The 54,361-nt window shown below is 64.1% G+C and carries 52 protein-coding genes and 1 pseudogene; 33 read left to right on the plus strand and 20 right to left on the minus strand.

Going from position 1 to position 54,361, the window contains the following annotated elements:
• Positions 1 to 283: 283 nt before the first annotated feature.
• The 9 genes from GL279_RS14795 to cuyA all read right to left on the minus strand — a co-directional run bounded on the left by GL279_RS14795 (position 284) and on the right by cuyA (position 9,185).
• Positions 284 to 1,306 carry a YeiH family protein gene (locus GL279_RS14795; RefSeq protein ID WP_155065419.1) on the minus strand — a complete coding sequence of 341 codons (1,023 nt, stop codon included), beginning with the start codon at positions 1,304 to 1,306 and terminating at the stop codon, positions 284 to 286.
• A gap of 19 nt (positions 1,307 to 1,325) precedes the next feature.
• The gene (locus tag GL279_RS14800) at positions 1,326 to 2,090 is read right to left on the minus strand and encodes an alpha/beta fold hydrolase (protein WP_155065420.1); all 765 of its coding nucleotides are present in this window, start codon (positions 2,088 to 2,090) and stop codon (positions 1,326 to 1,328) included.
• Between the two features lie 3 nt (positions 2,091 to 2,093).
• Entirely contained in the window at positions 2,094 to 3,407 is a 1,314-nt protein-coding gene (hisD, locus tag GL279_RS14805; protein WP_155065454.1) for a histidinol dehydrogenase, read from the minus strand.
• Between the two features lie 47 nt (positions 3,408 to 3,454).
• The gene (locus GL279_RS14810) at positions 3,455 to 4,138 is read right to left on the minus strand and encodes an ABC transporter permease subunit (RefSeq protein WP_343039824.1); all 684 of its coding nucleotides are present in this window, start codon (positions 4,136 to 4,138) and stop codon (positions 3,455 to 3,457) included.
• 191 nt (positions 4,139 to 4,329) lie between these two features.
• Positions 4,330 to 5,115, minus strand: coding sequence for a taurine ABC transporter ATP-binding protein (locus GL279_RS14815; protein ID WP_155065422.1), 786 nt, complete (start codon positions 5,113 to 5,115; stop codon positions 4,330 to 4,332).
• A gap of 61 nt (positions 5,116 to 5,176) precedes the next feature.
• On the minus strand, positions 5,177 to 6,166 hold the full coding sequence (gene tauA / locus GL279_RS14820; protein WP_155065423.1) for a taurine ABC transporter substrate-binding protein: 990 nt from the start codon (positions 6,164 to 6,166) through the stop codon (positions 5,177 to 5,179).
• Positions 6,167 to 6,207: 41 nt separating this feature from the next.
• Positions 6,208 to 6,951, minus strand: coding sequence for a cysteate racemase (cuyB, locus tag GL279_RS14825; RefSeq protein WP_155065424.1), 744 nt, complete (start codon positions 6,949 to 6,951; stop codon positions 6,208 to 6,210).
• Positions 6,948 to 8,153 (minus strand): DegT/DnrJ/EryC1/StrS family aminotransferase, encoded by a 1,206-nt coding sequence (locus GL279_RS14830; RefSeq protein WP_155065425.1) that lies wholly within the window; start codon positions 8,151 to 8,153, stop codon positions 6,948 to 6,950. Before GL279_RS14830 ends, cuyB begins: the two co-directional genes overlap by 4 nt.
• A 3-nt stretch (positions 8,154 to 8,156) precedes the next feature.
• Complete coding sequence (cuyA, locus tag GL279_RS14835; protein WP_155065426.1) at positions 8,157 to 9,185, minus strand: D-cysteate sulfo-lyase; 1,029 nt, start codon at positions 9,183 to 9,185, stop codon at positions 8,157 to 8,159.
• A 109-nt stretch (positions 9,186 to 9,294) separates the two neighbouring features.
• Between cuyA and GL279_RS14840 the strand changes: the two genes are divergently transcribed.
• Positions 9,295 to 10,206 (plus strand): LysR family transcriptional regulator, encoded by a 912-nt coding sequence (locus tag GL279_RS14840; RefSeq protein WP_170293989.1) that lies wholly within the window; start codon positions 9,295 to 9,297, stop codon positions 10,204 to 10,206.
• A gap of 138 nt (positions 10,207 to 10,344) precedes the next feature.
• Positions 10,345 to 11,373: pseudogene (locus GL279_RS19455) on the plus strand (bile acid:sodium symporter family protein); the annotation flags it as partial.
• Between the two features lie 31 nt (positions 11,374 to 11,404).
• On the opposite strand, the gene GL279_RS14850 reads toward GL279_RS19455, so the two are convergent.
• Positions 11,405 to 12,304: a LysR family transcriptional regulator gene (locus tag GL279_RS14850; RefSeq protein WP_155065428.1), complete on the minus strand. Its 900-nt coding sequence runs from the start codon at positions 12,302 to 12,304 to the stop codon at positions 11,405 to 11,407.
• Positions 12,305 to 12,409: 105 nt separating this feature from the next.
• Between GL279_RS14850 and GL279_RS14855 the strand changes: the two genes are divergently transcribed.
• Both GL279_RS14855 and GL279_RS14860 read left to right on the plus strand, forming a co-directional pair.
• Positions 12,410 to 13,642, plus strand: a complete 1,233-nt coding sequence (locus GL279_RS14855) for an aminopeptidase P family protein (protein ID WP_155065429.1) — start codon at positions 12,410 to 12,412, stop codon at positions 13,640 to 13,642.
• A 131-nt stretch (positions 13,643 to 13,773) separates the two neighbouring features.
• Positions 13,774 to 15,102: an MFS transporter gene (locus GL279_RS14860; protein ID WP_155065430.1), complete on the plus strand. Its 1,329-nt coding sequence runs from the start codon at positions 13,774 to 13,776 to the stop codon at positions 15,100 to 15,102.
• Between the two features lie 87 nt (positions 15,103 to 15,189).
• Here the strand turns inward: GL279_RS14860 and GL279_RS14865 are convergent, their stop codons facing one another.
• Entirely contained in the window at positions 15,190 to 15,894 is a 705-nt protein-coding gene (locus GL279_RS14865) for an FCD domain-containing protein (RefSeq protein ID WP_155065431.1), read from the minus strand.
• 185 nt (positions 15,895 to 16,079) lie between these two features.
• Between GL279_RS14865 and GL279_RS14870 the strand changes: the two genes are divergently transcribed.
• A complete protein-coding gene (locus GL279_RS14870; RefSeq protein WP_155065432.1) occupies positions 16,080 to 17,156 on the plus strand; it encodes an ABC transporter substrate-binding protein in 1,077 nt (358 codons plus the stop codon).
• A 104-nt stretch (positions 17,157 to 17,260) separates the two neighbouring features.
• On the opposite strand, the gene GL279_RS14875 is transcribed toward GL279_RS14870, so the two are convergent.
• The 4 genes from GL279_RS14875 to GL279_RS14890 form a co-directional block, all read right to left on the minus strand.
• Positions 17,261 to 17,770 (minus strand): DUF2478 domain-containing protein, encoded by a 510-nt coding sequence (locus GL279_RS14875; protein WP_114350878.1) that lies wholly within the window; start codon positions 17,768 to 17,770, stop codon positions 17,261 to 17,263.
• 85 nt (positions 17,771 to 17,855) lie between these two features.
• Complete coding sequence (locus GL279_RS14880) at positions 17,856 to 18,284, minus strand: pseudoazurin (RefSeq protein ID WP_114350879.1); 429 nt, start codon at positions 18,282 to 18,284, stop codon at positions 17,856 to 17,858.
• A 106-nt stretch (positions 18,285 to 18,390) separates the two neighbouring features.
• Positions 18,391 to 21,066, minus strand: a complete 2,676-nt coding sequence (locus GL279_RS14885; RefSeq protein WP_155065433.1) for a molybdopterin-dependent oxidoreductase — start codon at positions 21,064 to 21,066, stop codon at positions 18,391 to 18,393.
• 293 nt (positions 21,067 to 21,359) lie between these two features.
• Entirely contained in the window at positions 21,360 to 22,220 is an 861-nt protein-coding gene (locus GL279_RS14890; protein ID WP_170293990.1) for a LysR family transcriptional regulator, read from the minus strand.
• Positions 22,221 to 22,321: 101 nt separating this feature from the next.
• Between GL279_RS14890 and GL279_RS14895 the strand changes: the two genes are divergently transcribed.
• The 6 genes from GL279_RS14895 to GL279_RS14920 are packed head-to-tail and all read left to right on the plus strand — an operon-like array spanning position 22,322 to position 29,150.
• Positions 22,322 to 23,773 (plus strand): aldehyde dehydrogenase family protein, encoded by a 1,452-nt coding sequence (locus tag GL279_RS14895; RefSeq protein ID WP_114350659.1) that lies wholly within the window; start codon positions 22,322 to 22,324, stop codon positions 23,771 to 23,773.
• On the plus strand, positions 23,770 to 24,783 hold the full coding sequence (locus GL279_RS14900; protein ID WP_155065434.1) for a membrane dipeptidase: 1,014 nt from the start codon (positions 23,770 to 23,772) through the stop codon (positions 24,781 to 24,783). Before GL279_RS14895 ends, GL279_RS14900 begins: the two co-directional genes overlap by 4 nt.
• A gap of 35 nt (positions 24,784 to 24,818) precedes the next feature.
• On the plus strand, positions 24,819 to 26,384 hold the full coding sequence (locus tag GL279_RS14905) for a BCCT family transporter (RefSeq protein WP_155065435.1): 1,566 nt from the start codon (positions 24,819 to 24,821) through the stop codon (positions 26,382 to 26,384).
• Between the two features lie 21 nt (positions 26,385 to 26,405).
• Positions 26,406 to 28,082: a hypothetical protein gene (locus GL279_RS14910; protein WP_246175333.1), complete on the plus strand. Its 1,677-nt coding sequence runs from the start codon at positions 26,406 to 26,408 to the stop codon at positions 28,080 to 28,082.
• Entirely contained in the window at positions 28,079 to 28,774 is a 696-nt protein-coding gene (locus GL279_RS14915) for a DUF3726 domain-containing protein (protein WP_170293991.1), read from the plus strand. Before GL279_RS14910 ends, GL279_RS14915 begins: the two co-directional genes overlap by 4 nt.
• A gap of 16 nt (positions 28,775 to 28,790) precedes the next feature.
• On the plus strand, positions 28,791 to 29,150 hold the full coding sequence (locus GL279_RS14920) for a RidA family protein (RefSeq protein WP_114350664.1): 360 nt from the start codon (positions 28,791 to 28,793) through the stop codon (positions 29,148 to 29,150).
• Positions 29,151 to 29,158: 8 nt separating this feature from the next.
• Here GL279_RS14920 and GL279_RS14925 read toward each other — a convergent pair whose 3' ends face one another.
• Complete coding sequence (locus GL279_RS14925) at positions 29,159 to 29,557, minus strand: LysR substrate-binding domain-containing protein (protein ID WP_170293992.1); 399 nt, start codon at positions 29,555 to 29,557, stop codon at positions 29,159 to 29,161.
• Between the two features lie 296 nt (positions 29,558 to 29,853).
• Here GL279_RS14925 and GL279_RS14930 point away from each other — a divergent pair, with 296 nt between their 5' ends.
• Positions 29,854 to 31,104: a Na+/H+ antiporter NhaA gene (locus tag GL279_RS14930; RefSeq protein WP_155065440.1), complete on the plus strand. Its 1,251-nt coding sequence runs from the start codon at positions 29,854 to 29,856 to the stop codon at positions 31,102 to 31,104.
• Here the strand turns inward: GL279_RS14930 and pdxR are convergent.
• Positions 31,088 to 32,575, minus strand: a complete 1,488-nt coding sequence (gene pdxR / locus GL279_RS14935; protein ID WP_155065441.1) for a MocR-like pyridoxine biosynthesis transcription factor PdxR — start codon at positions 32,573 to 32,575, stop codon at positions 31,088 to 31,090. The two genes, GL279_RS14930 and pdxR, sit on opposite strands and share 17 nt — an antisense overlap.
• Before the next feature lie 112 nt (positions 32,576 to 32,687).
• Here pdxR and GL279_RS14940 point away from each other — a divergent pair, with 112 nt between their 5' ends.
• The 8 genes from GL279_RS14940 to pta all read left to right on the plus strand — a co-directional run bounded on the left by GL279_RS14940 (position 32,688) and on the right by pta (position 41,293).
• A complete protein-coding gene (locus GL279_RS14940; RefSeq protein WP_155065442.1) occupies positions 32,688 to 33,689 on the plus strand; it encodes a TRAP transporter substrate-binding protein in 1,002 nt (333 codons plus the stop codon).
• Positions 33,690 to 33,720: 31 nt separating this feature from the next.
• Positions 33,721 to 34,281 carry a TRAP transporter small permease gene (locus tag GL279_RS14945; RefSeq protein ID WP_114350668.1) on the plus strand — a complete coding sequence of 187 codons (561 nt, stop codon included), beginning with the start codon at positions 33,721 to 33,723 and terminating at the stop codon, positions 34,279 to 34,281.
• Positions 34,278 to 35,618, plus strand: a complete 1,341-nt coding sequence (locus GL279_RS14950) for a TRAP transporter large permease (RefSeq protein WP_114350669.1) — start codon at positions 34,278 to 34,280, stop codon at positions 35,616 to 35,618. Before GL279_RS14945 ends, GL279_RS14950 begins: the two co-directional genes overlap by 4 nt.
• Positions 35,619 to 35,634: 16 nt before the next feature.
• A complete protein-coding gene (locus GL279_RS14955) occupies positions 35,635 to 36,030 on the plus strand; it encodes a nuclear transport factor 2 family protein (protein WP_028720393.1) in 396 nt (131 codons plus the stop codon).
• A gap of 5 nt (positions 36,031 to 36,035) precedes the next feature.
• Positions 36,036 to 37,424, plus strand: coding sequence for an NAD(P)/FAD-dependent oxidoreductase (locus GL279_RS14960; protein WP_114350671.1), 1,389 nt, complete (start codon positions 36,036 to 36,038; stop codon positions 37,422 to 37,424).
• A 13-nt stretch (positions 37,425 to 37,437) separates the two neighbouring features.
• Positions 37,438 to 39,219 carry a sulfoacetaldehyde acetyltransferase gene (gene xsc, locus GL279_RS14965; protein ID WP_155065444.1) on the plus strand — a complete coding sequence of 594 codons (1,782 nt, stop codon included), beginning with the start codon at positions 37,438 to 37,440 and terminating at the stop codon, positions 39,217 to 39,219.
• Between the two features lie 81 nt (positions 39,220 to 39,300).
• Positions 39,301 to 40,320 carry a YeiH family protein gene (locus GL279_RS14970; protein ID WP_028720129.1) on the plus strand — a complete coding sequence of 340 codons (1,020 nt, stop codon included), beginning with the start codon at positions 39,301 to 39,303 and terminating at the stop codon, positions 40,318 to 40,320.
• 13 nt (positions 40,321 to 40,333) lie between these two features.
• The gene (gene pta / locus GL279_RS14975) at positions 40,334 to 41,293 is read left to right on the plus strand and encodes a phosphate acetyltransferase (RefSeq protein WP_155065445.1); all 960 of its coding nucleotides are present in this window, start codon (positions 40,334 to 40,336) and stop codon (positions 41,291 to 41,293) included.
• On the opposite strand, the gene GL279_RS14980 is transcribed toward pta, so the two are convergent.
• Positions 41,290 to 42,090: a sulfite exporter TauE/SafE family protein gene (locus GL279_RS14980; protein WP_246175334.1), complete on the minus strand. Its 801-nt coding sequence runs from the start codon at positions 42,088 to 42,090 to the stop codon at positions 41,290 to 41,292. The two genes, pta and GL279_RS14980, sit on opposite strands and share 4 nt — an antisense overlap.
• Positions 42,091 to 42,275: 185 nt before the next feature.
• Complete coding sequence (locus GL279_RS14985) at positions 42,276 to 43,208, minus strand: LysR substrate-binding domain-containing protein (RefSeq protein ID WP_170293993.1); 933 nt, start codon at positions 43,206 to 43,208, stop codon at positions 42,276 to 42,278.
• Between the two features lie 97 nt (positions 43,209 to 43,305).
• On the opposite strand from GL279_RS14985, the gene GL279_RS14990 reads away from it, so the two are divergent.
• The 10 genes from GL279_RS14990 to GL279_RS15035 are packed head-to-tail and all read left to right on the plus strand — an operon-like array spanning position 43,306 to position 51,503.
• Entirely contained in the window at positions 43,306 to 44,409 is a 1,104-nt protein-coding gene (locus GL279_RS14990; protein ID WP_114350674.1) for an NAD(P)/FAD-dependent oxidoreductase, read from the plus strand.
• Positions 44,384 to 44,701, plus strand: coding sequence for a (2Fe-2S)-binding protein (locus GL279_RS14995; RefSeq protein WP_170293994.1), 318 nt, complete (start codon positions 44,384 to 44,386; stop codon positions 44,699 to 44,701). Before GL279_RS14990 ends, GL279_RS14995 begins: the two co-directional genes overlap by 26 nt.
• Positions 44,698 to 46,071, plus strand: coding sequence for an NAD(P)/FAD-dependent oxidoreductase (locus tag GL279_RS15000; protein WP_155065447.1), 1,374 nt, complete (start codon positions 44,698 to 44,700; stop codon positions 46,069 to 46,071). Before GL279_RS14995 ends, GL279_RS15000 begins: the two co-directional genes overlap by 4 nt.
• Entirely contained in the window at positions 46,068 to 46,832 is a 765-nt protein-coding gene (locus tag GL279_RS15005) for an ABC transporter ATP-binding protein (protein ID WP_114350677.1), read from the plus strand. The genes GL279_RS15000 and GL279_RS15005 overlap by 4 nt, the downstream gene beginning before the upstream one ends.
• A gap of 22 nt (positions 46,833 to 46,854) precedes the next feature.
• Positions 46,855 to 47,631 carry an ABC transporter substrate-binding protein gene (locus tag GL279_RS15010; RefSeq protein ID WP_211371324.1) on the plus strand — a complete coding sequence of 259 codons (777 nt, stop codon included), beginning with the start codon at positions 46,855 to 46,857 and terminating at the stop codon, positions 47,629 to 47,631.
• Positions 47,632 to 47,678: 47 nt separating this feature from the next.
• Positions 47,679 to 48,368 carry an ABC transporter permease gene (locus GL279_RS15015; RefSeq protein WP_114350679.1) on the plus strand — a complete coding sequence of 230 codons (690 nt, stop codon included), beginning with the start codon at positions 47,679 to 47,681 and terminating at the stop codon, positions 48,366 to 48,368.
• Positions 48,368 to 49,129 carry an ABC transporter permease gene (locus tag GL279_RS15020; protein ID WP_114350680.1) on the plus strand — a complete coding sequence of 254 codons (762 nt, stop codon included), beginning with the start codon at positions 48,368 to 48,370 and terminating at the stop codon, positions 49,127 to 49,129. The genes GL279_RS15015 and GL279_RS15020 overlap by 1 nt, the downstream gene beginning before the upstream one ends.
• Positions 49,126 to 49,482, plus strand: a complete 357-nt coding sequence (locus tag GL279_RS15025) for a RidA family protein (protein WP_155065448.1) — start codon at positions 49,126 to 49,128, stop codon at positions 49,480 to 49,482. Before GL279_RS15020 ends, GL279_RS15025 begins: the two co-directional genes overlap by 4 nt.
• Complete coding sequence (rocF, locus tag GL279_RS15030; RefSeq protein WP_155065449.1) at positions 49,479 to 50,405, plus strand: arginase; 927 nt, start codon at positions 49,479 to 49,481, stop codon at positions 50,403 to 50,405. The genes GL279_RS15025 and rocF overlap by 4 nt, the downstream gene beginning before the upstream one ends.
• A gap of 9 nt (positions 50,406 to 50,414) precedes the next feature.
• Positions 50,415 to 51,503, plus strand: coding sequence for an ornithine cyclodeaminase (locus tag GL279_RS15035; RefSeq protein ID WP_155065450.1), 1,089 nt, complete (start codon positions 50,415 to 50,417; stop codon positions 51,501 to 51,503).
• A gap of 332 nt (positions 51,504 to 51,835) precedes the next feature.
• Here the strand turns inward: GL279_RS15035 and GL279_RS15040 are convergent, their stop codons facing one another.
• The gene (locus GL279_RS15040) at positions 51,836 to 52,000 is read right to left on the minus strand and encodes a hypothetical protein (protein WP_155065451.1); all 165 of its coding nucleotides are present in this window, start codon (positions 51,998 to 52,000) and stop codon (positions 51,836 to 51,838) included.
• Between the two features lie 130 nt (positions 52,001 to 52,130).
• Between GL279_RS15040 and GL279_RS15045 the strand changes: the two genes are divergently transcribed.
• From GL279_RS15045 to GL279_RS15055, 3 genes are all read left to right on the plus strand, one after another.
• Positions 52,131 to 52,616 carry an IS110 family transposase gene (locus tag GL279_RS15045; RefSeq protein ID WP_155065452.1) on the plus strand — a complete coding sequence of 162 codons (486 nt, stop codon included), beginning with the start codon at positions 52,131 to 52,133 and terminating at the stop codon, positions 52,614 to 52,616.
• An 81-nt stretch (positions 52,617 to 52,697) separates the two neighbouring features.
• The gene (locus GL279_RS15050) at positions 52,698 to 53,123 is read left to right on the plus strand and encodes a cupin domain-containing protein (RefSeq protein WP_211371325.1); all 426 of its coding nucleotides are present in this window, start codon (positions 52,698 to 52,700) and stop codon (positions 53,121 to 53,123) included.
• 25 nt (positions 53,124 to 53,148) lie between these two features.
• Positions 53,149 to 54,276 carry a hypothetical protein gene (locus GL279_RS15055; protein ID WP_155065453.1) on the plus strand — a complete coding sequence of 376 codons (1,128 nt, stop codon included), beginning with the start codon at positions 53,149 to 53,151 and terminating at the stop codon, positions 54,274 to 54,276.
• Positions 54,277 to 54,361 lie beyond the last annotated feature (85 nt).

Genomic DNA, 54,361 nt, shown 5'->3' on the forward strand with positions numbered 1-54,361 from the left:
CCGAAACGCAGGCCCGCGTCGGCTGCGCCAGCTGGAAAGCTACGCCGCCACGGGCCTGCTCAACCGCGCGCCAAAGGGGTCACTTTTGGGCGCCGATCGGGGGGGCCGTTTGGATGCCGATTGACAGACAACGGCACGGCGGGACTTGATGCCGAGCTGGCGGCGCTGGAAAGAAATCCCAACATTCACGGCGAAGGGTATCGAAGGCCGCAGAGCTTCGATTCACTGATCTATCGCAGGCGAGCCGCTGGACGGTAAAGATTTCCCTAATAACCAACCGACGTTACTTAAGGATATGTAAACCAACGACCACGAACAGGCTGAGGAAAACGGTCTCGGCGACAATCAATGCGATGGCGCCAAAGCCAACCTCGATCATGCGGGCGAGTGAAGTCTTGATGCCGACTGCGGCAATGGCGACCAGCAGCGCCCAACGGCTGAGCGCGCCAGAAAGGTCTGAGACGACCTGCGGGATTGCCCCAAACGAGTTCAGCGTGGCGAGCACCAGGAAGCCGACAACGAAGCCGGGCAGCAACGGGGGCCGCTCTCCATCGGAAACATCGGCAAGACCCATCTGCCGGATCGCGAGAGAAAAGCACAGCACCACGGGTGCCAGCATCGAAACGCGGATCAGCTTGACCAGCGTCGCCGTTTCGCCGGTTTCGGGTCCGATGGAGAAGCCTGCTCCCACCACTTGGGCCACATCATGGATGGTGCCGCCGAGGAAAACCCCCGAGTCTCGGGCATCGAAATGGAACAGTTGGGCAAGCATCGGATAGACGACCATGGCGATGGTCGACAACACCGTCACCGACAGCACCGTGAAGACCAGATCCCGCTCCGATTTCTCATGCCGAGGCAGAACCGCGGCGATGGCCATGGCAGCCGATGCGCCGCAGATCGCCACCAATCCTCCGGTCAACAACGCAAAACGCCAGCCACGACCGACGCAACGGGCTATCAGAAGGGCAAAGGCGATGGTCAGTATGACGCCCGCGACCACCAGCGCAATTGCGGCCGCCCCCAGGCCTGCCAGCATGTCGACACTGATTCTTGCGCCTAGGAGCGCTACACCGATCCGCAACACGGAACGGCTGGTGAAAGCGATGCCCGGTGCGGTCCGCGTGCCGTCATCCGCCAGAAAGTTCAGGGCCAACCCCAAGAGCAATGCCAGCAGCATTGCCGGAGTGCCGTAATGTTCGGAGAGGAATTGGGCAGCTACGGCGACCAGGAAGGAAACCGCAAAGCCTGGAAAGAACGATCGTGCGGCATCAAAGCCAGGAAGGCGCGAGGTCAGGAACGGCATGTCATATTTTGCGGTGCCCTCACAGCGCCGCCTCCGGGGATACTGGCATTGGATCACTCAGAAAATCGTCCAGCAATAGATTGAAGATCTCGGGTTTTTCCTGATGCACGTTGTGAGCGCTGCCAGGGATCACGGCCAACGCGGCTGCAGGGATGACGCGCCAAAGCATCTCCGGCTGCCGCCAACCATAGGAACGGTCCTGATCGCCCCAGAGCACAAGCGTAGGCGCCTTTATCCGAGCAAGTTGTTCACGCCCGTCCCAATTTTCCATTGCGGAAAGAGCGGCCAGCGCGGCCGGAGCTTTGACGCGCCCTGCAAGATCAACGCAGGAATTATAGGCGGGGGCGCTCGCACCCGCCAGAAACCAACTGGCAACGATGGGGCGAATGGCGGGTTCCACTCCTTCGATCTCGATACGTGCCTGCGAGGTGGCGATCGGTTCGAACCGATCCGGCAGGGTGCCGAGGGGTCCGGTCCCGTAAAGCACCAGCCGGCTGACGCGATGCGCGGCCCGGATGGCCATTTCCTGTGCGACCATTCCTCCCATCGAATGCCCGACCAGCATGAAAGGCCCGACGCCGCGGTTGTCGAGATATTCCAGGACGCCCCGCGCGAAATCGACGATGCGATCCGGGGCGATCTCCTCGTGGCGGCGGCCGAAGCCTGGCAGGTCCGGTGCGATTACCCGGAACCGATGCCGAAAGTGCTCGACCTGGTCTTTCCACTGAGCGGCACCGCCCAGATAGCCATGAATGAAGACGAGCGTGGGGTTCGAGCCGCCCATGGATCAACGGCCCGTTGCGACGTGCTGGTTCGCCTGACGTATCGCGGCGTATTTCTCGACCCGGATGTCGGCGGTTCGCGCATGGCCCTCCATACCCTCGAGCCGCGAGATCCGGGCCGTCGCTTCCGCCAGCGGAACCACCGATTCGGGGGCGGCACGCTGCCAGGTCACCAGTTTCATGTATTTATGCACCGACAGGCCGCCGGTATAGCGCGCCGCTCCCGAGGTAGGCAGGACATGGTTCGTGCCCGACGCCTTGTCGCCGAAAGCCACCGTGGTTTCCTCGCCAAGGAATAAGGAGCCGTAGCAGGACAGCCGTCCTAGCCACCAGTCGAGGTCCCGCGCCTGGACGTGCAGGTGCTCCGGCGCGATCCGGTCGGACAGCGCCGCCATCTCCTCGCGATTGTCACAAAGGAAAACCTCGGCATAGTCGCGCCATGCGGCGGCGGCGTTCCGGCCGTTCATCTCGGGCAGCGAGGCGATCAGCGCCGGCACCCGGGCCATGACCCTTTCGGCCAGCCCGCGGTCGTCGGTAATCAGCCAGACCGGGGAGTTGTAGCCATGCTCGGCCTGGCCGACCAAGTCCCAGGCGACGAATTCGGGATCGGCGCTGTCATCGGCCAGGATCATGCTGTCGGTGGGACCGGCGAACATGTCGATGCCGACCTGACCGAAAAGCAGCCGCTTGGCCTCGGCGACGAACTGGTTGCCGGGGCCGACAAGGATATCCGCGCTGGGTAAGCCGAAGAGCCCATTGGCCATGGCTGCCACGCCCTGCACGCCGCCCATCGCCAGAATGGTGTCGGCGCCGCAAAGATCGGCGGTATAGACGATGGCCGGATGCACGCCCTGGCCCCTTTGCGGCGGCGAGCAGGCGACAATGTGCCGGCATCCGGCAACCTTCGCGGTCGTCACCGTCATCATCGCCGACGCGATATGCGCATAGCGTCCGCCCGGCACATAGCAGCCGGCCGCGTTGCAAGGGATGGCGCGCTGGCCTGCGAACAGGCCCGGCCGCACCTCGATCTCGAAATCTCCGATGGTCGCTTTCTGGGCCTCAGCGAACTTGCGGATGTTCTCGTAGGCATAGCGGATGTCGTCCTTGAGCTGCGGGCTGACCTGCTCGCCGGCTGCGTCGATCTCGTCGCGGGTCAGGATCAGGTTGCCATCGTAGCCGTCAAACTTGTTGGCATAGCGACGCGCGGCATCCTCGCCCCCATCTTCGATATCGGTGAGGATAGAGCGGACCGTCTGTTCGATATCGCCGGCATCCGTGCTTGCGCCGCGCGCTGCGGTCTTGAGCTGAGTCACAGCCATCATGTGCTTCCTTCCGGTCGTTCTGTTCGTCTGATTGTCCGATTGCGCTACATCTTGCCCTTCCATGGCACGAGGCGACGCTCGAGAAAGCGCATCAGCATGTCGAAGGCATAGGCGATGGCTGCGATGACGAAGATGCCCATGATCACCGTCGAGGTTTGCAGGAACTGCGAGGCGCTCAGGACCATGTAGCCGATGCCCTTGGTCGCGGCGACCATCTCGGCTGCGACCAGCGTCGTCCAGCCGAAGCCGATGCCGATCCGCATGGCGGTCAGGATCTCGGGCATGGCCGAAGGCAGGATGATGTGGTGCATGACCTGCCAGCGCGTGGCCCCGAAGGAATAGGCAGCATGGATCTGCTCGATGGCGGCCGAACGGACGCCGGCCCGCGCGCCGAGCGCGATAGGGGCGAAAACCGACAGGAAGATCAGCAGCACCTTCGAGGTTTCGCCGATACCGAACCAGATGATCATCAGCGGCAGATAGGCCAGTGGTGGCACCGGGCGGTAGATCTCGATCGGTGGATCGAATATGCCGCGCATGATCGGGCTCATGCCCATCGCCAGCCCCAGCGGAATCCCGATGACGCATGCCAGCAGGAATGCGCCAAATACACGGGCGGTGGAGATCAGGATATGCTGCCAGAGCGGCGCGCCGGTATAGCCGTTGAACCAGACATCGATGAACTTCTGGACGATGGATTGCGGCGAGGGCACGAAGAGGGGTTTCACCAGTCCCGCAGCAGTAATGGCCCACCATATGAAAATCAGCGCTACGATGGTGGCAACACTCAACCAAGTGGTGTTGCCCTGGCCGGGGACGCCATAGGTTTCCCCAGGTCTTGTCGGTCGCGACCTGGCAAAGGCCGGGAAAACGCTGCCGCGCGGTTTGCGGTCATTCTGCGATATCGCGCTTTGATCGCTCATGCGGCCTGCTCCTCGTCGGCGAAGATGATGCGCAGCACCTCTTCGCGAAGCTCGATAAATTCGGGAGATGCCTTGACTTGACGGGCGGGCGTACCGTTCAGGAAGCGACGCGAGAAGGGTAAATCGAACCGATGTGCGATCCGGCCGGGACGCGGCGACATGACGATCAGCCTAGTGCCCATGAACAGCGCCTCCTCGACGCTGTGGGTGATCAGGAACACCGTTTTCCCGGTGCTCTTCCAGATATCCAGGATCAATTCCTGCGCGCGTTCGCGGGTCAGCGCGTCCAGCGCTCCCAGGGGTTCGTCCATCAGGAGAATCTTCGGATCACAAGTCAACGCACGAGCGATGCCGACGCGCTGTTGCATGCCGCCCGAAAGCGCATAGACTGGCGATTTCTCGAATCCCTTTAGGCCCAAAAGCGCAATGAACCGATCTGCGACCGCATAAGCAGTTGCCCCTTCACCACGGAGCTTCAACCCGAAGGCGACATTCTCGCGGACATTGAGCCAAGGTAGCAGGGCGTGCTTTTGAAACACGACCGAGCGGTCGGCGCCGGGGCCCGAGACTTCGGCCTCGTCCAGCATGATCTTGCCGGACGAGGGCGACAAAAAGCCTGCTATCAGATTAAGCAGTGTCGACTTGCCGCAGCCCGAAGCCCCCAAGGCCACGACGAAATCATGTTCTTCTACGGTGAGATCGATTTTGCTTAAAGCCTCGACCGGCGCCCTGCCGGACTGTGCCGGGTAGATGACCGAGGCTTCGCGTATTTCCAATGCCATTCTACTGCCTTCCTTTCGCCGCGATCTGGCCGGGCCGCGACCGCGGACTGGTTGGATGGATTTACTGCGCGCTCGTAAGGTATTCGGACGTCACGAAAGGGGTGTAATCGTCGCTCGCATTGTCGATGCGGCCGGCGGATTTAAGAAATTGCGCGGTGGATTTCAGCGCATCGGCGATGCCGCCGCCCAGCCATTCGGGCTTTGCCTGTTCCGCGATGGGCAGGAAGGAATAGCCTTCAAGGATGGCAGGCACCTGCGCCGGGTCTGCGCCGGTATAGGTGGCGATCACCTTGACCGGCTCGCTGTCGGCGGTCCAGCCAGCCTTGTTCTCCAGATACGCCTTGTTCGCGACATCGACGGTCTGGATGAAGCCGATTATCCCATCCTTATGTGCTGCGGCGAAATCCTTGTTCACCACCCAGGCGTCGAAGGTCGGATATCCCCAGGCGGCCGTCTCCTCAGCTCCAACCAGTCGCTTACCTGTCTTCAGGATCTGCTCCTGCACGGGCTGCCAGATGAAAGCCGCGTCGATGGCTTCCTGCTGCCAAGCAGCGGCGATCTGGTCGGGCGGCATCGACATGATGGTCACGTCGTTGCTGCCGAGCTGAGCGTGGTCCAACAAGCCCATCAGCGAGAAATGCGCGGTTGAGCCGACCGGAACCGCGATGCGCTTGCCCCTCAGATCCTCGATCTTCTCAATACCCGCGCCGTCCCGGACAATCAGGCTCTCGGCCGAGCCGATCACCTGTGCCAGCATGAACATTTCCAGGTCCACGCCCTGCGTCGCGGCAATCGCCATCGGTGACGAACCCAATTCAGCGATCTTGATGTCGCCCGAAGCCATGGCTGCGATCACGTCAGACCCCGAGGCGAATTTGCGCCATTCGACGTCCCAGCCGGTGGCTTCGGAGAACTTGCCTTCGGCGGCGGCGACCTGCATCGGTGTCGGATTGCCGAAATGGCCGATAACGATGGTTTCGGCACCGGCGGCGCCGGCCAGGCAGAGGATCACGATGCCAGCGGTCATGGAATTGCGAAGTTGTCCAAACATGTCTTGTTTCCCTGTCGTTGATTATGTCCATGGCGCGCCGCTCATGCTCCGGCATTCGCCGTCCCTTCACCTTTTTGCGGGCCGCTTGCCTCGCCAAAAGCAACGCCAATCATGGCCTCGACCAGCACGTCCAGCGTGTCTATCGTTTCAGCTTTTTCCGCCGCCGCATACGCGATCAGCGAAAACTCCGTGCAGGCGACCAACTGCACCCGCGCGCCCTGGGCGGCCAGATCGGCTGCGGCGGTCCCAAGGATCGTGGCGGCTGCATCCGAAGGCCCCGCGCTCTTGATGTCGCGGATCGCTCTCAACAGTGCAGGCTGGTCCGAGGGATAGGCCGCGCGGCCGCCATACCGTGCCAGTGCGGCATCGAAAATGCCGATCTGTTGCAGCGCTGGCGAACCCATCACCCCGACCGGCGCACCGTCGGAAGCTTTCGCCATCGCCTGTCGCGCTGCCAGATCGACCATGTCGATAAAGGGGATGGAGACGGCCTCGCGGATCACGGGCGCATAGTGATGCGCGGTATTGCAAGGCATCGCCAGCGCCCGGGCCCCGGCCCGCTCCAGTCCCCTTGCCATTTCGGCCAGCACCGGCCCCGGGTCTTCGCCCCGACCGTCGATCAGGCGGGCAATCCGCGACGGCACCTGCGGGTTCATGTCGACCAGCAGCGGAATGTGATCGGCATCGTCCTTGGCGGGCGTCGCCTCGATCAGGCGCAACATTAGCGCCACGGTAGCCTCCGGTCCCATGCCGCCCAGGATGCCAATGCGCCACGGCGTGCTCATGGCCGCTCCCTCACCAGATTATCGGCGCAAGATACGATGATCCTTGCGATATGGTCGCAATCCCCGAGGCCGAAGGTCAGCGGCAACCGCATGTCGAAAAGGCCGGCCAGAGTTGCATCGGTCCGAGGCAGCGCCTGCGGTTCGACATAGCGCCAACTCTGATGCGCCGAAGTGAAGCCTACCGGCTCCCGATCCCCGAACCATTTCAACTCGACCCCGAGCGCGGCCGCGTCGCGGACGAAGATGCGCGCCTCCTCTGGCGTGATGCCGGGCAGGCGGAACTGGATCGAACTGCCGACGAATTCCTCTTCGGACGGCCGGTTCGGCAGGACAATCCGGGCGCATTCCGCCAGCACGGCCGCCACCGCTTGATAGCGTTCGTTCCAGCGCCGCACCGCATCCTCGATGCGTGCCAGTTGCGGGCGCAGCAACGCGGCCCGCAGGTTGTCCATGCGGGCAGAGGTGTTCGGCATGTCCAGCCGCGCGTCACGAAACCAGGCATCGTCCGGTGCCGCCCCATGCCGGGCATAAAGCATGTAGGATCCCGACAGCAGGATCGCCCGCGCCATGAATGCCGGATCGTCCGAGACCAGCAGCCCGCCTTCGCCCGAATTCAGATGCTTGTAGGTCTGCGTGCTGAAGGCGCCGGCCAGCCCGAACGAGCCGCTGCGCCGCCCGCGCCACCGGGCACCCATGGTATGGGCGCAGTCCTCGATCAGCGGGATGTTTTCCGCTGCGCAAATGTCGCTCAGCCGGTCCATGTCGCAAAGATGGCCACGCATATGCGAGGCCATCACCGCTGCGGGCCGGTGGGCGGTGATACTGGCCTGCAGATCGTCGAGATCGAGACACAGGTTCTCGTCGATCTCGACGAGCACCGGACGCGCGCCGACGGCGACGATCGCGCCCGGGACCGGCGCCAGGGTGAAGGCATTGGTCAGCACGACATCGCCCGCCCCGATCCCTGCCGCGCGCAGCGCGATCCGCAGGGCCGCGCCGCCCGATGCGCAGGCAAGCGCATAGGCGCTGCCCTGCCAGGCGGCGGTTTCCCCTTCCAGCGCCGACACCTGCGAGACCTCATTCGGGGCGGTGTTGTAACGATGCAGCCGGCCCGTTCGCATGACCTCGACCGCTGCGGCGATCGCATCTTCGGGGATCGGTTCCTGCTGGGTGAAGCTGCGCGAAAAAGGCCGGATATCCATTGCTCAGGCGGCCTCGGAGCCGACGCGACGATCGGTAAAGTCGAAGGCGGCGCTATAGCCGAACAGAGCCGCAGCACCCCCGGTGTGCAGAAAGACCAGTCGCTCGCCCTTCTTGAAATGGCCCTTGCGGATCAGGTCGATCATGCCCGCCGCACCCTTGGCCGAATAGACCGGGTCCAGAAGGATGCCTTCGAGTTCCGCGAACATCGCGATAGCCTCCAGCCCGCTTTCCGTCGGGATACCGTAACCCTCGCCGACGTAATCACTGTTGGCGACGACATCCTCGCGGCGAACCGCCTCGGGCGCGCCGATCTTCAGCGCGGTGGCGCGGGCCAGATTGAACACATTCTCTTCCTGCTTGGGCTTTGGCGCGCGCACCCCGATCCCCAGCAGCGGGATCTGCGCGTTCATCGCTTTCAGACCGGTGATCAGTCCCGCCTGGGTACCTGCGCTGCCCGTAGCATGGACCAGATGGTCGATCACCAGGCCGCGATCATTCGCCTGTCCAACCAGTTCGAAGGCGCAGTTCACATATCCTAGCGCACCAGTGGTGTTGGAGCCGCCGCCCGGAATGGCATAGACCTTGCGGCCCTGGGCACGCATGCGGTCGGCCACCCTTTCCAACTCGGCATTCATGTCGAGTCCACCGGCGAAGCATTCTGTTGTCGCGCCGTGCAGGTGATCCAGCAACACGTTGCCGTTGTAGTTGTAGTTGTCGTCCTTGCTGCCGGTGCGATCCTCCAGAAGGATATGGCAGTCGAAGCCCAATTTGGCTGCGCAGGCCGCGGTCTGGCGGGCGTGGTTCGACTGGGTGGCGCCCTGCGTGATAACCGTGTCGGCGCCCAGTGCCTCGGCCTCCGCCATCAGAAACTCCAGTTTCCGGGTCTTGTTGCCGCCCGTCGACATGCCGGTGCAGTCGTCGCGCTTGATCCAGATTTCCGGTCCGCCCAGTTCCTTGCTTAGCCGGTCCATCCTTTCCAGCGGTGTCGGAAGGTGGGCCAGGGAGATCCGCGGGAAACGAGATAGCAGCATGGATGTCATCCTTGTTTAGAGCGCTTGATGCATGATCAATTGCAGAAAAACGCATTGCAAATGCGTAATGTGGCGCCTAAAATGCAAGTATCGTCTTTTGCGAGGAAGTATGCGGCTTGAATGGCTGGACGACATCCTTGCCGTGGCCGATACCGGATCCATGATTCGGGCGGCCGAACGGCGCTTCCTCACGCAATCGGCCTTTTCGCGCCGGTTGCGAATGATCGAAGAGCAGTTGGGAGTCGAGCTGTTCGACCGCAGCCGCAAGCCGGCCGAACTCAAGCGCTCGGTTCTCGAGCGCTGCGACGAGATGCGCGGCCTTGCGGAAAGTCTGCGCAGGCTGCGCAGCGATCTGGTGCGCGGTGACGGAGAGCAGACCCGCATCGTGATTGCTAGCCAGCACGCGATCACGACCGCCATTGCGCCGTTGCTAGTTCAGACGATCACCGAGCCCGCCCATGTCGACATTCGCCTGCGCTCGGCCAACCGCGAGGATTGCTATGCACTGCTGCTGACGCGGCAGGCGGATTTCATGCTATCCTATAGTAGCGAATGCCAGCCACTGATCTTCGACCCGGATTTCATCGAGACCTGTGTGCTGGGGCGCGAGCGGTTGATTCCGGTCTTTTCCAGTCGCCAGGCGGGGCTTCTTGAAGTAGCGCTGAACCGAAAAGAGGTGCCGGTCATTCTTTATCCGACCGATGTGTTCTTGGGCAAAGTGGTGCGGGACGAGATCTGGCCGGGCTTCGATCTCGACATGTTCAAGCCCCATGCTGAAACCGCGCTTACGCCGGCGGCGCTGCAATTCGCGCTGATTGGCAGCGCGCTTGCCTGGGTTCCGCGCTCTCTGGCTCTGCCGCATCTTCAGAAAGGAGATTTGCAGGACTGGAGCGAAACATTCGGCTTCTCCGAACTCTTGCTAAGTCTCGCTCGACTGAATGGTTCTCGCAGGTCACATGCTGAAATAGCCTGGAACGATCTCGCTGCGAAAGGTTCGCATCTGTTGGACCCTTTGGACTGAGCCCTTCGTCCAGCGCGCCTGTCGCCGGACATGACATGGCTGGAGATCGGGCAGCCACACAGCATTTCCGGCGCAAAGCTTAATCGCTGTCCGTTCATGCGCGAAGACTTGACCTCCGGTGCTTGATCGCATGGCGCGATGGCACTCGTGCCTGACCACCCAGACCAATTTGCAGACCAATGTGAAGAAGCTTCAGAACCTTGCCCGACGTCGCAACAGCGGCATTGTACAGGAAAGGTCGTAGCCTTGAAGAAAACCGATCCCTTTTTGCTGCTGATGATCGGCGCAGTCGCGCTGGCGACCGTCATGCCGGCTACCGGGGCTGCTGCCGGCCTTGTGGAGACGCTCGGCACGTCGGCCGTGGCGCTGCTTTTCTTTTTGCACGGCGCTGCACTGTCGCCGCGCACTATCCTGGATGGGCTCAAGCGATGGAAGTTGCATCTGTTCATTCTGACGACAACATTTGCGGTCTTCCCTTTGCTGGTTCTGCCGCTGAGATTGCTGCCCAGCTCGATCCTCCCTCCGGATCTGGCGCTCGGGTTCGTCTATCTGGGCGTGTTGCCCTCGGCCGTGTCATCCTCGATCGCCTATACTGCCATGGCCAAGGGCAACGTGCCGGCCGCCGTATGCAATTCCGCCGGATCGAACGTATTCGGGCTTTTGCTGACGCCGCTGCTGATGAGCATGTTGATCGGTTCGGCGACCAGCGAGGCGACGGATCTTGGCCAGACTCTGGCGGACGTGTGCCTGCAGCTTCTTCTGCCCTTCGGCCTGGGCCAGCTTGCCCATCGCTGGCTGGGTGGACCGTTGCAGCGCAACAGCCGATGGTTGTCGGACTATGACCAGTGGGTGATCGTTCTGATCATCTATTCCGCGTTCTCTCAGTCCGTCACGGCAGGGCTTTGGCAGGTATTGCCGATTAGCGGATTGCTGTTGGCAGGGGCATTGTGCCTGGTGCTGCTTCTTGCGGTGATCGGCTTTACCATGACCGGGGCGCGCAGGCTGGGCCTGTCGCGCGCGGACGAGATTACGGCGGTTTTCTGCGGCTCGAAGAAAAGCCTGGCTTCCGGCTTGCCGCTGGCGCAGGTGCTGTTCGCGGGCGCCGCAGGTTTTGGCATGATCGTTCTGCCGATCATGCTTTACAACCAGATCCAGATCATGGTGGGCGCGGCGCTATGCAAGCCGCGGCCTAGGCGCTTCAGGCCTGCGTGCGCGCGTCTTCGATCCATGACAGGAAGGTCTGCCTGGCCTTGCGGCGGCCTGCGTCGCGGGGCGTCAGGTTGGACTGGGTCAGGTAATAATCGAACTCATCCAGAACCGAGATATCCGACAGTTGAACCAGGTGCCCGGCGGCGAGATCGGGCTGGATCATCGCCAGCGAACACAGTGCGACGCCTTGCCCGGCCAGCGCCGCAGCGCGCAGCAGGTTGAAATCCTCGAAGATGCTGCCCGGCAAGCGCGTCGGTGCCGACAGACCGGCGCGGGCAAACCAGGTCTTCCAACCGGAAAGATCGGTGTCATGCAGAAGCCCCAGTTCCAGAAGCCGCTCGGCCGAGGCCTCGGTCGGGCCGGGCCCGACCAGGGCGCGGCTCGCCACCGGCACGCTGCATCCCGACAGGAAGGGATGGGACAGGATGCCTTCACCGACGGGCTGTGCGTCGGCGAACGTGAAGGCCACATCCGTCGAGGTGAAGTCGATCTCGTGGCCGTGATGGGCATAGATCACGCGCAGCTGGATGTCGGGATGCAGGGCCCGGAACGCGGGCAGGCGCGGGATCAGCCAGCAGATGGCCACCGAGGGAATGGCCGCGACCACCAGCGCGCCCTCTGACGAGGCCGGGCGGGCCCGGCGGCAGGCCGCATCGATGCCGTCAAAGGCCATGGTCAGGTCGCGCGCCAGAGCGACGGCGCGCGGCAGCAACTTTGGCGACCGGCCCCTGCGATCGAACAGCGGCGCTCCAAGCCATTGTTCCAGATGCTTGATCTGGTGGCTGACCGCCGACTGGGTGACGTGCAGATCCTCGGCGGCGGCCTGAAAGCTGCCGGTCCGAGCGACGGCATCGAATGCGCGCAAGGCATTGAGCGGCGGTTGCGACATGAAGGTCTTTCATGAGAAAATCTAAATGCAGGTTTATAAATGATCCTTTGACCGGTGCAAGTATCGCCGGCATTTTCGAGGAAATCTTGTACGAGGAGGAATGAGATGACCGAACGCGAAAGACTTCAGGACTATGTCGGCAACGGGCGCAAGGCCAAGGGCACCTTCTCGGATGCCGAGATGCAGCGCCGTCTGGACGACATCCGCAAATATATGGCCGCCAACAAGATCGACGCGGCGCTGTTCACCAGCTATCACAACATCAACTACTATGCCGATTTCATGTTCTGCCAGTTCGGACGGCGCTATGGCTTTTTCGTCGATCACCAGCACGCCACCTCGATCAGTGCCGGCATCGACGGCGGCCAGCCCTGGCGGCGCACCTTTGGCGGCAAGAACCTGACCTATACCGACTGGCAAAAGGACAACTACTTTCACGCCATTCGCCAGATCATCGGCGGCGCCAAGCGGATCGGCATCGAATTCGACCACGTCAACCTGGACACTCTGGCGCTGTTGAAATCCGAATTCCCCGGCGTCGAATTCGTTGATATTGCCGCCCCGGCCATGCGGCTGCGCATGGTGAAATCCGCCGAGGAAATCGCCCATATCACCGAAATGGCCCGGATCGCCGACATCGGCGGCGCGGCCTGCGTCGAAGCCGCCGCCGTGGGTGTTCCGGAGCACGAGGTCGCGCTGCATTCCACCGCCACCATGGTGCGCGAGATCGCGAAATCCTGGCCCGAGGGCGAGCTGATGGACACCTGGACCTGGTTCCAGTCCGGCATCAACACCGACGGCGCCCACAACCCGGTCACGGCACGCAAGATCGAAGCCGGCGACATCCTGTCCCTGAACTGCTTCCCGATGGTCGCGGGCTATTACGTCGCGCTGGAGCGCACGCTCTTTGCCGAACATGCCAGCGACGAACACCTGCGGCTGTGGGAAATCAACTGCAAGGTCCACGACCGCGGCAAGGAGCTGCTGGTCCCCGGCGCGAAATGCGCCGACATCGCCGCCGAGCTGAACGAGATCTATGCCGCCGAGAACCTGCTGCAATATCGCAGCTTCGGCTATGGTCACAGCTTCGGCGTCCTCAGCCACTATTACGGCCGCGAGGCCGGGCTGGAGCTGCGCGAGGACTGCGACACCGTGCTGGAACCCGGCATGGTCGTCTCGATGGAGCCGATGATCACCATCCCCGACCACCTGCCCGGCGCCGGCGGCTATCGCGAACACGACATCCTGGTGATCGAGGAGACCGGCAACCGCAACATCACCGGCTTCCCCTACGGCCCCGACCACCTGATCGTCAAAGGCAAGGCCAAGGCGGCCTGATCCAACGACCGGCGGGGCCACAGGCTCCGCCGGTTCCGCTTTTGCCAGTCCGCAAAAGCTGTCCGGCCGACCGGGAGGATCGCGCCGTTGACGATGATCGTCCCCATCATCGGTTCCCATGGGAGGAGACCATGACCACCATGACCATCCCCGCCGCGGCGGGTTCGGACCGCGCAACCGACGCCCAGGCCAGCCCGGCCGTCCTGCGCAAGGTTCTGACCGCCAGTTTCATCGGCAATTTCGTCGAATGGTTCGACTATGCCTCCTATGGCTATTTCGCCACCGTGATCGCCGCGGTCTTCTTCCCCGAGATCGCGCCGCAGGCCGCCTTGCTGGCGACCTTCGCGGTCTTTGCGATCTCCTTCGTGATCCGCCCCATCGGCGGCATCGTCTGGGGCAGCATCGGCGACCGCATCGGCCGCAAGACCGCGCTGTCCTGGTCGATCCTGATCATGTCCGGGGCCACGACCGTCATCGCGCTGCTGCCGTCCTATCACCAGATCGGCATGCTGGCGCCGGTGCTGCTGCTGATCGTGCGCATGGTGCAGGGCTTTTCCGCCTCGGGCGAATATGCCGGGGCGACGTCCTTCCTGGCCGAATATGCGCCGCCCGCGAAACGCGGCTTTTATACCAGCATGGTGCCCGCCAGCACGGCCGCCGGTCTTCTGGCCGGATCGCTGATGTCGGCGCTGCTGTTTTCGCAGCTGGAGACCGCGCAACTGCATGGCTGGGGCTGGCGGCTGCCGTTCCTGCTGGCCTTTCCGCTGGGCCTGGTCGGGCTCTATATCCGGCTGAAGCTCGAGGACACGCCGAAGTTCCGCGAGCTGGAAGCAAAGCACCATGTCGAAGCGACGCCGATCAAGGAGCTGTTCACCACCTATCGCAAGCAGATCATCCGCGCCTTTGCCGTCACCTGCCTGAACGCCGTCGGCTTCTATCTGATCCTCAGCTACATGCCGACCTATCTCATCACCGAAATGGGCATGGAGGAAAGCGCCTCGTTCCTGGCCAACAGCATCGCGCTTTTTGCCTATATCTTCCTGATCTTCCTGATGGGCCTGCTGTCGGATCGTTTCGGGCGCAAGACGGCGCTGATCGCGGCCTCGGTGCTGTTCATCGTCCTGACCGTGCCGCTGTTCGGCATGCTGGAGGGCGCCAGCTTCGCGATGATCGTGCTGATCCAGGTGATTTTCGGGGCGCTCCTGACCGTGAACGACGGCACGCTGCCCTGCTTCCTGACCGAGATCTTTCCGACCCGGGTGCGCTATTCCGGCTTTGCCTTCAGCTTCAATACCGCCAATGCGCTGTTCGGCGGCACGGCGCCCTTCGTCGCCACCTGGCTGATCTCGGCCACCGGCAGCAAGACCGCCCCGGCCTGGTATCTGGTCGCAGCCGCGGCCGTCGCCCTGGTCGCCATGCTGGCCGCGCGCGAAACCGCCGGCAAGCCGCTGGAGGAATGACGGCGACGAAGCGTCCGACGATCAATCTCTGAGAAGCGAGAGCCGGCCACGTGGGGTCGGCTTTTTGCATTCGCGGAACCGGCGGCGTTATCGGTTGATGACGCCCGGTCGATTGCAGGCCCGCGCAGGCAGGAAGGCCGCGGCAATGTCTTCCAGATGCAGTTGCATCGCGTCAAAAGCGGCATCTCCATCCCCCGCGGCTATCACCTCGACGATCCGCTGATGCTGATCGCTGTGGCTGGTCTGAAACGTCGCTGGCGCCAATCCGCGATAGCTGCGTTCCCAATCGCGTTGCCACGCGGCATGGCGACGGGCCGATGACAGCCACGCCATCGTGCCCGCGATGGCTGGACTGCGTGTCATCCGTGCGATCGCATTGTGAAAGGCGCTGTCGGCTTGCTCGCATTCGGCAAATCGCTGTGCGCGGCGCCCCCCGTCAACCAGCAGGTGCAGCTCCCTGATATCCGCCTCGTCGCGGCGTGTTGCTGCCTCCCTAGCTATGGCAGGTTCCAGAACAACGCGCGCCCGCAGCAGATCGCCTGCCGATACCTCGGCTGGAAGCGTGGCAGAATGCAGCGACAGTGCGCGGGGTGGGGGACCGACAAAGGTGCCCTGTCCGACATGGCGCCAGATCAGCCCTTGGCGCTGCAAGCGCGCAAGTCCTGCGCGCAAAGTCTGCCTGCTGCAGCCGATGTGCTGCGCCAGTGCGCGCTCGGGCGGCAGGCGGTCACCGATCTGCAAGTTCTCAAGCAGGCAAAGAAGCGCAGAACCGACATCAGCTTGATGCACCACGATGCTCCCTTGCCCAAAGGCGATAGTCTCGATTTCTGATCACATTAGTTTCTCTTATTTCATCTTGAGCAAAGCTCCTTTGACACCGTGCCCAACCCGGGCTTTTCTTCTCGGAAAAAAGGAACAATTCGCCACGCCGGCATTGGTCGGGCGGATGATAATCACATCCAACACGGGAAATCATCATGAAAAGAACTCTCATCCTTGGCACTGCGCTGGCCATGACAGCAACCGCCGCAATGGCCGAACAGATCACGGTGATGTCATGGGGTGGCACCTATAGCCAAAGCCAGGTGGAAGCCTATCAAAAGCCCTTTACCGCGGAGACCGGCATTGGCGTCCTGTCGCTTGACAGCGACAATCCGGCCATTCCGCTCAAGGCGCAGGTCGAGGCAGGCAATGTCACGACCGACGTGGCGGATATCGAATATGCCGATGCCATTCGCCTGTGCGATGAGGGGCTGCTGGAACGGATCGACCCGGCCATTCTGCCTTCCGCCCCCGACGGCACGCCCGCGACCGAGGATTTCCTGCCGCAGGGGCTGAGCGATTGCGCGGTGGGCTCGATCGTCTTTTCGACCATCTACGCCTATGACCGCAGCCGCTATGGCGACAACCCGCCCAAGACCATCGCCGATTTCTTCGATGCGGAAAAGTTTCCCGGCAAGCGCGGCCTGAAAAAGGCGCCCAAGGCGTTATTGGAGATGGCGTTGATGGGCGACGGCGTTCCGGCGGATCAGGTCTATGAGGCGCTGGCCACGCCAGAGGGGCTCGACCGCGCCTTCGCCAAGCTGGATACGATCAAGCGGGACGTGGTCTGGTGGGAGTCGGGCGCCCAGGCACCCCAGCTTCTGGCAGACGGAGAGGTGGTGATGACCACCGCCTATAATGGACGCATCTTCAACGCCGCTGTCTCCGAGGGCCGGCCGTTCGAGATCGTCTGGGATGGCCAAGTTTATGAATACAACCTGTTCGCCATTCCCAAAGGCGCACCGCACAAGGATGCCGCGCTGAAGTTCATTTCCTTTGCGACCAGCACGCAGCGGTTGGCCGATCAGGCAAAGTGGATCAGCTACGGTCCGGCGCGCAAATCTTCTGCTCCGCTGGTCGGGCTTTATCAGGACGGCAAGACGGAAATGGCCCCGAACATGCCAACGAATCCCGACAATATGAAGAATGCGCTGGGATCGTCCTATGATTTCTGGGCGGATCATGAGGCCGAATTGTCGGAACGCTTCAGTGCGTGGCTTGCGGCCAGCTAAGCGTTTCGGTCCTGGCGTAACCAGAACTGACCGGTCCCCCTGGGAAGCCGGTCAGTGCGTTCGCACATCCCTGGAAGGGGGATGCAGCGCCCCCCGTTTCCCCCTTATACGCATTCTGCGATTGCGATCTTGCACCAGTTCATAACTGCCGCTTCCTCGGGTTGCAGTTGAACCGCCATGCCCGAGGAAAACGTCTCGAAGCTGGCAAGATTAAGGCCGTTGACGCCAAGCAGAACCGGGATACCTCGCGACAGCGCCTCGGCGATAAGAGGTGCGAGTCCGCGGCCGTCGGCCTCCTGCTTGCCAAACTTGTTGACGATCATGAATTGGGCGTGCGGCAGGGCCGCCGCGGTTCCGACAACGGCCCGTTCCAGTGCATCGGCATCCAGTCGGCAGCCGCGCGCCAGATTGCCGCGATCTTCGCTGATGCGCAGGACCGGCCCGTCGGGCAGGACCAACACGTCCATGTCGCATCGCACCCGGTCGCTGCGCTCGATATTGGTCTGTACCGTGCCGGCAAGACGCAAGCCTTGCGCCCGCAGGCGCGCGGCGATCACTGCCAGAAATCGATCATTGGCACCGCGCCCGGGTAGGCTCACATATGCAAACTGCATGGAGGTTTCCTCTCCTTTGTGCCCTGGAGAGATGCCAAGGCCATCCGGTCGGCTTTGCCGACCGTGCCAAGATTGGAAATATCGCTCAATGCACTTCACTCAGGATCTTCTCGAAGGTCTTCTTGGCCTTTCCGGGCATCTTGGCTTCAAGGAAATCGGCGGGCGCCTCGGCGCCATCGACCTGAATCACCATCACCATGCCCATGCCCAGATGCGGCTTGCATTTCACGCCGATCATGCCGGGCGCGGTCAGTTGGACGTCGATCTCCTCGTTCAGCTTGCCCTCGAACGGCTCCTGCCCTTCGGGAACCATGCCTTTGATGGTTTCAGCATTGTGCCCCTTGTCGACCGCGATGAACTTGACGGTATCGCCGGTTTTCGCCGCGATGAAGTGGGGCTCAAAAACCATCGCGCCGGCCTCGCCCTTGTTCAACATCTTGACTTCATAGGTCTCGGAAAAGGCCGGAAGCGATACCAGCGACAGCAGCGCGGCGGAAAGCAGTGCATATTTCATGACTTGTCCTTTCATGTGATTCCCCGACCGGAAAGCAAGATTAGTGCCACAGGATCGCGGCTTCTTTCGCGGTGGGCCGGTGGCATGTCATGCTGCCAGCTCGCAATCATTTCTTCGGCGCGTCCGAAGCGTTTTCCATCAGGAATTGCGTTACCAGCGCCGCCTCGTTCTCGTCCAGACCAGCGCGAGGGAACATGGATGGGGTGATCCCCTTCCATTGGTTCTGGGTAAAGTGGGACACTTCACGGGGTCCATGGCATACCGTGCAGCGCTCATAGAAGATTTTTTCACCCTCGGTCGCGTCTGCGAGCAGCGCTTCCATGATCGTTGCGACACGGTCAAGACCAAGAACTTCCTCGTCGATGGCAGCGACCTCGTAATCCTCGATGATCTCTGGCTTTTCATAGGCGCGGTTCGGCCCTTCGGCGTCCTCGCACTTGCGCATCCGGCACAGAACGGTGTTTGCAGTCGTTGCCTGCGACAAGCCCGAAGACCTCTGTGTCGAGGTCAGGAAGTTCACCAGGCCGGAGTTGCATCGCCCCTTGCTGTCCAGCGAAGGCCAGCAGCCTTCATAGACCGATACCACGCCCGGCCGGATGTCGTCGGACAGGACCGCACCCACGATGATGCTGCCGCGGTCGTTGAACATCTCGACCAGATCACCATCGGCGATTCCGCGCTTTTCGGCATCCTGACGGTTGATCCGCACCGGCTCGCGTCCCTGGATCTTGTAGAGATCGCGCAGGCGGGCAGACTGGTCCATCTGGCTGTGCAGCCGATACCACGGATGCGGACTGACGACGTGGACCTGATCCTCCTCGGCATTGCCCAGATACTCGTGCTTTTCCATCCAGATCGGATAGCCGGGGCAGTCGTCCAGGTTGAAGCCGGCGATTTCCTCGCAATACATTTCAATCTTGCCGGATGCGGTATGCAGAGGATTGGCGGCCGGATCTTTGTAGAACTCGCCGTGGCGGGTCCAGCGCCGGGCCTCGACAGGGGCGGGTTGGCGTGCATAGCCCTTGGTCCAGAACTCGTCGAACGGCGTTTCCTTGGCAGCGGCCGACCTCTCATAGGCGGCCTGAATATGGTCGATCAGCTCCAGCCCGTCGGTGAACTGCTGCCAGATGCCCATCTTGTCGGCCAGACCTTCGAAGATGTGATAGTCCGAGCGGCTTTCTCCCACCGGCTCGATCACCTGCTTCATGGCAAAGATCTTGTCGTTGGAATAGGTGCCGCCGACGCTGATGTCGTCGCGTTCCAGCGTCGAGGCTGCCGGCAGCACAATATCGGCCCAACGGGTCGCAGCGGTCCACCATACGTCGATGCTAAAGACGTGCTCGACCTTAGTAAGGGCACGGATCAGCCGATTGGTGTCCTGCTGGTGGCTCATGAAGTTGTTGCCGGCGTTGAAGACGATCTTGATGTCTGGATAGGTGCCTTCGTTGCCGTTGTAGGTAAATTTCTCGCCCGGGTGTTCCAGCATCTCGGTGATGCGGCTGGCCGGGCAGATGTTCTTGACCCAGTTGCGGCCCTGCGACAAGCCGGTGGGGGTGGACTTGCCCGATTGCGGCATCCCGCCGCCCCCGTAATGCCAGGAAAACCCTACGCCTTGGCCAGGCTTGCCGATCTTGCCGGTCAGCGCGGCAAAGTTCACGATGGCCCAATGGGTCATTTCGCCATGCTGAGCGCGTTGCAGCGACCAGGCACCGGCGATCTGGGTTTTTGATACGGCCAGCAGCTCGGCCAGTTCGCGGATCTTGCTCGCGTCGATCTCGGTAATGGCGGCAGCCCATTCCGGCGTCTTCGGCACGCCGTCGGTATTGCCTTTGATATAGGCGATCCACTTGTCGGCCCCAACCGTATATTTGTTCATATATTCTTTGTCTTCCAGGCCCTTTTCCAAGACGTGGAACGCCATGGCGCTGAACAGGGCGACATCGGTATTGGGCACGATGCTGATCCATTCGGCGTCCAGATAGTCGTCCGACGCCGTACGCTGCGGGTTGATCGAGATGAAACGGCAGCCGTTGTCGCGGATCTCGCCCCAGGGTGCATAGATCTGGTGGTCGGCCACGGTGTATTCGATACGGTTGTTCTTGATCGGGTCGCAGCCGACCAGTACGAAGACCTCGGTATTGTCTCGGATCACCTCCCAAGCAGTCTGTGCGGAGTAGACCTCCATGTCGCCGATCACGCGCGGCAGGCAGATCTGCGAGGCGCCGGCCGACCAGTCGCCCTGAGTGATCGTGCAGCCCCCAATCAGGTTGAGGAACCGCCCCTGCATCACGTTAGGGCGGAAGTTGCCGGCATTGGCCCAGCCGCCATAAGAGGAGCTGAAAATCGCCTGGTTGCCGTATTCGGACGCGGTGTCCAGTAGTGCCTTGGCCATCAGGCTGTAAGCGGTGTCCCAGTCCACGCGGACATAAGGTTCCTTGCCGCGCAATTGGGGTTTGATGTCACCTGTCTGCCAGTTGTCCAGATAGGATTTGCGGACCATCGGATATTCGATGCGTGAGGCGTCATAGGTACGATCCGCCACACCGAAAAGAAGCATCTCGTTGGGCTGTCCGTCCAACTCGGGAATGGCGTTCACCCCGATGAGCTTGCCGTCCTTCACAACGGCATTGAACGGGCCGTAATGGGTGGCGTGGAAAATTCGGTCCGGGAACGAGTTTGGGTCGATCGAGGCAAGTGCTCTGGTTCCGAAAAGGCCCACCGCACCAATCGCTGCAACGCCACCCTGTAGGAACGCCCGCCGCGTGGGTTGGAAAACAGTCATAACGACCTCCGACTCGCTTGCTTCTATCGATATCGCATATTGACCTGATATCTGATGAAGACGTTGATCTGCATCAAAGGACCTGCGGAAAGGCTGAAGCAGACGGCTGCAATGCAAGAGCGGCGATCATTGAATAGTTACGCCGAAATTTTTCGGCCTCGTAGCCGCTGCCTTTGTTCCGTTTCGGAAACCACGTTACTTCGTCTCACCGAACAGCGCTTTCGCTATAGGTTCATGACTGAGCCAAAGCTGGTTGGGTTGTCAGCCCGGTAATCTGGTCGAGGCCTCTATGTTCAGAGCGTTTCCGTCAGCGTAGGCAGGCTCTGCCAAAACGCCTCAACCGCCGGGGTTGCAGGCCTCCTTATCTGGCGGATTTTCAGCAAGTGACGAAATGCTTCGGGATCTGCAGGCTGGAAAAACGCCAAGGCATCCTCGTGGGCGCGCATGGCGCTTTCAGGCAGGATGGTCGCACCCAGCCCCGCCTGGACAAAGGCCAGCAGCGCGGTGGTATTGCGCGATTCCAGCACCGATGAGATCAGGTGCCTCTCCACGACCGGGCTTTTGACCATGCCACACAGCGGGTTGATGATCGTCGGCTCCAGGTCCAGCAGCGACCAACTGGGAGGTTCCTGCCTGGCGGCGCGGGCGATCGGGCCGTCTGCCCGGCAAACGATGCCCAACGGCGTGCGCTCGATCAGCGCGCCCTCGGTGGCATTCTCCGGCGCGGCCGAGACGATGCCGATGTCGGCTTCGTCATATTCAAGACGCCGGCGGACAGTGGCGCTGTCGACATCGTTGATTTCAAGCCGCACGTCGGGTCGCTCGCGCCGGAAGCGCAGGATTACCTTCGGCAACAGGCTGATCGTCGCCGAAGGCACGGCAACAATGCGAACCGACCCGCCGGTCGAGGTCGCATAGCGCCGGATCGCCCGCACGCTGCGGTCATAGGCATCGTTGGCCCGCTGGCTTTCCTCGAGCACCAGAACACCCAGCGGTGTCAGACGGTTCTTGCGCCCGGCCTCGAACAGCGCGCCGCCGACCTCCTGTTCCAGTTGCAGCAGCATCATCGACACCGCCGAGGGCGTCCGGCCCAGGGCATCGGCGGCGCGCGCCAGCGATCCCTGTTCGGCGGTGGTCTGGAACACCCGCAGCATTTCAAGCTTCATTTCAATTCACCTGAATTTTTATTCAGAACTTCAAGATTGTCTGAAGCAATAGCCGCTTTTACAGCAGTTGCAAAGCAAGGAGAGCCGCCATGACCCAGAATCAGCATCTTCATATCGCGGGCCGCTGGCAGTCCGGCATCTCGACGGTCGAGAATCGCAACCCGTCGGACCTGTCGGACCTGATCGGCCATTACGACCAAGCAAGCGCCGAGCAGCTGGATCAGGCGCTGGAGGCGGCGCGGGCGGCCCAGCCTGTCTGGTTGGCGGCCGGCATCCAGAAACGCCATGACGTGCTGATGGCCATCGGCACCGAACTGATGGCCCGCGCCGGAGAAATCGGCCGCATCATCGCGCGCGAGGAGGGCAAGCCACTGGCCGAGGGCAAAGGCGAGACCTATCGCGCCGGCCAGTTCTTTACCTATTACGCGGCGGAATGTCTGCGCAATCAGGGCGATCTGGCCGAAAGCGTGCGCCCCGGCGTCGAGATCGATGTGCGCCGCGAGCCGGTGGGCGTGGTGGCGATTGTCAGCCCGTGGAATTTCCCGGTGGCGACGCCCGCCTGGAAAATCGCCCCGGCGCTGGCCTTTGGCAATGCCGTGGTCTGGAAGCCCGCCAACCTGACCCCCGCCAGTGCCGTGGCGCTGGCCGAAATCATCGCGCGGCAGGACATTCCGCCGGGCCTGTTCAACCTGGTGCTGGGTTCGGGTCGCGAGGTCGGGCAGCGGCTGGTCGAAAGCCCCAAGGTCGATGCAATCAGCTTTACCGGCTCGGTCGGCGTCGGGCGCGGCATCGCGGCCTCGGCCGTGGCCAATATGACCAAGGTGCAGATGGAGATGGGGTCGAAAAATCCCATGCTCATCATGGAGGATTGCGATCTGGATCTGGCCGTCGCCCATGCCGCCAATGCGGCCTTTGGCGGCACCGGGCAGAAATGCACCGCCGCCAGCCGGCTGATCGTGCATTCCGCCATCCATGACCAGTTTGCCGAACGTCTGGTTGCGGCCGCCAAGGCGTTCAAGGTCGGCCACGCGCTGGAGGACGGCACCCAGATCGGGCCGGTGGTCAGCGAAGGCCAGCTTGCCCAGAACCTTGCGTATGTCGAAAAGGGCCGATCCGAGGGCGCCGAACTGCTCTGCGGCGGCGACCGGCTGGACCGGCCGACCCAGGGCTATTTCATGGCCCCCGCCGTGCTGGCCGGAACCCGCAATGACATGACCGTAAACCGCGAGGAAATGTTCGCCCCGATCAGCTGCCTGATCAAGGCCGACAGCTATGCAGAAGCGCTGGCGATCGCCAATGACAGCCCATTCGGGCTGACCGCCGGCATCATGACCCGCAGCCTGTCGCGCGCCAGCCACTTTCGCGCCAATATGCGGGCGGGCTGCGTCATGGTGAACCTGCCCACCGCCGGCACCGACTACCACGTTCCGTTCGGCGGGCGTGGCGCGTCCAGCTTTGGCTCGCGCGAACAGGGGCGCTATGCGGCCGAGTTCTACACTTCGGTCAAGACCGCCTATGTCGCAGCGGGGGCGCCGGAATGACGCCGCTGATCGACGGGCTGCAATACGCCAACTGGTCGGAAAAGATCTTTCGCCAGATGCGCGCCGGCGGCGTGGATGCGGTGCATGTCACCATCACCTATCACGAGACCTTCCGCGAGACGGTGCAGGTGATCGAGCGCTGGAACCGCTGGTTCGAGCTGCACCCCGACCTGATCTTTCAGGGCCGCACCGCCGCCGATGTGCAGCGTGCCCGCGACACCGGCCGCACCGCGATCTTTTTCGGCTCGCAGAACCCGTCCTGCATCGAGGACGACATCGGCCTCGTTGAGGTGCTGCACACGCTGGGCCTGCGCTTCATGCAGCTGACCTACAACAACCAGTCGCTGCTGGCCTCGGGCTGTTACGAGGCGACCGACAGTGGCCTGACCCGGATGGGCCGCGCCGTGGTGGCCGAGATGAACCGCGTCGGTGTGGTGGTGGACATGAGCCATTCCGCCGAACGCTCGACGCTCGAGGCGATCGAACATTCGACGCGGCCGATCACCATCAGCCACGCCAACCTGCATAGCTGGCACCCGGCGCTGCGCAACAAGTCGGATCAGCTTCTGCGCGCGCTTGGCGAATCCGGCGGTTTCCTGGGGCTGTCGGTCTATCCGCATCACTTGCGGGGCGGCAGCGCTTGCACGCTTCAGGACTGGTGCGACATGGTGGCGCGCGCGATTGATCTGGTCGGTCCGGGCCAGGTCGGCATCGGCACCGACCTGTGCCAGGACCAGCCCGACAGCATCGTCGAATGGATGCGCAGCGGACGCTGGACCAAGACGGTGGACTACGGCGAAGGCAGCGCCGATGCGCCGGGCTTTCCGCCGATGCCGTCGTGGTTCCGCGACAACCGCGATTTCGGCAGCCTGCGCGACGGGCTGGCCGCTGCCGGGCTGGACCCCGCCACCATCGACGGAGTGATGGGCGGCAACTGGCTGGAATTCTTCAGGATCAGCTTTGGCCCCGCGCATGTGGCCGGGCCGCAGGCACAGCGGGTCGCCGGCTAGCGCCGCACCCATTTCGACGTTCAGGGAGGAACGACATGGCCGATATTTCGATAACCGGGGCGAAGGGTACCCTGAGCAGGGTCAACAAGCCCCTGTTCGCCCTGTCGGGAGGGTTCATCCTGCTGTTCTGCCTTTATGCGCTGGTGGACATCGACGGATTGTCGGTGCTGGTGGACGCGGGCTTTGCGTTCTCGGCGCGGTATTTCGGGCTTTACTGGCAGATCCTGCTGCTGGCGACATTCCTCATCAGCCTGGTGCTCTGTGTGCTTCCCGGCGGGCGGGTCAGGCTGGGCGGCATGTCCATGCCCGAGTTCAAGACCTTCAACTGGGCCTCAATGATCATGTGCACGCTGCTTGCGGGCGGCGGGGTGTTCTGGGCGGCGGGAGAACCCATCGCGCATTTCCTGTCCACGCCGCCGCTGTTCGGCGCGGCGCCGGCCGACATGCAGGCCCGCGCCAATATCGCCATGGCGCAGGCTTTCCTGCACTGGGGCTTTCTGGCCTGGGCGATCCTCGGCTCTCTGACCAGTATCATGCTGATGCATTATCACTACGACAAGGGCCTGCCCTTGGCGCCGCGCACGCTGCTTTATCCGGTGTTCGGCGACCGGGCGATCAACGGCCCGATCGGGCTGATCGCCGATGCCACCTGCATCATCGCCGTGGTCGCGGGCACCGTCGGACCCATCGGCTTTTTGGGCCTGCAGATGTCCTATGGCCTGAACGCCCTGACCGGCATCCCCGACAGTTTCACGACGCAGGCCGTGGTCATCATGGCGCTGGTCGCGGTCTATACCGTCTCGGCGGTGTCGGGGCTGGACCGGGGCATCCAGATCCTGTCCAGCTTCAACGTCGTGCTGGCGCTTGGCCTGCTGGTATTCCTGCTGGTCTTCGGGCCGACCTCGGCGATGCTCACCAGCTTTTTCGGCGGCATGGGTGTCTATTTTCAGAACTTCTTCCAGATGGCGATGTATCGCGGCGAGGCGGGCGCCTTTGGCGATCCGGGCTGGCTGGGCTGGTGGACGGTGTTCTTCTGGGGCTGGTTCATGGGCTATGGCCCGCTAATGGCGATCTTCATCGCCCGCGTCAGCCGCGGCCGCTCGATCCGGCAGATCGTCATCATGCTGTCGATTGCCGCGCCGCTGATCACCAACTTCTGGTTCACCATCATCGGCGGCTCGGGGATCTCGTTCGAGATGGCGGCGCCTGACACCATCGCCGGCCCGTTCGAGGGCTTCAACCTGCCCGCCGCGCTGCTGGCGATCACCAGCGTCATGCCGGCCGGGTTCATCCTGTCGATCCTGTTCCTGATCCTGACCATGATCTTTGTCGCCACGACCAGCGACTCGATGAGCTATGTCATCGCGGCCTCGATGTCGAATGGCGAACCCTCGGTGGCCCTACGCGCCTTCTGGGGCATCGCCATGGGGGTGATGGCGCTGATCCTGATCTCGACCGGCTCGGGCGGTATCGGCAAGCTGCAAAGCTTTATCGTGGTGACGGCGGTGCCGGTGTCGATCATCCTGCTGCCGTCGCTCTGGGACGCGCTACGCATCACCCTGATGCTGGGCCGGCAATCCACCGAACGCAAGTCGAGCTGACCGTCAATGATGAGCGCACAGATGAACCGTCCGATCCTGCACACCGCCCCCGACCTGGTCCCGTTCCGCCGCGATCCAGGCCAGGTGATGACGCTGGCCCGCATGGGCGCCGCGCATCCGATGCGGCTGTCCTTCCTGCGCCAGATGCTGCGCCGCGTCCAGGCCGAGGGCTGGCGCTTTGACCGCCCGGTCTGGGACATCGACGTACGCGGCGTCGGCCGCGCGGTCTATCGCGCCATTGGCCCGGTGCGGACCTACAGCCTCGTGGCCTTTGGCCATGACCTGCCCGACGAGATGCGCTCGGACCGGGTCATCGCCACCGCCTGGGACGCGACCTTCGCGCTGTTCGACGGCGAGCCGTCCACGGCCGATCTTGACCGGCTTGCCGCCAATGTGCCCCTGCAAGAGGCCGGGCGCATCTCCCCGCGCGAGCTGTCGCTCAGCCGCGCCAACCGCTCGGTGCGGCTGTTTGCGCATGTGATCGACCGGTTGGCGCAGGGGCTGCAACCCGACCCGGCCGAGGTGGCGGCCGTCGGCTATCTGATGCGCACCACCGCGGTCTATGGCGCCGGCAAGTTCGGCGCCGCCGACCGCGCGGTGATAGCCGGGCGCGACGAGCTGTCGGCGCCGTTTCAGGCCGAGATGCTCAGCGTCTGGCTGACGCGCCAGTTCACCGTGGATCTGGTCGAGCATCTGGCCGCCGCGCAGGGCGGCGCCCGCGCGGTGCGGCTGGACCGCGCCACGCGCCGCAGCCTTGGCGTCGGCAATTCCACCGGCCTCGGCATGGCGCCTTTTCTGGTGCGCCACCCGGCGCTGCTGAACAACTGGATCCAGGCGCGCGAGGACGCCCTGGCCCGTGTGCGCGCGCAGAGTGCTGCCGATCCTGCGGCTGTGCGCGGGTTGCACGAGGCCCTGTCCGATGCCCGCCGCAATGCCGCATTGTGGCATTCCGATCATCCGATCCAGACCGGCAAACTGGCCGATCTGCGCGCCGATCTGGACCGCATCGCCGAGCATCTGGCCAATTGGCCGCAGCCCGGCCCGCACCCCTGGGACGTGCTCTGGCGCTGGGGCGAGGCCAAGCTGACGCTCGAGGGGCAAGAGGCGCTGCTGGCGCTGATGCTGGAGCCGCATGGCGCGCTGATCGACGATCTGGGTGCCAGCATGTCGGCCGAGGAAACTATGGCCGCCCGCATCGACGGCGCCATGAGCGTGGACAGGCTGCGCGCCATCATCCGCGACCGTTTCCAATGGGCGCTGGAGATCGACTTTGCCAATCCGGCCAACGACGCCCGCTTCTGGTATGTCTCCGAGGAAAAGCTGGAGCCGCGACTTGGCGAACGCCATGCCGAGCCGGGCGCCGAGCGGGAACAGCCGCTGTGCATCGCGCGTCTGGTGCAGGACCTGCATCGCGCGCTGGACGCTGTGGCTGGCAACAGCCCGGTGGCCGCTTTCCTGATGGACCAGCCGCAGCACCGCCATGCGCTGCGCCGGGTGCAGCTTGCCGAAGACCACCCCTTTGCCGAGGTGCGCGACAATCTGATCGGGGCGACGATGCTGCCCATCGACCTGATGCGCTGCAAGCTGGCGTTCTTTGGTGCCAGCCGGTTCGATCCCCGGTCCGACAAATGGGTGCGCATCAGCCTGTTCCAGGACCTGCCCTATCCCGACGAGCTTGCGGAAAGGGCCGCGCAATGACCGAAGCGCATGATCCGACCGTCTCGGCGCCGCAGTTTGCGCCCGGCGCCAGCGCCGCGGCGAACCTGTCGCGCAACGAGATCGAGGCGCTGTGTCTAAAGGCCGCACGCGGTGCCGGAATGCCCTGGGGTCTGGCCGAGGAGGCGGGCTTTGCCGCCGGCTGGCTGGCCCTGCATGGTCTGGACGGCGCGGCGCTGCTGCTGGCGCATCTGACCGACCCGCTCGAGTCCCGCTTTGCTATCTCTGACCGCCAGTGGTCGGGCATGGACGGGCTGTGCCCGATCGCCGTCGGCGCGGCGCTGGACGATCACGCGGCGCTGCCCGCCGGCATCTGCGCCGGCCCGGTCAGCCTGCGCGCGCTGCGCCGCCCGGTGCTGGCACTGCCGCTGCTGGCCCGCATGGCGGCGGCCATGGGCAGGGCGCTGGTGCTGGACTGGAACGGCGGCCAGGCACGGATCACCGCCTCGGGCGCCATCGCGCCGGATGATCTGGCCATGCTGGCCGCGCTGTGCGAGGCCGACCTGACCATCTCGGTCACGGCCGATGCTGCCGCCGCGCCCGCCCCGACCGGCATTGCATCGGTCTCGGAGCAGGCGCTGGCCGGGCTGCAAGCGCTGGCGATGCGCACCACCGTGCCCGCATCGGAGCAATCCCGCCGTGGCGCCGGCGCCGCGGCCAGCGACAATGACTGAAACCAAAGGACACCGCATGACCCTGACCCGCCTGAACCCCGGCCCGCGCATGAGCGAAGCCGTCACCATCGGCGACATCGTCTTTCTGGCCGGGCAGGTGCCTGACGATCTGAGCGCCGACATCACCACCCAGACACGGCAGGTGCTGGCCAATGTCGATGCCGTGCTGGCCCAGCTGGGCGGCAGCAAGGCCGATATCGCCTCGGTGCAGGTCTGGCTGGCTGACATGGCCGATTTTGCCGGCATGAATGCGGTCTGGGACGCCTGGGTCGATCCGGCCAATCCCCCGGCCCGCGCGACCGGCGGCGTGCCACTGGCGCGGCCCGGCATGCGGGTCGAGATGATCGTCGTTGCGCGCAACCCTGCGGCGCGCTGAGCCGCGTCTCAGGCCGTCTGCTTCAACGCATCGAGCCTACGCCGGACGCGGTCGGCGAGGTCCTGGACCAGCCTTGACGCCGGCCGCAGCGCTGGCGTCAGCATGTCATATGTAAAGGGCTGCTCGGGCGTGATCGGCCGGATTGCGACCATGCCAAGGCCCGCGCATTGCCGCGCGGTCACCGGCTCGATGATCGACACCCCGGCACCGGCAGCCACCATCGAACAGATGGCAAAGGACAGTTGCGCCTCGGCGACCACGCGGGGCTTGATGCCATGATCGGCAAAGAACCGGTCCGTGTCCGACCGCGTGCTGATCTCGTTTCCCAAGGCAATGAACGGCTGCTGGTGGAAATCCTGCAGCATCGGCACCGGCTTTTCGCCAAGTGGATGGCCGGGGGGCAGCACAGGGATCTGCTACCGGCAGGGCTTCTCCGTGCCGTTCCTTAATATGGGCTCTGTCCGAGGATCTGGCGGCGCTGAGTGCGCAGATAATGGGCTGGGCGGTTAGCGTAGGAGGCAGCACTATGCAGTTTTTGGCGGCACTGCGCTCATCGTCGTGACTTGGCTGAACCGGACTGGGCAAAGCTACGCCCTGATCATGGCAGCCGAGCCGACCTGTATGGAATTGGGCGTCGACCTTTCGCTTCCATTTCGGTCCAACGCTTTGCTATCGACTGATGCAAGGGCAGGAGGGATGACAGTTGAATCGCATTTGGAACTTCGTCGCGCAAAATTCGCTGTTGCTTATAGGGGGCGCGGTGCTGGCCTTGATCTGGGCCAATCTGGCGCCTGACAGCTATCATCAGCTTGTTCACCTATCGATCTGGTCCGATGCCCCGATCGGCCTGGTCGAGATGCACGACGGGCAGGCTGTCCGCGTCTTGACCCTGCACTTTCTGATCAACGACCTGCTGATGGCGCTGTTCTTTGCCATGGCCGCAAAAGAGGTCTGGGAGGCTGTGATCCTGTCGGACGGCTCGCTGCGCGGGAAGAAGGCGTTGACGCCGCTGATCGCCACGCTGGGCGGAATGATGGGGCCGGTCGCCGTCTATCTGACGCTGGCCATCCTGCTGGGGTCGCTGGCCGAAATGGGCCGGGGCTGGGCGATTCCCACGGCAACCGACATCGCATTTTCCTATCTGGTCGGCCGCATGGTGTTTGGTGCGCGGCATCCGGCCATCGGCTTCCTGCTGCTGCTGGCGATTGCCGACGATGCGGCGGGTCTGGCGATCCTTGCGGTGTTCTATCCATCGGGCGATCTGGCGCTGGCCTGGCTGCTCTTGTCGGTCGCGGCGGCGGTCGCGGTCTGGCTGCTGGCAAACTGGCTGCCGCGCCGGCTGGACAGGGGCCGGCAGGACCGGCCGAACTCGACCTGGGCGCGGCGGGTGCTAGGGGCCTGGCCCTATGTGATCGCCGGCTGTCTCAGTTGGTATGGGTTCTACCGCGCCGGGCTGCATCCGGCGCTGGGGCTGTTGCCGATCATCCCGGCTATTCCCCATGCCGAGCGCGATTTCGGCATCTTTGCCGAAGAGGAACGCCATGCCACCGACCTGCTGAACAGAATCGAACATGCGCTGAAACTGCCGGTACAGCTGGTGCTTTGCGCCTTCGGAGTGGTCAATGCCGGGGTCGAGTTCAGCGCGGTTTCTACGCCCACGCTGCTGGTGCTGGCGGGGCTGATGATCGGCAAGCCGCTGGGGATCACGCTGTTTGGCTGGTTTGCCGCCAATGTGCTGCGGCTGGGCCTGCCCGACGGCATGGCGCTGCGCGACCTGCCGGTGGTGGGCTGTGTCGCGGCCATCGGCTTTACCGTGGCGCTGTTCGTGGCCTCGGTCGCATTCCCGGCCGGTGCGGTGCAGGACGCGGCCAAGATGGGCGCGCTGCTGAGCCTTGCCAGTGCGATCGTGGCCCTGTTGGCCGGGCGGCTGTTGGCGGTCAGGCGGCTGGCTTAGCCGCCTGCTGCGCCATGGCCCGCGCCATGCGATCGATGCGGGCCACGCCTTCGGGGATCAGGTCGTCGGCAATCGAGCCGTAGCCCAAGCGGAACACCGGGCAAGGCGCCGGCGGCTGTTCAAAGAACACGGCTCCCGGCTCGATCAGCACGCTTTCCGCGTGCAACCGCGCGGCCAGATCGGCGCTGTCGGTTCCGGGCGCGCCAAGCCACATGCTGGACCCGCCCTGCGCCGCTGCGCCCAGGGTCTGTAACGTGGTCTGCGCCAGCGCCTGTTCCAGCACCTTGCGGCGCTGTTTCAGCGCCTGCCGCAGCCGCACGATATGGGCGTCGTAATGCCCCAGCGCCAGAAAATATGAGGTGATGCGTTGCAGATGCGTCGGCGGGTGGCGCAGCATGATCGAACGCAGCGCCCGCGCCCGCGCGATCAGCGGTGCAGGGCCGACCATGTAGCCGATGCGCAGCCCGGGAAACAACGACTTGGAGAAGCTGCCGATATAGATCACCCGGCCGGCGCTATCGAGCGATTTCAGCGCCGGGACCGGGGGCGCCAGATAGGACATCTCGAAATCATAATCATCTTCGATAATCAGCGCGTTCAACTGTTCGGCGCGCTGCAACAAGGCGTGCCGGCGCGCCGGCGGCATGGTGGCGCCTGTCGGGATGTGGTGGCTGGGCGTGACAATGATGAGCTGCGTGGCCTCGGGCAGCATCGCCGGATCCAGCCCCATACCGTCCACCGGCAGAAAGGTGGTCGGGCTGCGGGCGCGGCGCAAGGTCTCGGCAAAATCAGGATAGCCAGGCTCCTCGGCCACGGCCAGCCGGTCGATGCGTGCGAGAAGCTCGGTCGCCAGAAACAGCGCGTTCTGCGCTCCCAGCGTGATCAGCACCTCGTCGGGGCTAGCCTGAAAGCCACGCCGGGGCAGAGTGTGCGAACAGATGTAATCGACCAGCAGCGGATCGTCGGCGCCATAGCGGTCGGCGGCCAGATCGGAGAAATCCCGCGTTCCCAGCGCTCGGCGCGCGCAGTCGCGCCATGCGCCATGGTCGAACAGCCGAGGATCGGCCTGGCCAAAGATAAAGGGGTAACGGAACTCGCGCCAGTTCTCCGGCTTACGGATCACCCGTTTGGGCAGCGTCTGGTCTGACAGCCAGTCGGCCCAGTCCAACGCGCGCGACACGCCCCTGGCCGCCACCTCAACCCTGCGCAAGGGCACCGTCGCGGCAATGGCGATGCCTGAACGCGGCAAGGTCTCTAGGTAGCCCTGGCTGACGAGGTTTTGGTAAACCAGCGTCACCGTCATCCGCGAAATGCCGAGCGCCCGCGCCAGCTTGCGACTGGAGGGCAGCCGTACGCCGGGCCTTGATCGCGTTTCCAGAACCGCCCGGACGATGGCGGCCGCCAGCCGCCCCTGCAAGGTCAGGGCGTCGTCACGCAGAAAGATCGTCTCAACCGGAAGGGTGTCCGCCATCTGGACTCACATTTGCTTGCAACTGGACGTATCACTTGGCGCGCTCTGCGGCAATATTACGCAGCGTCGCAAGGCTCACGGGAGGTGGGTCGCGCAAGGGGAGGGGAAGCCTATGAAGAAGACATTCATCCTACTGGCCGGCACCGCGATCAGCCTGATGCTAAGCGTTCCGGCCTTTGCTACCGAATACCGCATCGCTGTGGGCGATGGTGCCGGCGGGACGCAAGAGGCGCTTGGCAAGGCCTTTGTCGCCGCGCTGGAGAAGGAAAGCGGCGGCGCCATGACTGGCAAGCTGTTCCTGAACGGTCAGCTGGGTGACGAGCAAGACACCATTACCGCAGCCGCCACCGGCACGCTGGATTTCTCGATCCTGGCGATCAACAATATCACGCCGTTCTCGCCCAGCGTCGGCACGCTGACCCTGCCCTATGTCATCTTGTCGCAGGACGACGCCGAGAAGGTGACGCAGGGCGAAGTCGGTCAGAAGATGGTCGATCAGACCGTCGAGGATGCCGGCGTGCGCATCATCGGCTGGGGCTATTCCGGCTTCCGCGTGCTGACCAACTCGAAAAAGCCGGTCTCGACCGTGGCCGACCTGCAAGGCCTGGTGGTGCGCGTACCCAAGAACGAGATCATGATCGAGACCTACAAGGCCTGGGGCATCAACCCCACCCCGATGGCCTGGGGCGAAACCTTTGCGGCGCTGCAACAGAAAGTCGTTGACGGTCAGGACAACCCCTACATGACCGTGAACGCGATGAAGTTCTACGAGGTCCAGAAATACATCACCGATCTACGCTACATTTTCTCGATCGAGCCGCTGGTCATCAGCGAATCGCTGTTTGAAAGCCTGTCCGAAGAACAGCAGCAGCAGGTTCTGGCCGCCGGCCGCGACGCGACCAAGGCATCCGGCGTCTTCCTGCGCGAACAGGAAAGCAAGATCCGCGACGAGCTGGTGGCGCGCGGCATGGAAATCACCAAGCCGGCCGATGACGAAAAGGAATTCATCGACCTGGCGACCAGCAAGGTCTGGCCGAAATTCTATGACCAGATCGGCGGCGTCGAGGTGCTGAATGGGGTGCTGACCTCGCTGGGCCGCGACACGGTGCAATAAGCACCGACGTCGCCCTGTTCGGAGTCCACGCATGTCTGCATTCTGGAAACATCTCGACAATCTGGAAAGCTACATCTGCCGCGCGCTGCTGGCCGTGTTCGTCACGCTGCTCTTCGTGCAGATCGTCGCCCGACAGATGTTCGGCTTTTCGATCACCTGGATCGAAGAGCTGTCGGTCATCCTGTTCGTCTGGTTCGCCTATTTCGGCGCCTCCTATGCCGCGCGGATGGCGGCGCATAACCGCGTCACCTTTCATCTGAACATGATGCCGCGCCGAGCTGCGCGAATTCTGGAAGCCATTGGGGACCTGTTCTGGATCGCCTTCAATGTCGTCTTCATCTGGCAAGCGATCCAGTTCATCAGCCGGCTGAAACCCTTCGTTAAGGCGCAGACGCTGGGCTGGGAAATGCGCTGGGTCTACATGGCGCTGCCCATCGCCTTTGCGCTGATGACGATCCGCATCCTGCAGGTGAATTACCTGAAGCTGGTCAAGGGGATCGACCCGCGTGACCCGGACAAGGTCGAGGTCGAGCAGGCTCTTGAACTGGCCGAGGATGAACAGCGCGCCTATGAGCGGGAGCACGCGAAATGAACGACTATGTCGTGGAAGTCCTGTTCGGCACCTTCGCACTGCTGATGGTCCTGGGCGCGCCGATTGTGGTGGCGCTTGGCGTCGCCGCCCTGGCCGCGATGCTGTATCTGGGCGACAACCCGATCAAGATGGTGCAGATGGCCTGGTCCTCGGTGGGGTCGTTCCCGCTGATGGCGCTGCCATCCTTCATCCTTGCCGGTGCGCTGATGGAGGCCGCGGGCCTGTCGCGGCGCCTGATCGCCGTCGCCGAAAGCCTGGCCGGTCCCTTTACCGGCGGGCTGTCGGCCGCCACCATCGTCGCCTGCCTGTTCTTCGGCGCGATTTCCGGCTCCGGCCCCGCCACCACGGCGGCGGTGGGGATGCTGATGATCCCCGGCATGATCCGCAACGGATACAGCCGCGACTATGCCGCATCCGTCACGGCGGCGGCGGGGGGTCTGGGCATCGTCATCCCGCCCTCGATCCCGATGATCATCTTCGGCATTTCGGCCATGGGCATCGCGCCCGCCCCCGAGGCGATTGCCGCGCATGGTCCGTTCCAGTCGGTGTCGATTTCCAAGATGTTCATCGCGGGCTTCCTGCCGGGCGCCGTGATGGCGGGCGGTCTGCTGCTGATGAACTGGGTCCGCTGCAAGGGACGCGGCTATCACGGATCGTCCGAGCCGCTGTCGCTGCGCAAGTTCGCCTGCGCCTGCTATCAGGGGTTCTGGGCGCTGCTGGCTCCGATCGTCATCCTGGGCGGCATCTACACCGGCCTGTTCACCCCGACCGAGGCCGCCATCGTCGCCATCTTCTATACCCTGTTCGTCGGCGTCGTCATCTATCGCGAGCTGGACATGGCCGAGGTGTTCAAGGCGCTTGAGGCGACGACCTGGCTTGCCGGACGAGTGCTTCTGGTATTGTTCGCCGCAACGATCTTCGGGCGCATCCTGGTGGAAAACAACGTCCCCGGCATCATCGCGGGCGGCATCCTGAGCCTGACCACCAATGTCTATGCCATCTGGGCGCTGATCATCGGCATGCTGCTGATCGTCGGCATGTTCATGGAAACGCTGGCCGCGATCATGATCCTGGTGCCGGTGATGCTGCCGGTCGCCTACATGGTCGGCATCGACCCGATCCATTTCGGCATCGTGATGATCTGCACGCTGTCGGTGGGCTTCCAGACCCCGCCTCTGGGCGAAAACCTGTTCATCGCTTCAGGCATCTCGGGCGAGAGCATCGAGCGGATCAGCGTTACCGCGCTGCCCTTCGCCGTGGCCTCGACCGCTGCGATCTTCGTCATCGCCCTGTTTCCCCAAATCGCCCTGTGGCTTCCCGCCATGCTGGGCTACTGACCAAGGAGCTTTTCCTATGACCCGAACCCTTACCGCCGCCGACCTGCAAGACACCTTCGATGCCTTCAACCGCCACGACATTGACGGCGTCATGACCCACTTCGGTGACGATTGCGTCTTCTACACGGTCGCCGGTGACAACGAATACGGCAACAAGATCGAGGGCCGCGAGGCGATCGCCAAGGCGTTTGAAGGCGTATGGAGCACGATGCCGGACGTGCAATGGGCCGACCACAGCCATTTCGTGTCCGAGGATGGGACCCGCGGCGTGAGCCAATGGACCTTCCGCGCCACGAACCCCGACGGCACCCGGACCGAAGTGCAGGGCGCCGACCTGTTCCGCTTTCGTGACGGCCGGATCGTGGAAAAGCAGGCGATCCGCAAGCAACGCCCGAACATTCCCGCCAAGTGACCGCTATGCAGCCTATCGACAAACGCGGGTCGGTGCCGTTCGACCCTCAGTATGACCCCATGACGGCGCGCGCTCTGGGACCGGGCAGCGACTATGCCCCCACCTATTGGATTGGCACGGCCGGCCCGGCCCCCGACGGCGACGGTCCGGTCACACGCGACATGGACGTGGATGTGGCCGTGATCGGCTCGGGCTATACGGGGCTGTCCACGGCCATTCACCTGGCGAAGGAACATGGTATCAAGGCCACCGTGCTCGAGGCCAATGGGGTCGCCTATGGCTGTTCCACCCGGAACGGCGGCCAGGCGCAGATCAGCGCCGGGCGGCTCAAGCGCAGCCAATGGATCGACCGCTGGGGCTTGGATGTCGCGCGCGGCATGCACCACGAGATGGTCGAGGCGTTCGCACTGTTCCGCGGGCTGCTGCGCGACCACGACATCCAGTGTGATCCGCAGGATGGCGGCCACTATTATATCGCCCACAAGGCCGGCGTCATTCCGACGCTGGAGGCCGAGGCGAAGCTGCTGCGCGACACCTTCGGCTATGATGCCCGAATGCTGTCGCGGGAAGAGCTGTTCGCCAGCGCAGTGCGCGACCAGGAAGCCCATGGTGCGATGTGGGAGGCCGACGGCGTCAGCATCCACGCCGCAAAGCTGGCCTTCGGCTATCTGCGCGTGGCCCGCGAACTGGGCGCCACCGTGCATCCCGACACTCCGGTGCAGGGATGGGAGCTGAAGAACGGCGTCCATCACCTGCGCACGCCGGGCGGCACGGTCCGTGCACGCCGCGTGGCGGTCGCAACGGCTGCCTACGCCACCCGGAGCCTGCACGGCCGCCTTCGCGACCGCCTGATGCCGATCATGTCGAACAGCATCGTCACGCGTGTCCTGACTCCGTCAGAGCTCGAGTCCGTGGGCATTCGCACCATGTCCCCGCTGACGGATACGCGTACGCTGCGTCATTATTACCGCCTGCTGCCCGACAACCGGCTGCAGATCGGATCGCGCGCGGCGATCACCGGGCGCGATGCAGCCAACCCGGCGCACCTGAACAGCTTGCGCGAAGGCATGGCCCGGAAATTCCCCGCCCTGCGCGGGATCGACCTGGATTACAGCTGGTGGGGATGGGTCGATGTCAGCCACGACATGATGCCGCGCATCACCGGGCTGCCGGATACGCCGGGACTGTTCTACTCGCTGGGATATGGCGGCAATGGCGTCATGTATTCGGCCATGGCGGGTCGCCGGCTGGCGCAGCTTGTCGCGGGACAGGCTGTCCCGGACCTGCCGATCTTCAACACCGAACTTCCCCACGAGGGCTGGAAGACGCCGTTCCGGCGGCTCGGTCAGTGGGGTCTCTATCACCTCTATCACTACCGCGACGAGCGGGCATAAGGAGCTATCCGCCATGAAGATGACGACTGAGGAAGCGTTTGTCAAAGTTCTGCAGATGCATGGGATTGAGCATGCGTTCGGGATCATCGGCTCGGCCATGATGCCGGTCAGCGACCTCTTTCCCAAGGCCGGGATCACGTTCTGGGACACCGCGCACGAGACGAATGCCGGGCTGATGGCGGACGGGTTCACGCGCTCGACCGGCAAGATGTCGATGATGATCGCGCAGAACGGGCCGGGGGTGACGGGCTTCGTGACGCCGGTCAAGACCGCCTACTGGAACCACACCCCGCTTTTGCTGGTCACGCCCCAGGCCGCCAACAAGACCATCGGCCAGGGCGGCTTCCAGGAGATGGAGCAGATGCGGCTGTTTGCCGATTGCGTGTGCTATCAGGAAGAGGTCCGCGACCCCTCGCGCATTCCCGAGGTCTTGAACCGCGTCATCATGCAGGCCTGGCGCAACTCGGCGCCGGCGCAGATGAACATTCCGCGCGACATGTGGACCCAGGTCATCGACGTCGATCTGCCGCAGGTCGTGGCCTTCGAGCGCCCGGCCGGGGGCGAGGAAGCCGTGACCGAAGCCGCGCGGCTGCTATCGGAAGCCAAGTTCCCGGTGATCCTGTCGGGGGCGGGTGTGGTCCTGTCGGGCGCGATCCCGGATCTCGTGACACTGGCCGAGCGGCTGGATGCGCCGGTGGCCTCGAACTACCAGCACAACGACAGCTTCCCGGGCAGCCACCCGCTGGCGGTCGGGCCACTCGGCTATAACGGCAGCAAGGCCGCGATGGAACTGATCGCCAAGGCCGACGTGGTCCTGGCGCTGGGGACGCGGCTCAACCCGTTCTCGACCCTGCCGGGCTACGGCATCGACTATTGGCCCAAGGAAGCGAAGATCATCCAGGTCGACATCAACGCCGACCGTATCGGCCTGACCAAGAAGGTCACCGTGGGCATCCAGGGCGACGCGGGCAAGGTGGCGCGCGGCATCCTGGCGCAGCTGTCCGACAGCGCCGGCGATGCCGGCCGGGCCGAGCGCAAGGACCTGGTGGCGCAGACCAAGTCGCGTTGGGCGCAGGAGCTGTCCAGCCTCGACCACGAGGACGACGATCCGGGCACGGTCTGGAACGAGGAGGCGCGCAGCCGCGACAGCGACCTGATGAGCCCGCGCCAGGCCTGGCGGGCGATCATGCAGGCGGTGCCGTCGGACGCCATCGTCAGCTCCGACATCGGCAACAACTGCGCCATCGGCAACGCCTATCCCACCTTCGAGGGCGGCCGCAAATACCTGGCGCCGGGCCTGTTCGGCCCCTGCGGCTATGGCTTCCCGGCGATCCTCGGCGCCAAGATCGGCAACCCCGACACGCCGGTGATCGGCTTTGCCGGCGACGGCGCCTTCGGCATCTCGATGAACGAGATGGTGTCCGTGGGCCGCAAGGACTGGCCGGCGATCACCATGGTGATCTTCCGCAACTACCAGTGGGGCGCGGAAAAGCGCAACACGACGCTGTGGTATGCCAACAACTTCGTCGGCACCGAGCTGGACCGCGACACCACCTATGCCGGCATCGCCAAGGCCTGCGGCGTCAATGGCGTGCAGGTCAGGTCGCAGGAGGAGCTGACCCAGGCCCTGCACGACGCGGTCGAGCGGCAGATGAAGCACGGCGAGACCACCTTCATCGAGGTGCTCTTGAACCAGGAGCTGGGCGAGCCCTTCCGCCGCGACGCGATGAAGAAGCCGGTTCCCGTGGCCGGCATCGATCCGGCCGACATGCGCCCGCAGCGCGGCGCCGCCTGATCCGGCCTGCCCTGCTGAAACGATCCCTCCGGCGCGAGCCTCTCGCGCCGGATGGTGCCCTGCATTCAAGAAGGACATCCCATGGCCAGCACCGACCTGCTTCCCGCCCGCCAGATGGTATCGGACGCCTTTCCGGGCTTTGCCGTATCGGTTCTGGTGGCGGCCACGGCGCAGTTCCTGTCCGAGCATTACGGCGCCCCCGCCATGCTGCTGGCGCTGCTGCTGGGGCTGGCGCTGAACTTCCTGGCCGAGGAAGGCACCCGCACTGCCCCGGGCGTGGCGCTGACCGCCCGGACGGTGCTTCGGCTGGGGGTGGCGCTGCTTGGGGCGCGCATCAGCGTCGACATGCTGGCGGGGCTGGGTGGCGCCGCGATCGCACTGGTCATCGCCGGTGTCGTCCTGACCATCCTGTTCGGCCTGATCGCGGCGCGCTTCGTCAACCGGGATTGGCGCTTTGCGCTGCTGACCGGCGGGTCGGTGGCAATTTGCGGCGCCTCGGCCGCCATGGCCATCGCCGCGGTGTTGCCGCGCCATGAACGCTCGGAACGCGACCTGGCCTTCACCGTGCTGTCGGTGACGGTCTTGTCCACGGTGGCCATGGTGCTTTACCCGATGCTGTCGGGCCTGTTCGGGTTCACGCCGCGCGACAGCGGGGTGTTTCTGGGCGGCACCATCCACGACGTGGCGCAGGTGGTCGGGGCGGGCTTTTCCATCGGCCCCGAGACGGGCGAGACGGCGACGCTGGTCAAGCTGATCCGGGTCTCGATGCTGGCGCCGGTGGTGCTGTGCTTTTCGCTGGTCATCCGCGCACGGGGCCTTGCGGACATGGATGGCGGCAAGCGCCCGCCGCTGCTGCCGGGCTTCGTGCTGGGCTTTCTGGTGCTGGCGGCGCTGAACTCGCTCGGCGTGATCCCGGCCGTGGTCGCGGATTGGGCGGGCGTTCTCAGCCGTTGGGCGCTGCTGATCGCGATCGCCGCCGTCGGCATCAAGACCTCGCTGGCCAAAATGCTGGACGTGGGCGGCGCCGCAATCGGGCTGATCGTCGCTGAAACCGTCTTCCTCGGCGTCTTTGTGGTCGCCGGCCTGCACTTCCTCAGCTGAGAAGGACCTTGCCATGAAACCGCTCGATCGTATCCTGGCTGCGGCACAGGCCAATCCGCGCCACATCATCCTGCCCGAAGGGGGCGATCCGCGCGTGGCCGAGGCCGCCGCCCGCATGACCGCCGAAGGCCTGGCCCGGATCACGCTGATGGACGGGCCGGCCGTTGCGGGGGTGACGGCGCTTGCCCCGGCCGAGGCGCCCGACCTGCCCGAGCTTGCCGAGCACTGGCACAGGATGCGCGCCGCCCGGGGCATGACCGCCGACCGCGCCCTGGCCGAGATGCGCGACCCGATCCGCCAGGCGGCGATGCGCGTCCGGCTGGGCCAGGCGGACGGCACCGTCGCGGGCGCCGTCGCCACCACCGCCGACACGGTGCGCGCGGCGCTGCAGATCATCGGCCGCGCGCCGGGCGCCGGCATCGTCTCGAGCTTCTTCCTGATGCTGTCCTGCGGCCCGGCGGCGCCGATCAGGGGCGGCATGATCTTTGCCGATTGCGGGTTGGTGGTCGAACCCGATGCCGAGGGGCTGGCCTCGATCGCGCTGTCGGCCGCCGACAGCTGCCGGCGCCTGCTGGCCGAGGAGCCGCGCGTGGCCCTGCTGTCCTTTTCCACCGCCGGCTCGGCCGACCACCCAAGCCTGACAAAGATCCGCGAGGCGCTGGCCTTGGTGCGTGCCACCGCGCCGGAACTGGAAATCGACGGCGAGATGCAGTTCGACGCCGCCCTCGACGACGCGATCCGGTCCAAAAAGGCGCCGGGCAGCACCCTGACCGGACGCCCCAACGTCTTCGTCTTCCCCGACCTCGCCTCGGGCAACATCGGCTACAAGATCGCACAACGCCTCGGAGGCCTGACCGCCATCGGCCCCATCCTGCAAGGCCTCGCCAAACCCGCAAACGACCTCTCGCGAGGATGCTCGGTCGAGGATATTGTCAACGCCTCGGCGGTGACGGCGGTGCAGGCGGGGCATTAGCCGCCGGCCAAGCCCCACAGGCCGCGAATTGCCGCTAGGACGGCGGTCACCACCAGCATTGCGATTGCGGCCTTCTGGTATCCGCCGTCGTCCAGCCTGCGGAACACCCAACCGCCCAAATGCGTGCCCGCGATCAGCAGCGGCAGCGAGGCCACCGCAGCCAACACGGTCGGCCATCTCACGACGCCCTGCACCAGCAGGCCGGGCAGCGCCAGAAGTGAGGTGACGAAGAAAAAGATCATCAGCGTCGCGCGGGCTTCGGCGGCGGGCGTCGCCGTTCCCAGCAGATAGGCAACGGCAGGCGGGCCGGGCATCGCCGCAAAGCCTGAGAACATCCCGGCCAGAACGCCGGCGCCTATGGCCTGGCGTGGTCCCGGCGCAAGGCGGACCTTGCGGACCAGGCTAACCAATGCCCCCAGAACGATGATGGCGATCACCACGCGCATCGCATTGGCGGATAACCGCTGCAACGTCATCAGGCCGACCGGTGTGCCGATCACCGCCCCGACCGACATCATCGTCAGCGACCTGATGTCGACAAGGCGACGGACCGACACAAGGTCCCCGAACCCGATCATGCATTGCAGCAAGATGGCGATCGCCGCGCCCTGCACCGGCGCGAGCACGAGGCTGATCAGCGGAACCGCGGCCAGGGCAAAGCCGAAGCCCGTGATGCCGCGCAGGACGGCCGCAGCGAAAACCGCACCACCAATCAGCAGGGCATCGGTTGTTGACCACATCATGGCCAGGATTCCGGGCAGGATGCTTCTGGGTCCCGCCGGTTGCGGGAACCGCATGACGCGGTCTTCCTTGCCAGGGAAAGCCTGTAAAAAGCTGCCATGCCGCCCGTTGTTCCGGCAGGCCGGACGCTTGTCATCTGTCGTTTCGACATATCATCACTGGCATCTGGCGACCATCGCCAAATCGCAGGCGACAATACATCACGACCATGTGCAAGATCTACGCGCGCACCGTTCGGGAATCACCTGCCGGCGGTTGCGCCAGGCGTCATCCGGCTGTCCTTCAGATCCTCGAACTGACGCCGGACGCGGTCGGCGAGATCCTGGACCAGCCTTGACGCCGGCCGCAGCGCCGGCGTCAGCATGTCATAGGTAAAGGGCTGTTCGGGCGTGATCGGCCGGATCGCCACCATGCCAAGCGCCGCGCATTGCCGCGCGGTCACCGGCTCGATGATCGACACCCCGGCACCGGCAGCCACCATCGAACAGATGGCAAAGGACAGTTGCGCCTCGGCGACCACGCGGGGCTTGATGCCATGATCGGCAAAGAACCGGTCCGTGTCCGACCGCGTGCTGATCTCGTTTCCCAAGGCAATGAACGGCTGCTGGTGGAAATCCTGCAGCATCAGCACCGGCTTTTCGCCAAGTGGATGGCCGGGGGGCAGCACCGCCAGCATGGGCATGGTGACAAGGGTTTCGCGGCGGACTGAAGGCAGGTCGATGTCCAGCGCGCTGAACCCTACGTCGAACTGTTGCGAACTGAGATGCTGCACCACGGCATGCGAACTGCGCACGCGCAGCGATACGGCGATGCCCGGCCGGTCGCGGTTGAAGGCCGCGATCACAGCCGGCAGGAACTGCAGCCCCAGCGCCGGCATCGCCGCGATTTTCAGGCTGCCGCTGCGGTATTGCCGGATGTCCTCGGCCACCCGCGACACCTCTTGCAACCCGACAAAGGACCGCCGCACCTCTTCATAAAGCGCCTCAGCCTCGGGTGTGGGGGTCAGGCTGCGGCCGATGCGGGCGAACAGCGCGAACCCCAGCTCGGCCTCAAGATCGGCCAGCAGCCGGCTGACCGAAGGCTGAGTCAGAAACAGCAACTCGGCCGCGGCGGTGACCGATCCGCTTTCGATGATGGCACGAAAGGCCTCGATCTGGCGATGCGACAGTCTCATGGCATGACTCATAGTATTTGCGCATGAATAGCACAGAATTTCAAATTTTACATATCCATCCTGCATCGGGCATTCAGGGCGCAGGGAGGATGGAGCCATGTCCGCAGACGCAGGCACAGCAATCATCGGCGGCGGCATCGTCGGGCTTTGCCTGGCGCTGGGTCTGGCCGCGCGCGGGCATGACGTGCTGGTGCTGGACGGCCGCGACGCCGACATGCGCGCCTCGCAGGGGAATTTCGGCCTGGTCTGGTTGCAGGGCAAGGGTGCGGGTTACGCCCCTTATGGGCGCTGGTCGCTGGCCGCCGTGCAGGAATGGGCGGGCTTTGCCCGGCGGCTTCAGGACCTGTCCGGGGTCGATCTGGCGCTGCGTCAGGAGGGTGGCTACGAGTTTTTCACCGACCGCGCCGAGTTCGACGCTTTCGGCCAGGACCTGCACCGGCAGGCGGCGGCGTTGGGCGATGGGTTCTCGTTTGAACTGCTGAGCCATGGCGATCTGGCGCAGCGCCTGCCTGGCATCGGGCAAAAGGTGGTGGGCGCCAGCTTTTGCCCGCTTGACGGCCATGTGAACCCGCTGCGCCTGCATGTCGCGCTGCGCCGGGCCTGCCTTGCCAGCGGCGTGCGCCTTGCGGCCGATACACCGGTGACGACCCTGCGCGCGTTGGACCGGGGCTATGAAATCGCCGGTCCGGACCGTGCGATACGTGCCGATCGCGTGGTACTTTGCGCCGGTCTGGGCGCGGCCACCCTTGGGCCGCAACTGGGATTCCGCGCCCCGATCCGCGCCCAGCGGGGCGAGTTGCTGATTACCGAGCGGGTGGCCGATCCGCTGCCCTTTCTGTCCAGCACCATCCGGCAGGTCGATGAGGGCGGCTTGCAGATCGGCGGCACCAAGGCCGAATCCGACCGCGACAGCGAATCCACCGACCAGATGGCGGTGCTGGCCCGGCACGCCGTCGCGGTCTGGCCGCAACTGGCCGACATCCGCGTGCTGCGCAGTTGGGCGGCGCTGCGGGTAATGACGCCCGATGGCTATCCGATCTATCAGCGCGCGCCCGACCGTGCCGGCGCTTTCCTCGTCACTTGCCACAGCGGCGTGACGCTGGCGCCGCTGCATGCAACGCGGCTGGCCGCATGGATCGACGACGATCCCGCCGCCCCGGATCTGGAGGCTTTCGATGAACGCCGCTTCGCGCTTTCGTGACGCGCCGGGCATGGCCCCGCGCAGCATCCGCATGAGCCTTGACGGCGAAACCCTGCTGGCCCGGCCCGGCGAAACCGTCGCCGCCGCGCTGCTGGCGCAATCCGGCGACGCCACCCGCCGCACCCCGGTCAGCGGTGCCGGCCGCACGGCGTTCTGCATGATGGGGGTCTGTTTCGACTGTCTCGTGACCATTGACGGCCGGCCAAATGTGCAGGCCTGCATGACGCCCGCGCGCGACGGCATGGTCATCCGCCGCCAGATCGGCGCCCGCCGGCTGGGGGATCAGCCATGAGCCCCGATCTGGTCATCATCGGCGCCGGTCCCGCCGGCATGACGGCGGCGCGCATCGCGGCCGAGGGCGGCTTGCGGGTCGTGCTGCTGGATGAACAGGACCGCGCCGGCGGGCAGATCTATCGCAATCTCGGTGCGGCCGCCGGGCGCGACTGGCTGGGACCGGACTATGCCAGGGGCGCGGATCTGCTGCGCGGCCTGAACCATCCGGGCATCACGCATCAGCCCCGCGCGACGGTCTGGCGCGTTGACGCGGCGCGCGGCGTGATCTGGTCGCGCGACGGCGAAAGCCATGTCACGGCGGCTCCGCATGTGCTGATCGCCACCGGCGCGCAGGAACGTCCGGTGCCGTTTCCCGGCTGGACCCTGCCCGGCGTGATGCCGGCCGGCGCGGCGCAGATCCTGATGAAGCAGTCGGGCATGGTGGCGCAGGACGCCATCCTGGCTGGCGCGGGGCCGCTTCTGTATCTGGTCGCGGCGCAGATGATCGCCGCCGGCAGCCCGCCCAAGGCACTGGTCGAGACCGGCACCGATCTGCGGCACGCATTGGCGAAACTGCCCCGCGCCCTGCCGGCGGCGATGACGCTGGCCAAGGGCCTGGGTCTGATCCGCCGCATCCGCGGCATCCCGCGCCATCACGGCGCCCGCGATTTCCGCGCGGTTGCGCTGGCCGGGGGGCGGATCGGCTTTGGCTTCACCACCCGCAAGGGGCCGCAGGAGCTGGATTGCGGCCTGCTGCTGACGCATCTGGGCGTGATCCCGCAAACGCATCTGACCCGCTCGATGGGGCTGACGCATGACTACGACGTTGCCCAGCAGGCGTGGCGGCCCCGGCTGGACGCATGGGGCGGCTCGTCGCGGCGCGGAGTGCGCGTCGCCGGCGACGGCGGCGGCATCGGCGGCGCGGATGCGGCGCGGGCGCAGGGCGCACTGGCCGCGCTGGCGATCCTGCATGACGCGGGCCGTCTGGATTTGGACGAACGCGACCGCCGCGCCCGTCCGCTGCGCCGCGCCCTGGCGCGCGCCCTGTCGCTGCGGCCGTTTCTGGACGCCGCCTATCCGGTGCCCAAGGCCTTTCTGGCCCCGCCCGACGACACGATCATTTGCCGCTGCGAAGAAGTCACCGCCGGCGCCGTGCGCGAGGCTGCGGCCTGCGGCGCCCATGGCCTGCGCCTGATGCGCACGGCGCTGCGCACCGGCATGGGCCCCTGTCAGGGCCGCATGTGCGAGCCGACCGTCACCGGCCTGATCGCCCAGACCACCGGCTGCGCGCCCTCGGCCCTCGGCCCCGGCCGCATCCGCACCCCCGTCAAGCCCGTCACCCTGGCCGAGATCGCCGCGCTTGGCCGCCAGCCCGAGGAAACCGCATGACCGAACCCGCCCTGCGCGTCGAGAATATCCGCAAAAGCTTTGGCGACCACGAAGTCCTGAAAGGCATCTCCATGACCGCCGCAAAGGGCGACGTGGTGGCGATCCTGGGCGCCTCGGGGTCCGGCAAAAGCACTTTCCTGCGTTGCATCAACCTGCTCGAGACCCCCAGCGACGGCAAGGTCTGGCTGAAGGGTGAGGAGATGCGCATGACTGACCGGCGCGGCATCCGCCGGCCCGCCGACCTGAAACAGGTCGAACGGATGCGGGCAAAGCTGGCGATGGTGTTCCAAGGCTTCAACCTGTGGTCGCACATGACCGTGCTGGAAAACATCATCGAAGGCCCGGTGCATGTGCTGGGAACCCCCCGGCGCGAGGCGCGCGACAAGGCGGCCGCGCTTCTGGCCAAGGTCGGGCTTTCGGACCGCGCCGATTATTACCCCGCGCATCTGTCGGGCGGCCAGCAGCAGCGCGTGGCGATCGCCCGGGCGCTGGCGATGGAGCCGGACGTGATGCTGTTCGACGAGCCGACCTCGGCCCTTGACCCCGAGCTGGTCGGCGAGGTTCTGGCAGTCATGCGCGCGCTGGCCGACGAAGGCCGCACCATGCTGGTCGTGACGCATGAAATGGCCTTTGCCCGCGATGTCTCGACCCGGACCGTGTTCCTGCATCAGGGCCAGGTCTGCGAAGAGGGCGCGCCCGACGACCTGTTCCGCAACCCCCAGACCCAGCAATTCCGGGCCTTCCTGTCCCGTATGAACTGAAATCCAACAGAGTGGTATGACAATGATAAAGAAAACCCTGTTCGCAGCCGCGCTTGCGGTCCTTGCCACCGGTGCCTTTGCCGATACCCTGCGCATCGGTGTCGAGGGTGCCTATCCGCCCTTTTCGTTCAAACAGCCCGATGGCAGCCTTGCCGGCTTTGACATCGACATCGCCAAGGCGCTTTGCACGCAGATGCAGCGCGACTGCGAGCTTGTCGAACAGGAATGGGATGGCATGATCCCGGCGCTGAAGGCGAAGAAATTCGACGCCATCATTTCCTCGATGTCGATCACCGAGGAGCGCAAGCGCCAGATCGACTTTTCCGAGAAATATTACAAGACCCCCGCCCGCATCGTCGCGCCCAAGGATTCCGATCTTCAAGGCACGGCCGAGGGTCTGGCGAGCAAGCGGTTGGGCGTGCAGCGCGGTTCCACCCATCAATGCTACGCCGAGGCGCATTTCCCCGATGCCGAGCTGGTGCTTTACGGCACCCAGGACGAGGTGTTCCGCGATCTGTCGCTGGGCCGCATCGACGCGCAACTGTCGGATTCGCTGATCGCGCAGGAAGGCTTCCTGTCGAAACCCGAAGGCGCGAACTACGCCTTCCTGCCCGGTGATCACACCGATGTCGATTGCTATGGCGAAGGCGTGGGCGTTGCGGTGCGCAAGGGCGATGACGCATTGCGTGACGCCTTCAGCGCGGCGATCAAGGCAATCCGGGACAACGGCGCCTACAAGACCATCAACGACACATATTTCCCCTTCGACATCTACGGCGGCCGCCCGGCCGGCCTGTAACGGCAACCGGGGCGCAGCACACGCGCCCTTCAACCGGCGAGGTTCGGATGGATCTGCTTCTGGAATACCGCGAACAGCTTCTGGCCGGGCTGGTCACCACGGTCGAGCTGGCGCTGGCCTCGCTGGTGCTGTCCGTGACTTTGGGGCTTTTGGGCGCCTGGGCCAAGCTGTCGGCCAACCGTGCGGCCAATGCCCTGGCGGGCGCCTATACCACCGTGGTGCGTGGCGTGCCCGATCTGGTCTTGATCATGCTGGTCTTCTTCGGCGGCCAAGTCACGGTCAACGCCATCGGGACGGCCACCGGCCTGTGGGACTATGTCGAGATCAGCCAGTTCGTCGCCGGCGCGCTGACCATCGGAGTGATCTTCGGCGCCTATTTCACCGAAACCTTTCGCGGCGCCATTCTGGCCATCCCGCGCGGGCAAATCGAGGCGGGGATCAGCACCGGCATGTCGCGCCCGCTGGTCTTTCGCCGGATCATCTGGCCGCAGATGGTGCGCTATGCCGTGCCGGGTTTCGGCAACAACTGGCTGGTGCAGCTGAAAACCACGGCGCTGGTCTCGGTCATCGGCTTGCAGGATCTGGTCTATAACGCCTTTTCGGCCGGCCGCTCGACGGGCGCGCTGTTCACCTTCATGGCGGCGGCCTTCGTCATCTATCTGGCGCTGACGGCGCTTTCGGATCTGGGGCTGCGGGCGCTGGAGCGGCGCTATAGCCGCGGCGTGGTGAGGGCGTGATGGAAAACCTGCTGTCCTTCATCCCGCTGGACCTGCCGTTGATCGTCCAGAACCTCGACCGCTTCCTGCAGGGCGTCGGGGTCACGCTGGGCCTGACCTTCCTGTCGCTGGCACTTGGCGGCGCCATGGCGGTGCCGCTGGCCATCGCCCGCGCATCGCGCCACCGGGTGCTGAATCCTCTGATCTGGGCATATACCTATGTCTTCCGAGGCACGCCGCTACTGGTGCAGACCTATCTGCTGTATTACGGCGCGGGCCAGTTCCAGTTCGTCCGCGAAAGCTGGTTGTGGGGTCCGGTGCTGTCGCAAGCCTGGTGGTGCGCGCTGATCGCCTTCACGCTGAACACCTGTGCCTACACGACCGAGCTGTTGCGCGGGGCCATCGTAGACACGCCCAAGGGCGAGGTCGAGGCTGCCATCGCAACCGGCATGTCGCATAGTGGACGGCTGCACCGGATCGTGTTGCCCTCGGCCTTTCGACGCGCCATTCCGGCCTATTCCAACGAGGTGATTTTCATGCTGCATGGCTCGGTCGTGGCAAGCACCATCACCTTGCAGGACATCCTTGGGGTCGGTCGCTGGCTGAACGGGCGCTATTATCTGGCCTATGAGGGTCTGATTACTGCGGCCGTCCTTTATTTCATCATCGTCTTCGCGATCACGCGGGTCTTTCGCTGGCTGGAGCGGCGCTATCTGCGCCATCTGGAACGCCGCCGGGATCCCGTTGTCCGCAATATCGCACCACCCATGGGGGTCAAATGATCGAACGTTTTCACACCAACGCCCGGATGAGCCGCATCGTCCGTCACAATGGCACCGTTTACCTCTGCGGCCAGGTCGGCACCGGCGCGAGTGTCGTTGAGCAGGCCCGTGACTGCCTGGCGCGGGTCGACGCCCTGCTGACCGAGGCCGGTTCCTCGCGCCGTGATATCCTGCATGCGACCATCTGGCTGGCGCATATGTCGGACTATGACGCGATGAATACGGTCTGGGACGAATGGATGCCCGAAGGCTGCGCCCCCGCGCGCGCCTGCGGCGAGGCACGGCTGGCCGGATCGGACCTGCTGGTCGAAGTCATCGTGACGGCAGCGGTATCGACGGCGGTGTCGGCATGAGCGGCGACACCTGCATCTTGATCGGCGCCGGCCTCGACTGCGGCAAGCGGCGGCGCGGCTGTTCGATGGGCCCAGAAGCCTATCGCGTGGCGGGATTGGCCACGACACTGGCCGATCTTGGCTGGCATGTCGAAGACCGCGGCGACGTGCCCGGACCCAAGGCACCACCGCCCTCGCCTGCCGGGCAGGTGCACGCCCGCGCCGAAACCGCCGAATGGACCCGCCTGCTGGCCGAGGCCGCCCGCGCGGCCATGCCCGACGGCTTTCCGATCTTCATGGGCGGCGATCACGCGCTGTCGCTGGGCACCGTGTCTGGCGTTGCCGATCATGCGGCAGCGCAGGGGCGACCGCTCTTTGTCCTGTGGCTGGACGCCCATCCCGACATCCACAACCCGGAAACGACCGCCTCGGGCAACTTGCATGGAACACCCATCGGCTATGTCACCGGACAGCTTGGCTTTGACGGTTTTCCCGCCATGACGCACCCAGTGCCGCCGAAGAACATCTGCTTCATCGGCCTGCGTTCGGTGGACGCGCCCGAACGCGCGGCGATCCAGTCGGCCGGGATGCGTGCCATCGACATGCGCCAGATCGACGAACGCGGTATTGCCGCCCCCCTGGCCGAATTCATCGAGGAGGTGCGGGCCGCCAACGGCATGCTGCACCTGTCGCTGGATGTCGATTTCCTGGACCCAGCCATCGCTCCCGCTGTGGGCACTACCGTCCCGGGCGGAGCCACCTTCCGCGAGGCGCATCTGGCGATGGAAATGCTGCATGACAGCAATCTCGTCACCTCGCTGGACCTTGTCGAGTTGAACCCGTTTCTTGACGAACGCGGCCGCACCGCTTCGCTGATGGTCGATCTGACCGCCTCGCTTTTCGGCCGCCGCGTCTTCGATCGTCCTACCCGCAGCTTTTCCTGAAGGATCATCATGCCCGCCTCCAAGCCCTCCGAACTGGCCTTCATCCGCTTCGTCAGCGTCGAAAACATAATGCGGCTGGTCCACAGCATCGGCGTCGAGACCGTGCTGAAAGATCTTGCCCGCTATATCGAGGACGACTTCCGCCGCTGGGACCTGTTCGACAAGACCCCGCGCGTGGCTGCCCACTCAAAGGATGGCGTGATCGAACTGATGCCCACGTCGGACGGGGTCAGCTATGGGTTCAAATACGTCAACGGCCATCCCCAGAACACGAAATCGGGTTTGCAGACGGTGACCGCCTTTGGTCTGCTGGCGCGCGTGGACACCGGCTATCCCGAACTGCTGACCGAAATGACCCTGCTGACTGCGCTGCGCACTGCGGCGACAAGCGCCATGGTCGCTCGCCATCTGGCGCCCAAGGGCGCCACCACCATGGCCATGATCGGCAACGGCGCACAGTCCGAGTTTCAGGCTCTGGCCATGCGCGCAATCTGCGGAATTGATCGTCTGCGGCTTTACGACATCGACCCTGCCGCTACGGCGAAATTGGTGCGCAACCTGTCCGGCCTCGGCTTCGATCTGACAGCCTGCAAGTCCGGACAAGAAGCGATCCTGGGCGCGCAAGTCATCACCACCTGCACCGCCGACAAGCAATATGCGACGATCCTGACGGACAACATGGTCGGTGCAGGTGTCCACATCAACGCCATCGGCGGGGACTGCCCCGGCAAGACCGAACTGCACGCCGACATCCTGCGCCGGTCGGACGTATTCGTGGAATACACCCCCCAGACCAGGATCGAGGGAGAGATCCAGCAGATGCCCGCCGATTTTCCTGTGACCGAGATGTGGCAGGTCATCGCCGGCACGGTGCCCGGCCGCACCTCGGAGCGTCAGATCACCCTGTTCGACGGCGTGGGCTTCGCTATCGAGGACTTCTCGGCGCTTCGCTATGTGCGCGACCGGCTGGAAGGAACCGACTTCTTCCAGCGCCTCGATATTATCGCCGACCCCGACGATCCACGTGATCTCTTCGGCATGCTAATCAGGGCGGGCGTGCCATCCGCCGGAATGCAGCGTGAAAGCGCCACGCTTTGACGTGGTCATGCAAGTCATGGGGCCTTGCACGATCTGAAGTCATATGACGACGCAAGGGCATTTTTCATGTTGCCAGAGTTTGTCAGCATGATCGGCGCCATTGGTCGGCCTTGCCGTCTTTGTAAAGGCCGACCAATGGACCGATGATTTGTGAGCCGGAGCTATAGCTGGTCCACTTCGCCCGATCGAGAATCGCCGCGTGTCGGTGACAAAGACCATGCAGTCCAGAGCCGCGTCCTAACCGGGTGCGTCTCTTCGGATGGCAATCAGATTGTATTTATACATCTACCCGTCCCAGATTCTGTCGAACGAGGGGCCCTCTGACAGGTCGATTATCCGATGTCCAACACGTCGACAGTGAGATACCCGGCTTCAACGTGGGCCTTGATCGGAAGCGCCGGATTGTCGCTATCCACCGCCACGACGCGGAGACCGGTTTTGGCGGTGAAGAGCTTTTGATAGGTCTCAACGGCCAAGCCGGCGGTGGCGATCAGCACCAGGGCGGTGCCTAGACCCGATGATCGCTGGACGATCTGACTGGGTGGGTGGCCTCTTCCTCTGCATTCTCCGTTCGAGGGTTGCGCCAGATTGGCTGGCACCGAGCCTCAGGAATGGGGGAGAGACCGAATGGAACATACCACGTTTATCGTGCTGGACGTCCACAAGGCAGCGATTTCCGTTGCCGTTGCACAAGGCACGCGTGGCGGTGAAGTCCGGCATTGGGGATCCGTGCCGCACCGGCCATACCAAATCCGCAAGCGGGTGGAGAAGCTGGCCGCAGGCGGTGCGCAGCTGCACTTCTGCTATGAGGCTGGTCCCTGCGGCTATAGCCTGCACCGCCAGCTTGTCAAGATGGGGCATGACTGCATTGTGGTCGCGCCCTCGCTGATCCCGGTCATGGCTGGGGATCGGGTTATGACGGACCGCCGCGATGCGCTGATGTTGGCTAAGCTGCACAGGGCGGGCAAGTTGACAGGCGTCTGGGTGCCGGATGGGGCGCATGAGGCGATGCGCGATCTGGTCCGTGACCGGGCAACAGCGGTACAGGTGTCTGACGCGAGTTTGCCGCGGAATGACGGAAGTCTCAAAATTCGTCACGGCCGGGTTCACTAGGGGATTGCTGTCATGCGTACGGTGCCGCTTGCAGTAAACTGCTGGCAGCATACCGGCCGTTGCCGGAACAGGAGAGCAAGAATGAATGCATTATCCAAGGCCCTGCTGATTGCGGCGTTTGGAGGGGTGTTTGCAGGATTAGCCTTCGCAGACGGAGTCGAGGTCACCCATGTAGAGGGTGCCCAGGCCCGTGACATCGCGCCCATGGGTGTGCCGGGGGTGAATGCCTGGTTGCAGGATGCGGTTTCCGCCGAAAGCGATGACAAGCCGCTGACCTGCGGGTTCTTCCGCATCCAGAAATCCGACGAGCCGCTGGTTTATGACTACGACTATGACGAGGCGAAGATCGTCTTGGAGGGCGAGATCACGGTCAACGACGGCACCAAGACGGTCAACGCCAGAAAGGGCGATGTGCTGCTCTTGCCGAAAGGCGCGCACATCACTTTCACGACCGAAACAGAGGGGATGGCATTCGTCTGCGGCGCGCGGGTGCGCGACTCGGCTTGATGCCGGGATAAGGGAGGAAATGAGGATGAGGAAGATGGCAAGTTCGATATCGGCACTTGCCATCCTCGCTGCGGGCAATTTCGCAAGCGCGGATGAACTGCCGAACCTACATGACCTGACACTAGGCGATCCGATGTTCTATACTTCGGACCAGGACATCAAGGATGACGACGGGCAGAAGCAGATGCTTGGCACGGGTCGTCCGGACCGTACCCATTCCGGCATACCGCATCTGCCGGTCTTCATAGGATACATGAACACCAACTACACCTATCGGTTCGTCACCATCGCCGAACAGGTTTTCACGATGATCGGCGAAGGCAAGCATGGTCTTTGGCGGGTTCAGGAAAATGGCACCATCCGTGAATACCTGAAACCGGACGCCGATGGCCTTTCGGATGGCGATGACCCGCTGTCGCCGGAAAACCTGTCGGTCGTGACCCAGGATTATGCCGCCTATATCCCGCAAGCAGGATGGGACGGCTATCGCTACCCCGACCAGAGGGTTGACAATCAGGGGAGGATTGCCTTCATCGACCTGCCAATTTCCCATCCTAAGTATCATGGGAAATATCAGAAGCACGATCCTGTCGATCTGCCCCTTTTCTACTGCACCATGTCCGAGAACGATTACCCCTATGCGGTCAAGGCGATGGATTTCGCCTTTGCCCAGAAAGGTGCGAACCGGATTGGGCCGTTGGGAAAGCGTGCCGGTCTGGACATTCGGGAAAACTATACGAATGCCCTGCGGCTGACCCATTTCCCGGATGCGCGCTCCTGGGTCAACAGAGGCGTCGAGGGCGAGGATGCCCTGCACGTCGACTGGCAGCCGGTGGATACAAGCCGAACGGACGTAGAATATTACTTGGTGGAACGGCCCTTCTTCAATAAGCCTTATCTGTTCGTGACTGCGGTCTTCGACAACCGGGACAATGATGACCTGAGCTATGTCCGCCCCGAAGGGCCTTACTGGGACAGCCTGAAAGAACGGCAGGCCGGCCTGAAGACAAAGGTGACACGGCAGCCGCGTTTTCATCTGGCGCAGGACATCGAGGCGAAGGCGGTCGGACTGCCGCTTTACGGAGTGCACCATCCCAATCGCGCGGCTTATGGTAAGCGCGACGCTGATCCCCTCCTGCCGCTGGTGATCTGAACGGGCCAATCTCCGTGCGCATGAACGTCGGAGGTGTTGGCTTGGAACGAGACGGCAAAATGGGCGGCCATTTGGACGGCTTCTC

Origin of the sequence: Paracoccus limosus (genome assembly GCF_009711185.1) — a bacterium.
GTDB lineage: Bacteria > Pseudomonadota > Alphaproteobacteria > Rhodobacterales > Rhodobacteraceae > Paracoccus > Paracoccus limosus.

Excerpts from the sequence above, each read along its gene's own strand:
- GL279_RS14795 (WP_155065419.1), bottom strand. The coding sequence starts at position 1,306 with ATGCCGTTCCTGACCTCGCGCCTTCCTGGCTTTGATGCCGCACGATCG.
- GL279_RS14800 (WP_155065420.1), bottom strand. The coding sequence starts at position 2,090 with ATGGGCGGCTCGAACCCCACGCTCGTCTTCATTCATGGCTATCTGGGC.
- hisD (WP_155065454.1), bottom strand. The coding sequence starts at position 3,407 with ATGGCTGTGACTCAGCTCAAGACCGCAGCGCGCGGCGCAAGCACGGAT.
- GL279_RS14815 (WP_155065422.1), bottom strand. The coding sequence starts at position 5,115 with ATGGCATTGGAAATACGCGAAGCCTCGGTCATCTACCCGGCACAGTCC.
- tauA (WP_155065423.1), bottom strand. The coding sequence starts at position 6,166 with ATGTTTGGACAACTTCGCAATTCCATGACCGCTGGCATCGTGATCCTC.
- cuyB (WP_155065424.1), bottom strand. The coding sequence starts at position 6,951 with ATGAGCACGCCGTGGCGCATTGGCATCCTGGGCGGCATGGGACCGGAG.
- GL279_RS14830 (WP_155065425.1), bottom strand. The coding sequence starts at position 8,153 with ATGGATATCCGGCCTTTTTCGCGCAGCTTCACCCAGCAGGAACCGATC.
- cuyA (WP_155065426.1), bottom strand. The coding sequence starts at position 9,185 with ATGCTGCTATCTCGTTTCCCGCGGATCTCCCTGGCCCACCTTCCGACA.
- GL279_RS14840 (WP_170293989.1), top strand. The coding sequence starts at position 9,295 with ATGCGGCTTGAATGGCTGGACGACATCCTTGCCGTGGCCGATACCGGA.
- GL279_RS14850 (WP_155065428.1), bottom strand. The coding sequence starts at position 12,304 with ATGTCGCAACCGCCGCTCAATGCCTTGCGCGCATTCGATGCCGTCGCT.
- GL279_RS14855 (WP_155065429.1), top strand. The coding sequence starts at position 12,410 with ATGACCGAACGCGAAAGACTTCAGGACTATGTCGGCAACGGGCGCAAG.
- GL279_RS14860 (WP_155065430.1), top strand. The coding sequence starts at position 13,774 with ATGACCACCATGACCATCCCCGCCGCGGCGGGTTCGGACCGCGCAACC.
- GL279_RS14870 (WP_155065432.1), top strand. The coding sequence starts at position 16,080 with ATGAAAAGAACTCTCATCCTTGGCACTGCGCTGGCCATGACAGCAACC.
- GL279_RS14875 (WP_114350878.1), bottom strand. The coding sequence starts at position 17,770 with ATGCAGTTTGCATATGTGAGCCTACCCGGGCGCGGTGCCAATGATCGA.
- GL279_RS14880 (WP_114350879.1), bottom strand. The coding sequence starts at position 18,284 with ATGAAATATGCACTGCTTTCCGCCGCGCTGCTGTCGCTGGTATCGCTT.
- GL279_RS14885 (WP_155065433.1), bottom strand. The coding sequence starts at position 21,066 with ATGACTGTTTTCCAACCCACGCGGCGGGCGTTCCTACAGGGTGGCGTT.
- GL279_RS14890 (WP_170293990.1), bottom strand. The coding sequence starts at position 22,220 with ATGCTGCGGGTGTTCCAGACCACCGCCGAACAGGGATCGCTGGCGCGC.
- GL279_RS14895 (WP_114350659.1), top strand. The coding sequence starts at position 22,322 with ATGACCCAGAATCAGCATCTTCATATCGCGGGCCGCTGGCAGTCCGGC.
- GL279_RS14900 (WP_155065434.1), top strand. The coding sequence starts at position 23,770 with ATGACGCCGCTGATCGACGGGCTGCAATACGCCAACTGGTCGGAAAAG.
- GL279_RS14905 (WP_155065435.1), top strand. The coding sequence starts at position 24,819 with ATGGCCGATATTTCGATAACCGGGGCGAAGGGTACCCTGAGCAGGGTC.
- GL279_RS14910 (WP_246175333.1), top strand. The coding sequence starts at position 26,406 with ATGAACCGTCCGATCCTGCACACCGCCCCCGACCTGGTCCCGTTCCGC.
- GL279_RS14915 (WP_170293991.1), top strand. The coding sequence starts at position 28,079 with ATGACCGAAGCGCATGATCCGACCGTCTCGGCGCCGCAGTTTGCGCCC.
- GL279_RS14920 (WP_114350664.1), top strand. The coding sequence starts at position 28,791 with ATGACCCTGACCCGCCTGAACCCCGGCCCGCGCATGAGCGAAGCCGTC.
- pdxR (WP_155065441.1), bottom strand. The coding sequence starts at position 32,575 with ATGGCGGACACCCTTCCGGTTGAGACGATCTTTCTGCGTGACGACGCC.
- GL279_RS14940 (WP_155065442.1), top strand. The coding sequence starts at position 32,688 with ATGAAGAAGACATTCATCCTACTGGCCGGCACCGCGATCAGCCTGATG.
- GL279_RS14945 (WP_114350668.1), top strand. The coding sequence starts at position 33,721 with ATGTCTGCATTCTGGAAACATCTCGACAATCTGGAAAGCTACATCTGC.
- GL279_RS14950 (WP_114350669.1), top strand. The coding sequence starts at position 34,278 with ATGAACGACTATGTCGTGGAAGTCCTGTTCGGCACCTTCGCACTGCTG.
- GL279_RS14955 (WP_028720393.1), top strand. The coding sequence starts at position 35,635 with ATGACCCGAACCCTTACCGCCGCCGACCTGCAAGACACCTTCGATGCC.
- GL279_RS14960 (WP_114350671.1), top strand. The coding sequence starts at position 36,036 with ATGCAGCCTATCGACAAACGCGGGTCGGTGCCGTTCGACCCTCAGTAT.
- xsc (WP_155065444.1), top strand. The coding sequence starts at position 37,438 with ATGAAGATGACGACTGAGGAAGCGTTTGTCAAAGTTCTGCAGATGCAT.
- GL279_RS14970 (WP_028720129.1), top strand. The coding sequence starts at position 39,301 with ATGGCCAGCACCGACCTGCTTCCCGCCCGCCAGATGGTATCGGACGCC.
- pta (WP_155065445.1), top strand. The coding sequence starts at position 40,334 with ATGAAACCGCTCGATCGTATCCTGGCTGCGGCACAGGCCAATCCGCGC.
- GL279_RS14980 (WP_246175334.1), bottom strand. The coding sequence starts at position 42,090 with ATGCGGTTCCCGCAACCGGCGGGACCCAGAAGCATCCTGCCCGGAATC.
- GL279_RS14985 (WP_170293993.1), bottom strand. The coding sequence starts at position 43,208 with ATGAGACTGTCGCATCGCCAGATCGAGGCCTTTCGTGCCATCATCGAA.
- GL279_RS14990 (WP_114350674.1), top strand. The coding sequence starts at position 43,306 with ATGTCCGCAGACGCAGGCACAGCAATCATCGGCGGCGGCATCGTCGGG.
- GL279_RS14995 (WP_170293994.1), top strand. The coding sequence starts at position 44,384 with ATGAACGCCGCTTCGCGCTTTCGTGACGCGCCGGGCATGGCCCCGCGC.
- GL279_RS15000 (WP_155065447.1), top strand. The coding sequence starts at position 44,698 with ATGAGCCCCGATCTGGTCATCATCGGCGCCGGTCCCGCCGGCATGACG.
- GL279_RS15005 (WP_114350677.1), top strand. The coding sequence starts at position 46,068 with ATGACCGAACCCGCCCTGCGCGTCGAGAATATCCGCAAAAGCTTTGGC.
- GL279_RS15010 (WP_211371324.1), top strand. The coding sequence starts at position 46,855 with ATGATAAAGAAAACCCTGTTCGCAGCCGCGCTTGCGGTCCTTGCCACC.
- GL279_RS15015 (WP_114350679.1), top strand. The coding sequence starts at position 47,679 with ATGGATCTGCTTCTGGAATACCGCGAACAGCTTCTGGCCGGGCTGGTC.
- GL279_RS15020 (WP_114350680.1), top strand. The coding sequence starts at position 48,368 with ATGGAAAACCTGCTGTCCTTCATCCCGCTGGACCTGCCGTTGATCGTC.
- GL279_RS15025 (WP_155065448.1), top strand. The coding sequence starts at position 49,126 with ATGATCGAACGTTTTCACACCAACGCCCGGATGAGCCGCATCGTCCGT.
- rocF (WP_155065449.1), top strand. The coding sequence starts at position 49,479 with ATGAGCGGCGACACCTGCATCTTGATCGGCGCCGGCCTCGACTGCGGC.
- GL279_RS15035 (WP_155065450.1), top strand. The coding sequence starts at position 50,415 with ATGCCCGCCTCCAAGCCCTCCGAACTGGCCTTCATCCGCTTCGTCAGC.
- GL279_RS15045 (WP_155065452.1), top strand. The coding sequence starts at position 52,131 with ATGGAACATACCACGTTTATCGTGCTGGACGTCCACAAGGCAGCGATT.
- GL279_RS15050 (WP_211371325.1), top strand. The coding sequence starts at position 52,698 with ATGAATGCATTATCCAAGGCCCTGCTGATTGCGGCGTTTGGAGGGGTG.
- GL279_RS15055 (WP_155065453.1), top strand. The coding sequence starts at position 53,149 with ATGAGGAAGATGGCAAGTTCGATATCGGCACTTGCCATCCTCGCTGCG.